The organism is Virgibacillus siamensis, from assembly GCF_039522605.1.
GTDB classification, from domain to species: domain Bacteria; phylum Bacillota; class Bacilli; order Bacillales; family Amphibacillaceae; genus Lentibacillus; species Lentibacillus siamensis.
In genome coordinates this window covers 218,719-276,389 of record NZ_BAAADS010000001.1, presented here as the reverse complement: position 1 = coordinate 276,389, position 57,671 = coordinate 218,719, and the positions used below count along the sequence as shown (strand labels likewise).

Genomic DNA, 57,671 nt, shown 5'->3' with positions numbered 1-57,671 from the left:
ATGCTAAACTGGCAGAAGAGTGAATCGAGAAAGGATTTTTATATGAGCAAAACTGTGGTATTAGCTGAGAAGCCTTCCGTTGGCCGGGATATTGCACGTGTGCTGAACTGTAATAAAAAAGGGAACGGTTTCATGGAAGGATCGAAATATATTGTAACCTGGGCGCTGGGACACCTGGTGACGCTAGCTGACCCGGAAGTATATGATGACAAGCTGAAGACATGGCGGATGGAAGACTTGCCGATGCTGCCGGACCGTCTCAAGCTCGTTGTCATCAAAAAATCCGGCAAGCAATTTAGCAGTGTGAAAACTCAATTGAACCGAAATGACGTTAATGATATTGTCATTGCAACCGATGCCGGGCGCGAAGGAGAGCTGGTCGCGCGCTGGATCATTGATAAGTCCCGAACTAAAAAACCGGTAAAGCGGCTATGGATTTCATCGGTAACGGATAAAGCCATCAAGGATGGATTTAAACATCTCAAACCGGGAAAGCAATATGAAAATTTGTATCATGCAGCTGTGGCACGTTCGGAAGCAGACTGGTATGTCGGATTGAATGCGACACGCGCACTGACGACCAAGTTCAATGCCCAGCTTTCAAGCGGTCGTGTTCAAACGCCAACCCTGGCAATGATTGCTGCAAGAGACAAAGAAATCAAAGAATTTACGCCGAAACAGTTCTATGGAATCGAGGTAAAAACGGATAAAGGCATGAAACTTACCTGGCAGGATGCAAAAAACAATAGCCGGATTTTTTCCAAGGAAAAGGCCGAAAAACTATTAAACCAATTGAAAAATCAGCCTGCCAAAATAGTTAATGTGGATAAAGCGCAAAAGAAAAAACATGCCCCGCAGCTTTACGACTTGACGGAGCTGCAGCGTGACGCGAACCGTATTTTCGGGTTTTCCGGAAAGCAGACATTGTCATTGATGCAAAAATTATATGAGCAGCATAAAGTGCTCACATACCCGCGAACCGATTCACGGGTTATTTCAACGGACATTGTACCAACATTGAAAGAACGTGTGAAAGCGTGCGGGGTTGATCAGTACAGTCGCTTCGCCGGAAAAGTGCTCAAGCGTGACTGGAAACTGCCAAAATCAGTCGTTGATAACAGCAAGGTATCCGATCATCATGCCATTATTCCGACTGAGCAGCCGGTGATTCTGGCTGATTTGAACGATAAGGAACAGAAAATCTATGATCTGGTCGTCAAGCGGTTTCTGGCAGTACTGGCTGAGCCATATGAATATGAACAGACGACAATCGAAGCACAAATTGGAAACGAATGCTTTAGTACGAAAGGAACAACCGTCAAAAAATTAGGCTGGAAAGAAATCTATCAAGACTCCGAAAATAATCAGGGATTACCGGATGTTCAGCAGGGGGATGTTTTCCAGCACTTAAAACGAACGATTACAGAAGGGGAAACCAAGCCGCCTGAGCGTTTTACGGAAGGTGCCCTGCTGCAGGCGATGGAAAATCCAGTACGTTACATGGGTTCCGATAATAAACATTTGGCTAAAACCATAAATCAGACCGGCGGACTTGGTACAGTTGCAACACGTGCCGACATTATTGAGAAGCTGTTCAACAGCCAATACATGGAAATGCGCGGGAAACATATTTTTATCACGTCGAAAGGGAAGCAGCTCCTTGACCTTGTTCCGGAAGATTTGAAGTCACCAGCACTTACTGCTGAGTGGGAGACAAAGCTTGGCCGGATTGCGGAAGGCAAATTGAATAAAAATCAATTCATCAAAGAAATGAAGGATTATGCTCGTGAGGTTGTTCAGCAGATTAAGGCCAGTGATGAAACATTTAAACATGATAACATGACAGGTACCAAATGCCCGGATTGTGGAAAATTAATGCTGGAGGTTAAAAATAAGCACGGACGCATGCTTGTTTGCCAGGATCGGTCATGCGGGCATAAAAAGAATATTGCCAAGCATACCAATGCCAGATGTCCGAACTGTCATAAACGGATGGAGCTCCGAGGGGAAGGGGAAGGTAAGATGTTCACGTGCAAATGCGGACATCGCGAAAAACTTTCCACCTTTAACAAGCGGAAGGAACATGAGAAAAAGCATAAAGTTTCCAAAAAAGATGTCAACAAATACTTGAAAAAACAGGATGAAGGCTTTACTAACAATGCATTGGCAGAACAGCTTGCCAAGTTGAAAAAAGACTAACAAAAAGGGGGTTGCGCTTTAATCCAAGCGTATCCCCCTTTTTCAATCACTTCCACTAACTAAGTAGTAAGAACGGTCTAAAAATTATATAACTTAATGTATTTTAAAAATACTTATGATAAACTTTAGGGTGATTACATACTTAGGGGGGAAACAATGTCAACAAAAAATGAAGAACTGGAAAAAGCAATAGGAGAAAGATCTATTAACTCCCTGCAATTCAGGCTTGGCGCATTTGGAGCGGCTGTACCGCTATTATTTTTTGTCGTTTACGCCATCACAATCAGTGTGCTCCAGCTTTCATCCGAGGTAGGGCTGGTAATGGGTGCCATCATTGGGATTACAATTGGCTTGCTTCTGTGTAAAAGTAAATGGGAGGACTACGCACAGGCCTTGTTTGATGGACTTGCTCAGCCTGTCGGAGTTATTGCGATGGTTGCCTGGTTTTACGCAGGTATGTTTGCGCAAGTCTTGCAAGTTGGCGGGCTTGTTGAAGGGCTGGTCTGGATTGGTGCGATTACCGGTGTTACCGGCGGCCTTTTTGTAGCGTTGACGTTCTTACTGGCAGCAACTTTTTCTACTGCAGTAGGTACAGGGTATGGAACAACAGTGGCGTTCTGTACATTGATGTATCCTGCAGGGGTGGCTGTTGGAGCAGATCCGGTATTTATGTTTGCAGCTATTTTAGCAGGTGCTGTTTTCGGTGATAATTTGGCACCGGTTTCAGATACGACAATCGTTTCAGCAACAACGCAGGATGCTGATGTGCCGGGTGTTGTACGCAGCCGTTTTAAATATGCAGTAGTCGCGGCAGTTCCGGCTGTAATTCTGTTCGCAATCTTTGGTGGCGGCGGAAATGTTAGTACTGATCAGGGAGCAATGAATTCTATGATTGAATCCGTTAACCCAAGCGGACTTATTATGTTGATACCATTTGCGATTGTACTTATATTGGCACTATCGGGACAGCATTTGCTTACATCATTAACCTGGGGTATTATTTCAACTATTCCACTAATATTCATTATGCATCAATTTGGAATTAGTGGTAAAGAATTGGGCGATTTATTAAGCTTTAATCCTGACTCAGACACGGTGATTCAAGGAGCACTGATAGAAGGACTTACCGGATATTTTAATATGGCCATTCTTATTTTGTTAATCGTGGCATCAGCTCACTTGTTAAAATTAGGCGGAACAATGGATGCCATTACGAAAAGTTTGGTTAATTGGATTAAAAATTCAGTCCGTAAAGCGGAATTTGCCATCTGGGGTATTGTTGCGATATTGAATAGTTCCATTACAATTAATACCGCAGCAGAAATTGCGGCAGCACCATTTGTAAAGGAAATTGGATCGAAATATAAAATTCACAAGTACCGCCTGGCAAACATGCTTGATGCGGTTACCTCATCACTGGGATATATTTTCCCTTGGGGGGCACCAGTATTGCTTGGCTGGTCAACGATTAAAACAATGAAGGAAACGTATAACTGGCTGCCAATTGTAGAGCCGACAGCAGTTTTTCCATTTGTTTTTCACGGCTGGTTCCTATTCATCGTGATGCTGATTGCAGCATTAACCGGTTGGGGGCTTCGCTATCAGGGTAAAAATGGTGAAGAATTAAAAGAACGCCCGAAAGACTGATACAGAATATCATACAGAAAAACACAAATTGGCAGAGAACGGCTTATTCGTTCTCTGCCTTTTATGTTGTTACAGATTTCCCGAACGAGAAAGCCCATTCCTTTAGGTGTGGGATGAAAGTGAGGTCGGATACGGAGTACCACTAAAATCGAGAGGTTTGTGGTGTATCCGAATGATCCACTCTCCTTTGTTATATAGTTGTTGTTTATAAGTTAAACGGATAAAATATAGTATAATATGAATGAATACAGACGTACAAAAACAACCGTATCATTCATTAACTATCATTTTGTTTTTTGTCCTCGATACAGAAGGAAAATATTTCTTCGTGCTGATGTCGAAAAACGCTTTAAGAAATAGTACAAGAAACATGTCAAGAATTCGAAATCGTCCTAGTTGCTTTAGAGTGTGATAAAGACCATACACATATGTTTCTTAATGCACTGCCGACGCTCAGTCCTGCTACTATCATGGCAAAAATGAAAGGAGTGACTTCTAAACGATTAAGAGAGGAATTTTCTCACCGTAACCATTTGCCCAGTTTATGGACACGTTTCTATTTTGTATCCACCGCAGGAAATGTATCCAGTGAAACTATTAAACATTATGTTGAACAACAAAAAACAAGGGGGTGAAACAGATGTCCCAAACAATCACCGTTAAAGTAAAATTGCTTCCTACACATGAACAGGCCTCTATTTTGCGTGAAATGAGTCGAACGTATATCGCTGCCATCAATACACTTGTATCTGAAATGGTTGCTGAAAAGAAAAGCACCAGGAAATCAAGTAAAGATATCGCTGTTTCATTGCCAAGTGCAGTTAAAAATCAGGCCATTAAAGATGCGAAAAGCGTATTTAAGAAAGCGAAAAAGCGTAAATATACAGTTGTTCCTGTACTTAAGAAACCAGTCTGCATATGGAACAATCAAAATTATTCGCTTAATTCTAAACACATTTCCATGCCAATTATGATGGAAGGTAAAGTAAAGAAAACGCCTATTCGTGCATTGTTCGTCGATAAAGGTCATCGGAATGACGATTTGCTGAAACATAAATTAGGAACGCTGCGCATCACCCAAAAGTCAGGGAAATGGATGGCCCAAATTTCTGTAACGATTCCCACAAGTGAAAAAACAGGAAGTAAGATAATGGGGGTGGATTTAGGTCTGAAAGTTCCTGCTGTTGCCGTAACAGATGATGGAAAAACACGTTTCTTTGGAAATGGGAGACAGAACAAATATATCAGGCGTAAATCCCAATCCAAACGCAAAAGGTTGGGAAAATCAAAGAAATTGTACGCCATTCGCAATCTTGACGATAAAGAGCAGCGATATATGAAAAATCAGGATCACAAAATTAGCCGTGCCATTGTTAATTTTGCTAAAGAAAATGCAATTTCTGTTATTCGCTTAGAACGATTAGCGAACATTAGACAGACGACAAGAACCAGTCGTAAAAACGAAAAGAATCTACATACATGGTCCTTCTATCGCCTAGCCCAATTCATTGAATACAAAGCCAATTTAGAAGGTATTGAAGTGGAATACGTGAATCCAGCATACACCAGTCAAGCGTGTCCTAAATGCTTGGAAAGGAATAAAGTCCAAGACCGCAATTATAAATGTACGTGTGGATTTGAAAAACATCGTGATGTAGTTGGTGCTATGAATATTCGATATGCACCTGTGGCTGATGGTAACAGTCAGCCAGCCTAAGATGCTATATGCACTGTCTTAGGAGGGGTAATGAGATACCCTCATCTTGAAGGCTGTCCAAAGCAGAAATGAATTGCGGACGTTTAGTCATTCAAGAATCCCACCCGTTATACCGTAAAGGTGTAGGGCTCGCGGCTTTAGCCGTGGGAGTCTCAATAAATCAAAAGTCATAGATTTTAATTAGGTAAATAGTCGGTCATTTACAAAATATCATACATATCTCATATTAACGTGGGATAAAAACTGTTATATAATAGAATGGAAGATAAATGAATGGTTATTCATTTTTGGAAGCGCTATCAATTATAAAGGAGTGAGGAATGTGGGGAATGAAAGGAAGGTTACAGTAGGGAAAACGTGGAAAAAGAAGTTTTTTATCGCTTTTGCTGCCGGTTTTCTAGCGCTTGGCGGACTCATATCAGTTTTTGGTTTTACAGGAACTGCCTTAGCGGTACCGCTGGGTGGAATTGGCGATTTTTATGTAAAGTTTGACAAATTGGAGGGAAAAGGATTCAAACTGCTGCCGCATATTGGCGAAACCGGTAATTCGGACGCGGAGCCAATGATTCGCAATAAGATTGATAACGTTACGATTAATAACTTGCATATTTTCAAAGATATAAAACTGCCAACCGGACAATGGATTCGAATTCATATTGAAGCAAATGGTCCGACGAAAATCAGCGGGTTAATCCAGGACGCCCGGCTGATCGATGCTGATCTGAGTTTTGACAATCTTGCAATCAAGGAGCAGAACACGGAAGACTTTACGAAAAATTGGACACAGAATGCCAAAACGATAACGATTAAAGATGCCACGCTCGTAACTGACTATCTGTTTCAAAGTGCGGTAAGCCTGGCAGATACAAAGATTTACATTGAGAAGATTGACGAACCAAAACGTACGGAACTGTAAATGCTCATAACAGGAGGTGAGCGCAATGAATCGAAAAGAAGCGAAATCCATTAAAAAACAACACAAATACCGAAAAATAGCCGAGGGAGGTAAATTTAAACAGTGGCGGAACAGAAGACCATTCTGGGGAGCAACGCTGATGGTGCTTGCTGGAATGCTCATCCTGTATATTCCGATTCAGTTGTTTGCCATTGCATTTGTCCCGGGAAGTTTCGTCTTTATCGGTTTTTTATTCGGCGGCCTGATGATCATTATGGGAATTCTGGATTACATCTATCCTCAGTTCTCTACCGTGTTTGGTATTGTGGCAATATTCTTATCTGTATTGTCTGTCATGGGGGCGCTTGGGGGATTTATCATCGGCACGATACTGGGAATCATCGGTGGATCCCTTTCCATCGCATGGCAGAAACAAGAAATCACATTGTCAAAGGAACCCGCGGACAATAGGAATCGGGAGAAACAACATGCGAAAGTGGCGCGAATATGACTTGTAAGCAGTTTTTGAAAAAGAGTATTTTTCTCAGTTTGATTATTTTGCTGATTACAGTGTCACCGATTCAACTGAATACAGTTCATGCCGACAAAAGCAATTCAACCGAAAAGATTAAAGGATTTACGATTAAAAGTGAAAAAGTGGATGGCCAAATAGGGCTGCTTGGAACTTTGAACGGGGAAGTCCGAATTAAGGAAGGGGTTATTCACGGGCTGACGATTACCAAGGTTTTGAATACCGGGTCTGGGCAGGAGCCGATGATGGTAAAAATAACATCACCGGGTCCGGTAAAAGTGGAAAACTTGTATGCGGAGACGGTAAATAATTCGTTACCTGGAATCGGCGGGGTTTGTGCACCCGGCAAAGTGGGCTGGTTATGTTTGAAAGATGTAGTCATGAAGGTCACCAAACAAACGGTTGCCGACATTTCATTGCCGGATACAACGATAAAGGCCTGTTATGTGAGTGATTGTGACGGTGTTCCGGAATATAACCCGTTATCGAAAGAAGAGATAAAAAACCTGCTTAACAAGAAGAATGAGCAGGAAAAGAAAGTTTCAAGTCTGAATGAAGGGATTAAACAGGATAAACAAGCGCTTGAGAAAGCGAGTAAAACCCTGAATAAAGCGGAGGCATCATATGAAGAGATAGAAAAAAATCGCTCAGCAGAGAAGCTGACTAAATTGACCGAATCAATTCGTGAGATTCTGAAGAAAGATTTTTCGGAACGATCGAAGCCACCAAAAAAAGTAATTGATTTGATTGAGAAGTTGGAAAATGACGTTAAGTTGTTTAATCAACAGTCCAAAACTTTCACGTCATTACTTCATGAAGCTGCCGGAAAGGTTCAGGACCTTGAGCAGGAAATAAAGTCGAAGAAAGAAATGCTCAGAAAGTTAATCGAAAATGACTACGCAAAAATCTTGAAAAAGAGTGAACAGGCGGCAATTTATGCAAAACTGCTGGATAAGATGCAAGCTGAAAGCAACCGTTTATTATTTGATGGCGACAACAAGCAGACTCCAAAACCGGCAATCGATAAGCTGAAAAAAGAGCTTAAATCGTTGAAAAAGGAACTAAAGCTGACAAAAGAAAATGCTGCGCAATTAAAAGAAAAAAAGAAATCGGTAACTTCCAAATCCAAAACAATCACAAAAAATATTGCCGACATTAAATCTACGTTGGAGGAAAAACTGGAAGTAATGGATTCCACGAGCAGCCAAAAAGCAACCAAAGACAGCAGTCAACCGGCTGATAAAGAAAAGAATCAGCAGACGAAAAAAGACACGGATTCGAAAAGCAGCACATCCGATAATTCCAACTCACAAACTGATCCTGCTGGTAATTCTGGGAAAACAACAAGCAAAAACAAGCGCCCGGATTCCAGTAAGGAGACAAAAGAAAGCGATTCAACGAAAGATTCCGGTTCACGTGATGATAAAAAGGAAGGGAAACCGGGTGGAAACAGTCCTGTTGAAGATCTTACCGATACGTTAACAGACCTTTTGACAGGCGGATTATTGTAAAAATGTTGTGCAAAAACGGCCGGTTCGCTATAATCGGCCGTTTTTGCTATTTTAAAATAGACTGATACGATTAGATGAAAAGAGGTGTAGTGATTGAAAGTAACGGGTGCGACTGATAATGAAACACGATGCCGTCATTATCACGAAGAGAATGACATCATCGCTATAAAATTTTATTGTTGCAAGGAATATTATTCATGTTATAAATGCCATGCTGAATACGGATGCGGTCAACATAAAGTTTGGCCGAAAGCTAAATTTGCGGAGAAGGCGATTCTCTGTGGAAAATGTAAATATGAACTGACGATCGATGACTACCTGAATGGCGGTTACAGCTGTCCGAACTGTCATGCATCGTTTAACCCTGGGTGCTCCATCCATTATCATCTTTATTTTAGCAGATAAGAAGCTTTCCTTAATGTATAATGGAAACGCGGGCTATGTATCAGGTTTTTCAAAAAAAGAAACGTCATATATGAGCAGTTTACTTGCATTGAATGCAGTTTGTATCATTTAATTGTGTTGATGTGAATAAAGGAGGGTACGATAGATGGCGTTTGTAATATTGGATCCCTGCCGCCAGGAGAAATCTGCAGAGTGCTTAACAGTTTGTCCGGTTGACTGCATTGAAGAGGGAACGGAACAATTTTACATAGACCCCGATGTCTGTATCGACTGTGGCGCCTGCAAAGCAGTATGCCCGGTAGAGGCAATCGTTGAAGAATATGACCTGAGTCCAGACCAGGAAACATACCTCGAACAGGCTGAGGAATTCTTTAAAAATAGATGAAGACCGATGTCTGAAGAGCAAAAACGGAAGCCTGAAGTTTGAGACTACGCTAAATGCTCGTCCCACCAAGTTCTTTGCTAGTCGCTGGAGCTCGACGTGGCCAATTATGAGTAAATGAATTATCCGTATGTACAAAATTTTATAATTTCTTGGACAATAAATAAGCCCTTGCGAAGTCTTTTTGAGAGATAAAACGCGAGGGCTATTTGTGTGCTGATTTGTTTTTTTGAAGTAATGCACGAGGCTAATTAATTGGAAATGTGATATTTTAATTGATTGATTGCGCGCTCATTTTCAACAAATTTATTCCAAATGTAATCCTGATCGACACGTAAAATCTTAAATTGGTCCATGATTTCTCTGTGACGTTTGTCGGCGATTGATTTCATTTTGGTCATGTCCTGTTTCATGGATGCCTGCTCCTGCTTGACATCAGCAAGATCAGTCTTTATTTCATACATATCCTGTTTCATGGAAGTTTGCTCCTGCTTCATTTCAACAAAGTCCTTTTTCATTTCAGATTGTTCGGTTCGGATCCCACCAACCATCGTTATCAGTTGCGAAAGCATATCTTCCATGTGTGCTAATCTATCATTGCTCATTTTCCCATCCCATCCCCTTCGATACCATTATCCTTATAGGGGAATAAAAGCCAGATTATTCATTATCTTCGGCACGGACTGCTATTTTGCTGGCAAGCCAGCGTTTGGCCGTATCTTCGTCAATTTCATAGATTTTGCCTGCCCGAAGCAAATCTCCATGAAAGGCAGTCTGTACGTTCATTTTTATTTTCATTATCAAGTCACCCCAATTTAACAGCTCGCCTTTATTATAGCATATCAAAACGAACTTGATTTACTTTTTCCTGATTCGTTCCCAGGCTTTGTCAATATCCGTTACCGGTTGATGGCATGTAAAGTTTTCGCAAATATAAATGCTTGTCTTGTTATCAACTTTCCGGTACTCCGATGCAAAATGTGCTGCATCGGACAAAGTTTCCGGATTATCACTGACTAATAAACTGATGTCAGGGGTGAAATTCTGCTGTAATTGATTTGTAAGTTCATTTTCGTCACCAAGTACTACAACTTCTTTCGATGGGTATTCTGATATTAGTACGCTTTGGATAAAGTGAGTACCAGCCGCGACAGTTGATGAAACATCATCATAAAAGGCGTGTGACATGTCTTCCAATTTATCAAAATAAATGGTTTCACCGGTTAGATGACCAAGCCGCGTTAAACAGTTGGCTGCAACACTGTTTCCGGATGGCAGTGCACCATCAAATATTTCTTTTTCCCTGGTGAGAAGCTGTTCACTGTCCTCGCCATTGAAAAAGAATCCGCCCTGTACATCGTCCCAGAAAAGATTTAGCATAGCATCAGCAGTTTCCCGGGCTTTTTTTAGATAATCAGTCGAAAAAGTGGCTTCATACAACTCGATGTAGGCCCAAGTGAGAAATGCATAATCATCAAGATAGGCATTGAATTTTACTTCGCCGTCCCGGTATCGTGCCTTCATTCGTCCGTCTTGAATGAGATGCTGTTCAATAAACTGGACTGCTTTTTCTGCTGTTTCAACATATTCCGGCGTATCAAACACCTTTCCCGCTTTGGCCATGGCAGTAATCATCATGGCGTTCCATGATGTTAAGACTTTATCATCGACATGCGGGTATATGCGTTGCTCTCGCACGTGAAGCAATTTAGCGCGTGAGTCCTCAAGGGATTCCATCAGCTGTTTTGTTTCCAAATTGTTATCGGCAGCGATGGACGTGAGTGAGGTATGGGACAAATTCGGAACATTTTTTCCGTCAAAATTTCCTTCAGGTGTAATATCATAAGCAGCTGTAAACAGTTTGCCTGCTTCTTCACCCAAAATGTCGATGACCTCATTGAAATCCCACACATAATATCTTCCTTCAACACCTTCTGAATCCGCATCAATCGCTGAGTAAAAAGTGCCTTTCTGATTACGCATCTCGCGCATGACAAATGTGATAATCTGCTCACTGATTCGTTTATAGAAGGGATTTTTTGTAACTTGATAACACTCGGTATATGCGATTAAAAGCAATGCATTGTCGTACAGCATTTTTTCAAAGTGGGGGACAAGCCATTTTTCATCCGTCGAATAACGGGCAAAACCAAATCCGATGTGATCATAAATTCCGCCTGCTGCCATGTTTTTTAATGTGTTTTCAACCATTTTAAGTGCGGCGGTTTTTCCAGTGTAGTGATGGTACCGCAATAAATACAACAAGTTTTGCGGAGCCGGGAATTTTGGTGCTGAGCCAAATCCGCCATTTGAAAAATCAAACCGCTTGCCAAGTTGTTTTGCCGCCTCATCCGTGATTTCTTTTGTCAGCCGATTTTTATTTCGTTCAGAGACCGTTTGTTCGAGTGCGTCTGTCACACTTTTGGTTACCTTGTCAATTTGATCCGGATCCTGTTTGTATTTTTGGTACAGTTGTGTCAAAACATCCATGATGCCGGGCATTCCATATTTGCTTTTGCGTGGAAAATAGGTGCCGGCATAGAACGGTATTTTATCAGGGGTCATGAAAATCGACAATGGCCAGCCACCCTGTCCGGTCATCATCTGGCAAACTTTCATATAGACTGAATCAATGTCAGGCCGCTCTTCCCGGTCCACTTTAATGCAGATATAATGCTCATTCAGATAGCTGGCCACTTCCTTATCTTCAAACGATTCATGTGCAAGTACGTGACACCAATGGCACGTCGAATATCCGATGGAAAGAAAAATCGGCTTGTCTTCAGCTTCTGCTTTTGCAAAAGCTTCTTCACCCCATGGATACCAATTAACGGGGTTATAAGCATGCTGCAGGAGGTATGGACTTTTTTCGTTAATCAATTTATTGACATTACTTTGCTCTTTAGACATGGTATCAACTTCTTTCTCTGGGCAGATTTAGTCTTAGTCTAACTGATTAAATAAATATAATTCAAATTACACCTTGCAGATAGTTGGCAGGCATTTACTCCATAAATATGGTCAAAAGCCAATCTGACCAGTTAAGATGCTCCTGCGAAATAGGAGCATCTATTCTTTTGACTTTGAACATTACATTATAAGTTAGCTTTGGTAGAGATGTTGCTCATTTCTCCGGTTGTCTTCCTCTCTGAATTTTTGATTCACCATCCACTCCAGGAACTCATCCTCTTGTTTAGTAAGACGTCTATTCAGTTTATTTTGGAACTCGTGAGACATTTTTTTATGAAGGATGACCGGATTCATTAAGCTCCCTCCTATAGTAATAATGTCCTAAGTATAACAAAATTTCAGAAATATTAAACAAAGAAGAGCTATCTGTAATGTAATTGTAAACTAACTAGAAATATTAGCCACTTGATACAGTGTATTATGCTATCATAATGATTTATCCTTTCTGTTTATTGCTATAAGCGTACGCCATCAGCTTCCTATCCCGTACCTGAGGAATTGCAATGGAAAACTATTCTCAATTAACATATAATCAACTTAAATAGATTGGAATCGAGGTTGGTTGATGTGGGAAAAGTACTGATGCTGTTTGCTAGCATGACCGGTAATACGGAAATGATGGCCGAGATTATAACGGATGTAATCGAAGCCAGGGAGCATGAGGTAGAAACGAAAACTTTCGATTTGGATGCAATAGATGTAAAGGAATTATTAGACTATGAAGGTATTCTTATTGGAACGTATTCATGGGATGACGGCGAATTGCCATACGAAGTGGAAGACTTTTATGATGAATTGGATGATGTGGATATTACCGGAAAAATTATCGGCGTGTTCGGCTCAGGAGACTCCTTCTATGATTCATTCGGCGGCGCGGCAAACTTGCTGGGTGACAGGTTCGAGAAAAAGGGTGCGAATCTTTTGCCCGAGCGTCTGATCGTGGACATGGAACCTGATCAGGATGATGTTGCCCGTTGTCAGAAGTATGCTGATGTGTTTTGTGACATGATTGAAAATGGACATGATTAGATTATCCATATGATAAATTCGGCCAGACTTATAGCATACTGTCTGGTTTTTTCGTTAAAAGGACATTAGTCTATTGATATATAAAAATATTGTTTAAAGGGGGAACTGTTAATGAGATTGATTCCATGGAGCGAGGAATGGATAGATGAAATTGTTGAACTTTGGAATAAGGAAATAGGCAGCAATTTTCCGATGAGAAAGGAGTTGTTTAAACAAAACAGTTTTGATGATATTAATGTATGTAATAGAGGATCTGGAATTGTGCTAGATCATAATAATGACGTTATTGGATTTATTGTTGCAAAAGTTTTGCAGGAAAAGCTGGTAGAAAACATGGATGAAAATTTAGGTTGGATTCAAACAATACTTGTGGATAAAACCTATAGATTGAAAGGAATTGGAACCGCATTGTTGTCAATCGCTGAAAATGAACTTAAACAAAATAATGCGCATCGAATCAGGTTGGGCGGAGACCCCTGGCACTACTTTCCTGGAATTCCACAATCAAGCAGTGATTTGGAGAAATGGTTTACCTCAAAAGGTTATTCCAAAACAGGTATAGAATTTGATTTAATAAATCATCCCTCAACACTATATAGTATTTCCTTTAATGTAAACAAAGATGTCCATTTTTCACTTTTGCAAAATGATGAGAAGGAAGATCTATTATCCTTTTTGAAAGAATGTTTCCCGGGGAGATGGGAATATGAAGCGTTCAAATATTTCGAGTCAGGGGGGAGCGGAAGGGGGTTCGTCGTGTTAAAAAAGAGTGAAAGAATTATTGGATTTTGCCGTATCAATGACAGGGATGCTCCACTTATTGCTCAGAATGTTTATTGGGACCCATTGTTTAACCAGAAAGTAGGAGGGATAGGCCCACTTGGGATAGATCCCAATGAACAGAAAAAAGGCTACGGTATCGAAATAGTAAAAGCTGCAATTTCGTTCCTGCAAAAGCGTTCTATAGATACATTTATAATTGATTGGACTAGCTTAACCGCTTTTTATGCAAAACTTGGATTTGACAAATGGAAGAGCTATTCCACCTATATAAAACATCTGAAATAAAATTTTAAAAATATTGTTGACTAATGTAATAAAATTAAATATACTTTTATTACATTGCAGTGCTTATTAAAGTTCAGACCTTTATTGTAAGGGGTTTCATTATTGGCGTGACAGTATGTATACTTATGATTATTTATTGTTTAGGGGTGTTTTTATGAGCGAAATCACAAGTTTAAGAAAAAAAATAGGTCAAATAATGATGATAGGTTTTCATGGTGATAAATTAAATTCTGAAGTAATTGATATGATTTCTAATTGTATGGTGGGCTCTGTCATTTTATTTTCAAGAAATATAAAAACGCCTGAACAAGTTAAATTGCTGACAAGAAAATTGCAGGAAACTGCTAAACAAAGTGGGCATTACCGTCCACTAATAATAGCAACGGATCAGGAAAATGGAATTGTCAGGAGGCTTAATTACGGATTTACTAAGCTACCCGGAAGTATGGTGTTGGGGGCTGTTGATGATTGTAATACTACCTATGAAATAAGTAAAACAACAGGAAAAGAATTAAAATCGGCCGGAATAAATATGAATTTGGCACCGGTAATGGACGTGAATAGTAATCCAAAAAACCCTGTTATTGGTGTCCGGTCATTTGGGGAGAATCCTAGTTTTGTAGCTTCTCATGGTGTCGAATTTATTAAAGGTCATCAATCCCAGCATGTTATTACAAGCGCAAAACATTTTCCAGGCCACGGTGACACAGCGCAAGATTCTCATCTTGGTATTCCTTTAGTTAATAACTCGATGGAAAATGTTCGGAAGACTGAACTGGTTCCCTTTATCGCTGCAATACAAAATAACGTTGCTAGTGTGATGATCAGTCATGTCCATTACAGATCAATTGACATGAACCAAACGACACCTGCCTCGCTTTCCAAAAATGTAATCAATCATTTGCTTCGAGGTAAATTTGGCTTCAGAGGTGTAGTCATCACTGATTGTTTGGAAATGGATGCGATTTCATCTGCAACCGGAACAGCAGAAGGTGCTTTAAATGCACTTAAAGCTGGTGTTGATTTGCTTGTTGTTTCACACACATATGCAGAACAAAAAAGAGTAATTGATAGAATAGTAGATGCTGTTAATCATAATGAAATTGAACTTCAAGTAATCGATAATGCAGTAGAAAGAATTCACAAATTAAAAGATAAGTATATTAATTGGAACTTCATAAATAAAAATTCCGGTGGTTATCAGTTAAGTGAACAAGACTTTTCATTACATAGGAAACTGGCTAGATCTGTCTATCGACGTGGTATAACTGTTTTGAAGGGAAAAAAATTGCTTCCTATAGACAGTGGACATATTCATTGTGTAACAGTATTTGATAATAACGGCAGTCCTGCTGAGGAAAATAGTGATTGTATAGATTTAAAGAGATTAAATATTCCACTGGATATCAGGATTTCAACTGGTAGGATTACTGGCAGTGAAACTGATCAGGAACTTGAGAAAAAGTTGAATGGTGATGCAGATTTTTCTGTTATATTCACTAATACTACTGGAGCGAATAATAATTTAATAAATAAAATTCATTATTTGATTGATAGATTGAAAACTACTGCACTCATTTCATTAAAAAGTCCGTATATATTATCTGAATTCCCGAAAGCACAGGTATTAATTGCCACGTACGATCCGACTGAAACCGCTATACAGGCAGTAATGGAAATAATTACTGGAAAAGTTCAGGCGGTGGGTAAATCTCCGGTAACGATATAATAAATAGAAATTATTAATATGGCAGAAAGCCATTTAATAATAAAATTTACCACTTTTAGGGGGGTGGAGAAAGGTTGCGTGTTCTTAATATTTTCAGGAGAGGGGTAATTAGATAATGAAGAAAGGGTTTTTAGTAGGCTTAATATTGATTATTGCAATGGTTTTTGTGTCTGCTTGCAGTGATTCTTCAAGCGGCGGAGAAGAAGCTGAAGGTTCAAGTGATTCAGAAAAAGTTACAATTGAATTTTGGACTATGCAGTTAAAGCCAACCTTCACTGATTACATTGAAGGGGTAATAGCTGACTTTGAAGAAAAAAATCCGGATATAAAAATTAAATGGCTGGATGTTCCCGCGGCGGATCTTAGCCAAAAAATCTTAACTGCAGTAAGTTCCAATACTGCGCCTGATGTCGTTAATTTAAATCCAACATTTGCTTCACAACTAGCTGATTTGGATGCACTGGTTAATATGGATGAAGCAGTACCTGAGGAAAATCGGAATAAGTATCTGGATGGGGCTTGGAAGGCAAATCAAATTGATGGTACGACGTTTGCTATTCCTTGGTATTTATCAACAGAGGTTACTTTAAATAACACAAAAATATACAAGGAAGCCGGACTAGATCCCGAAAAAGATATTCCTTCGACGTATGAAGAAGCGAAGAGAGTAGCAAAAGTTGTTAAAGAAGAAACTGGAAAATACGGCTATTTCCCTTCCATGGATCTATCCCTGGTACTACAGCATATGGTTAAAATGGGTGCGAAATTAACAAATGAAGACGGAACAAAAGCAGCGTTCAATACACAAGAAGGATTACATGCTTTTCAATATTTTACAGATTTGTATCAGAATGATTTGATCCCTAGGGAGGCTCTTACAGGAGATCAACGTTCAACAATCGATATGTATCAGGGTGGTCAAGTAGCTACTTTCATGGGTTCACAGTTTATTTCTCAGATTAAAGAAAATGCACCGGATATCTATAAGAACACACTACCTTCAGAAGCAATCACCGGTAAGACGGGTAAGAAAACAATCAGCGTGCAAAATATTGTTGTTCCTAAACAAACGAAGAACAAAGATGCAGCAATTAAATTTGCATTATTCTTAACAAATGCAGAAAATCAGTTGGAATTTTGTAAGCTTGTCCCTATTTTGCCGTCAGTTAAAAAAGCTTTGGAAGATCCATACTTTACTGATGCAGGGGAGAATCCTGAACCAGAAGACTTAGTAAGAATTAAATCAGCTGCCCAATTGGATGAGTCAGAATTATTAGTTCCTCCAATGGATCATTATGATGAACTGAGACAAGCGATGTTTGATGCTATTTCAGCTTCCATGCTTGGTAAGAAAAGTCCACAGGAAGCACTTGATCAAGCAGAAAAAGCCTGGAATGAAATATTGAGTCAATAAAATTATTGTGTTGAACTTTTAAGGGGGATTCACTCCCCCTGATTCTTTTTTAACAACAATTCAAGAGACCTGTATATGATTATCTCCTTTAAGAATGGGGTGAAACAGTTGAAAACAAATAAGCTTACACCATATTTATTTTTAATTCCGGGGTGTACTATTTTAGGTGCATTTATATTTTATCCTATGTTACAAGCAATCTGGTTGAGTTTTACCAAGTATAATATGGTAACTGATGCAGAATTTATAGGATTCAGTAATTATGAAAAGCTTTTCAATGATGATTTGTTTTGGCAAACCTTAATAAATACCTTTACTTATGTTATTGGGGTGGTACCGGCGTTGGTTATATTGCCTATATTTTTGGCGGTTCTCGTTAATCAGAAATTGAAAGGAATTGGGTTCTTTCGTTCCGCCTATTATATTCCGGTTGTTACTTCCCTTGTTGTCGCTGGCATTGCCTGGGACTGGGTATACAAAGAAAATGGATTGTTGAATTATGTTTTGGATTTATTACATATCATTAATGAGCCTGTACACTGGTTAACATCGACGCAGACAGCAATATTTGCAGTTATGGTTGTGACGGTCTGGAAGGGACTGGGTTATTATATGATTATCTATCTGGCAGGTTTGCAGTCTATTCCCGAGGATCTTTATGAGGCTGCTGAAATTGATGGAGCGAACTGGTGGAAAAAAATAACCAGGGTCACCATTCCTATGCTAATGCCTTTTGTTTTGATTGTTACTATTATGTCATCAATTGCTGCAATGAAGGTATTTGAAGAGATTTATATTATGACAGGCGGCGGTCCGCTTCATAGTTCAGAAACACTGGTGTTATACATATACAACGAAGCTTTTGACAGATTAAATATGGGATATGCCAGTGCAGCAGGTGTAATATTATTTCTGCTGACTCTTATTTTCTCAATTATCAATATTAAATTTATGGGTAAGGATAACACTGCATAGGAGGTAAATCCGATGGCTGAGCGGAATAAGAAAAAGATCTATGGCCGTATTATTAATAAAGTTTTTCTTTATATCCTTTTGATTATTGTCACGCTTTTTATGATAGGCCCTTTTTTGTGGCTTTTATCGACATCCTTAAAGTCCGGCGGTGAAAATATATTTCAATATCCGCCTAACTTGTTGCCGGAACACTTTACTTTAACTAACTTTGTCAAAGTAATGGATACTTTTCCCTTTTGGAGATACTTGTTTAATAGCATAGTTGTTGCAGTGTTAACGGTGTTCCTGAATGTCTTGTTTTGTTCGCTGGCAGCCTATCCGCTGGCTAGAATGAATTTTAAAGGGAAAAATGTCATCTTTATTTTAATTCTTACAACTATGATGATTCCATTTCAATTATTGATGATACCGGTTTACATTATTTCGCTGAATCTGGGGCTGCAAAATACATATTTGGGCATGGTGTTACCACATGTTACTACCGCTTTTGGAGTGTTTCTGATGCGTCAGGCATTTTTAACCGTCCCCAATGAATTGGATGAGTCGGCAAGAATGGATGGGGCCAACCGTTTCCAAATCTGGTTAAGAATTTTGATGCCATTGGTGAGACCCTCGATGGTTACATTAATGATTTTTACATTTGTATCTGCCTGGGGTGATTTTCTTTGGCCATTAATCATTGTCAATGATCAGAGCATGTATACTCTTCCACTGGGTCTTAATATGTTATCAGGAACATTCACATCTGATTGGCGGCTGATTGCTGCTGGAGCAATTATTTCCATGCTTCCTATTATCATATTCTTTTTATTCTTACAACGATTTTTTATAAGCGGGGCAATGAAAGGTTCCATCAAGGGATAGAGGAGGCGTAATGTGTGAAATTGGGTTCAGAAGTGTTCCTGCAGACATATACACAAAAATATCAAGAAGCAAGAATTGGTTTAATGTCCAATTTAACAGGAGTTAATCATAATCTGGAGTCTACGATTGACCTGTTTGCACATCATGATGATATACAGTTAACTGCATTGTATGGGCCAGAACATGGCATTCGGGGTGATGCAAAGGAAGGCGAACTAATTGATTCCTCAATTGATGCATATACTGGATTACCAGTTTTCAGTTTATACAATAAGAATAAAAAACCGGATAAAGAAATGCTTGCCAGTATTGATTTAATATTTTGTGATCTGCAGGATGTAGGAGTACGATATTATACATTTATTTATACACTTGCCAATATGATGAAACTATGTGGGGAACAAGGAATACCGATTGTCGTTCTAGATCGCCCGAACCCGATAAATGGGGTTGGAATTGAGGGCAATATAGTGGAAGATGGGTTTGAATCGTTTGTCGGGCAATTTCCAATACCTGTAAGACACGGGTTAACAATCGGTGAACTGGCACTGCTTTTTAAGCATGAATTCCAAATCCCCTGTAATCTGGACGTTATCCCAATGAGTGGGTGGTCGAGGAAGGATTATTTTGATGACACTGATCTTTATTGGGTATCGCCAACACCAAATGCTACAAATTTGAATATGTGTTTATTATATTCCGGGACATGTTTGCTGGAAGGTACAAATATATCTGAAGGAAGAGGCACAACAAAGCCATTTGAAATGTTGGGTGCTCCGTTCGTGAATGGGCGTGAATTAGCGGAAGAATTGGCAGAATACAATATAGAAGGTGTACTGTTTAGACCAACCTTTTTCAAACCCCAGTATCAGAAGTACGCTGGTAAAGTTTGTGAAGGGGTTCAAATCCACATAACTGACCGTACTAAAATAAATGCGTTTTACTTGGGAATCACTGTGATTAAAACCATGCATAATCTTTATCCGAACGAATTTCAATTTACAAAAAGTGCAGACTTTAATAATCGCTTTTTTCTGGATTTGCTTGCTGGTACCGACAATCTTCGTAAACAGGTCTTGAAAGGGGATACCAGTGAGTTCTTCAATCGAATGTCATATGAAACTGAAGCATTTCGTCTTTCCAGAGAAAAATATTTATTGTATTAAACTGAAGATAAGGGGGAGAGTTTCTTTGTCATATAATTTAGATGAATTATCTGTAAATGAAATTTTAACAAAAATAAATAATGAAGACAAAATTGTTGCATCCGTTGTGAAAAATGCAATCCCACAAATAGGACCGGTTATTGAACACGCCCTCCTGACCATCAAACATGGCGGTAAAATTGTATATATGGGTTCTGGCACCAGCGGAAGGCTTGGGATTTTAGATGCATCCGAGTGTCCTCCTACTTTTGGAGTGAGTTCTGATTTATTTAAAGGATTAATTGCTGGCGGAGACAAGGCTATTAAATTTGCGGTTGAAGACGCTGAAGATGACATTGAATCAGGAGGTGAGGACGTAGAAAGAAATTTAACTAAGAATGACTTTTTAATTACGATTGCTGCAAGTGGGAGAACCCCCTACGTCATTGGGGGAATTATTAAAGCGAAGGAATTGGGTATCCAAACTGCTGGAATCGTGTGTAATGCTGATTCAAAAATCAGTTCCATAGTGGATTTTCCAATAGAATTGCTTGTTGGTGAGGAGATAATCAATGGTTCAACTAGAATGAAGGCAGGTACCGCCCAAAAATTGGTTTTAAATATGATTTCAACAACATCTATGATTAAATTGGGTAAGGTATATAGGAATTATATGGTTGATGTTCAGGCTTCGAATCAAAAATTACGAGACCGTACTGTTGATATTATCCAGGAGTTAGCTGGAACAGATGAGCGTACTGCTAAACAAGCACTTGAACTTTGCGATGGCTATTTGAAAGCAGCGGTTTTGGTTAGTAAATATAATATGAACAAGACAGATGTCATTCACATACTTAATAAGTTTCAGGACAATCTGGGTAAGGCAATTAAATACATTGATTCGAAAAATGCTGTCAATTAGGGTGTAGTGCTATGAATTCATATGTTATTGGTATAGATGGAGGAGGTACAAAAACAGAGGCCGTGTTAGCAGATGATTGCGGGAACATTATTACTACTGTAAAAGTTGGTCCCACAAATCCAAATGCCATTTCCGAAATAAAATTGCTGCAGACTTTCGAGGAGTTATTTAACCAGTTGAAAGATCGTACTTCTGTATGTTTCAAGAAGGTAACCACTATTTTTGCGGGTATTTCTGGTGCAGCCAGTAAAGAATCCAGTCAGCAAATATATCAGATTATTTCCAGGTGTGTACCTTCTTGGATATCAATCCATATTGAACCGGATTCTATAAATGCACTTTATTCCGGTACATATGGAAAACCTGGGATTGTTCAAATTTGCGGAACCGGTTCGATAACATATGGAATGAATGATAATATGGTCCATGGCAGGGTCGGCGGTTGGGGGCATTTGTTTGGAGATGAAGGAAGCGGGTATGATATTGGAAAACAAGGGATTAGCGCAGCGCTAGAGTATTTTGATGGCCGAGGATTAGAGACTGTGCTTTTACATAAATTTTATAATGAATATCAGGCTGAAAATGGACGAGAAATAATTGAAAGAATATATAAATCATCTAACTCCAAACAAATAATTTCAGCTGCATCAAAAATTGTCTTCAATGCTTTTAAAGAAGACGATATTGTTTCCAAACAAATAATACTAGGTGTATCCAACCAGATTGTAAACAACATTCAAACACTTCGGAAACAACTTTTCGATGGATGTTATGGGAATATTGAAGTTATTCTTTGTGGAGGAGTTTTTAATGACCAAACGGTACTCTTGCCAATCGTCAGGCGAAAGCTGTTTGCATCGGATATAAATCTATCTGTGATTGCACCGAAATTACCGCCAGTGGGTGGTGCGGTTGCAGGTGCTTTTATGAAAAGCGGAAAAGAACTTAATTCGAAAGTAATTGAACGTTTTATAAATGGAATGAAGTAATGAATATACAAGAAAAGGTGATTGGCTGTGTCGCATACCAGAGGTGGATTAGTTATATTGAATGAAATGGTTGATAGTTTACCGCCATCAGAAAGGAGAATTGCAGAATATATTCTTCAAAATCCTGACGAAGCAATCTTATTAACTGCAATTGCATTGGGAGAAAAAAGTAATACAAGCAGTGCAGCGGTAATACGATTATGTAAATCCATAGGTTTTAGCGGCTTTCAGGAATTAAAACTCCGGGTTACTGGTGACTTGCAGGAGAAGGCAGCAGTTGATTACCGTGATATCAAGCCTAAGGAACCTCATAAGGATATCAGTGAAAAAATAACAGCGCATACAATCCAAACAATTAAGGAAACAATGAACATCATGGATACCAGCCAGTTAAATTCGGCCGTCAATATGCTAATAAATGCAGATTCTATATTATTCGTGGGATTTGGTGCTTCCAATATTGCTGCTATGGATGCGGAACAAAAGTTTATCAGGATTGACAAAAAAGTACAATCATTTTCCGATGTACATATGGCAGCTACCGCAATTGCCAATAAAGGGCCAAACGATGTAATTGTGGGCATATCTTTCTCCGGGAATACACAGGAAGTTGCCAAATTGATGGAATTAGCAAAGCAAAACAACTCAAAAACAATAAGCATAACGAAGTATGGAAAATCGTTAGTAACAAGTCATGCCGATACGATGTTGTATACATCATCTGCAAATGAAGCAACAATACGAAGTGGTGCAACATCATCACGAATTGCACAACTGCACATTATTGATATTTTATTTATGTGTGTAGCATCGGAGGAATATGATGACACTATAAAACGTTTGGATGCTACAAGAGAAGCTATAACATTTATCCGCGATGATAAATACCAAACGAAAAAGGGAAGGTGAAGCAGTATCGAATAGTGTTTAAAATAGTACAGGAACAAAGTGTCATTCGAAACCAAAATTACGGGATAATCCGTGGATTTTGGTTTTTTTGATTAACATGCTCTCTTTAGATGGTAGGAAGGAAGCATATATTTTTTATCAGACAATATACATATAAAATAAAAAGTTATTTAATTGATGGAGAAATGAAATTTTTAAACAGTGAATGGATTGAAAAATAAATTTAAAGGGGGAAAAACGTATTGAGAAAAGTCTTCAGAGGTCCGCTGTTATTAGCATGTTTGACCGGTATTATACTTGTGGCAATGGTTGGCTGTTCGTCGGAAAATGACTCTTCTGATGATTCGGCAAGTGAAACCAAGAATGATGGAAAGGTAAATGGAACGCTGGAAATTCAATACTTTGTAGGCGGGTATGGGGACGAATGGTGGAAGGAGGTAATTAGTACATTTAAAGAAAAGTACCCAGAGGTAAAAGTGGTCGAACATGCGGGGCCAAATGTTAATGATGAAATGAAAACACGTTGGATAGCCAATAATCCACCAGATGTAATTTATATTGACGGTGATGGTGCAAATGAAACTCAAATGATTAAGGATAATCAACTTATGGATATCAGTGATTGGGTAAATGAATTGAAATTAGAAGATGGAACACCCTTGATGGATAGTTTTATATCGCCGCCTGAGGTATTAGAAGGTGATAAAATTTATAGTCTCCCATTAGTATTTGATACTTGGGGTGTCTGGTATGATAGTGCATGGTTTGAAGAACAGGGATTTGACGTACCAGATGACTTTCCAAGCTGGTTATCATCAATGAAAGAAATTAAAGCCAAAACAGGAATACATCCATTTATTACTACCGGCAAGTACCCGCAATATTTTCTAAGAGGTATTTTATATCCCGCATTTTCTGCTGCAGGTGGTGAAAAATTGTTAAATAATTTAATGGATGGAAAACTTAAAGCCTGGGAAAGTGAAAAGACCCTTGAAGTCTTCAAAAAGGTCGAAAAAGTACAAGAAGCGGGTTTGATAGATCCGGGTTTTGCAGCTCGAAGTCATACACAAACTCAAATGAATTTTCTGATGCATGATAATGCATATATTCCAGTTGGTTTTTGGCTGCCAAAGGAAATGGAAAAAGATATTCCCGAGGGATTTGAATATGGTTTTATTCCCACACCAATGAATAGTGAAGGTGATTCCATGGCACTTGTTCCAGACCTTAGACCGGTTGCTATTGCCAAAAAAGCAGATAATCCCGAAGCTGCCAAGGCGTTTGTCAAATTTATATTTACGAAAGAAAATGCACAAAAATTTGCTGAGTCAACAGGAGCAATTATGAATTTAAGAGGGGTGAATCTATCCAAAAATGAAAAAGTGCCTCAATTTTTAAAGGATATTAATGAGATAATAAACAATCCTGGGAAGGTTGAAATGTACGACAGAAAAACACCTGAAGAAGAGGAACTTGAGATTGCAATAGAAGTTTCAGATAAAGTGAAAAGCATGGTTGTGCCTCTTTTGCTTGGAAAAATAAATGCTGAAGAGTTTGTAGAAGAAATGCAAGGCACGGTTAAACAATTACGTAATAAATAAGTGTTTGGTGAATATAAAGCCGAACTTTCTCGGCTTTATATTCCTAATACTGATTCTGCAAAGTTTTATTTCACGGAAAGAGTGATAGGATGGTACAGTCAAAAAGGCAAAAATATCTGTTTTTGGCATTTTGTTTACTTCCGACATTTTTGGTGTTTGTCATATTCACTGTATATCCCATGTTTAATGGACTATATTTATCTTTTTTTGATTGGTCAGGGACAAGTGCGGTGAAGGAATTTATAGGTCTTGAAAATTATAGACAATTATTTAGGGATCCGGTAATTCCAAATGCAATCTGGCATGATTATTTTCTGGTTTTAACTAAAGTTATCGGGATTATGATATTAGCTTTGTTTTTTGCGGTAGCACTTACGCAACTTCGTATTAAAGAAGCTCCATTTTACCGGATTGTATTCTTTTTTCCAAACATAATGTCTGTTGTAATTATAGGTATACTTTGGCAGTTTATTTATAACCCTGATATAGGGATTATTAACGCCGGATTAGAGATAATGGGCTTGGAGAATTGGACCAAACCATGGCTTGGCAGTTTAGAGTGGGCTTTGCCGAGTCTCGTGCTGCCATCTATTTGGGCTGGTATTGGGTTGTTCATGCTGCTCTTGATGGGAGGCATCATGAATGTACCTAAAAATCTGTATGAATCGGCAGAAATTGATGGTGCAAACGAATGGCAACAATTCTGGAAAGTGACGGTACCATTAATTTGGCCACAAATAAAAACATCCATTATCTATATTGTTATTACATCACTGAACGGATCTTTTGTACTAGTTCAGGTAATGACAAGGGGCGGTCCAAGTAACGTAACGGAAGTAATGGGTTCCTATTTGTATGAAAAAGCCTTTGCAGATTATCAGTTTGGCTATGGAGCAGCGATTGGTGTTCTAATATTAGTAGTTTCCTTGATCACTGTAATTTTATTGCAGTTCATTTTAAAACGAGAGAAAGTTGAATATTAAGGAGTGTTCATATTGAGGATTGGAAAGGTAATGTCACAAATAAGTGTGCGCATCCCATTGGTGCTGTGGGCAATTATTGTTATTTATCCACTAATATGGATGTTTTTGGGGTCATTTAAGTCAAACGCCGAAATCTTTGCCTCTCCCTGGACGCTTCCTGAAACATTTGAACTTGATAATTTTATTTCTGCCTGGTCAGATTATAATATTGGGTCCAGTTTTATGAATAGTATTTTTGTAACAACATTAGGGACGATTTTATGTCTCGTGTTTGGGATCCCTACATCCTATGCTATTGAAAGACTTAGGTTCAAAGGAAGTGAAGTGTTATTCAATACTTACCTGGCGGCAATGATGATCCCCTCTGTACTTGGATGGATACCGTTGTTTTTTTTACTAGCTCATTTCAATATGCTGGATAATTTATGGGCCTTATCTCTGGTGTATGCAGTTTCTCATATTCCATTTACTATATTTATCATTACCAGTTTTATGGAAAATGTCCCCAAGGAGTTGGAGGAAGCTGCCGCAATAGATGGGATGTCACCTTATGGTATTCTTTTTAAAATTGTCACGCCAATGGTTAAGTCTGGTATAATTACAGCATCAATCTTAAATGCGGTAGCTTTTTGGAATGAATATTTTATGGCATTGATATTATTACAAAGTGAATCAAAAAATACATTGGGAGTAGCAATGGATTTATTAAATCAAAATGCACAGTATAATAGCGCCTGGGGGGCCTTATTCGCTGGACTGTCCATTGCTGTAATACCAATAATCATAATTTTTGCTATCTTTCAGCGGTATATTGCTAAAGGAATGACGGAAGGAGCAGTAAAAGGTTAGTGCGTATATGTAAAAACAGTAAAGGTGGCGGAAATTTTGGAGAACAGATTTTTTGAGGTAATTAATTATATAAACGAGGCCACAGAAAAGCACCTTGTACCTGGTGTAGTATTGGGAATTGCAACACCAAGAGGTTTGGAATTCACTCATAGTTCAGGCTATGCCCATTTTCAAAAAAAGCTTCGGATGACCCAAGATACTATTTTTGATTTGGCATCGATCACCAAGGTAACATCAACGCTGCCTGCTATTTTACAGATAATGGAAAATGGGAAGTTGGATTTGGATGATCCTATCTATTATTATCTACCACCATTTAAACAAAATCATAAAGACATGACAATTAAGCATTTGTTGACGCACACAAGCGGTTTTCAGCCGGGAATAAAATTCTTTCTTGAAGGTTATTCATTGGAAGAATCAATCACCTTTATAAGTATGATAACTGAAAAAAAGCCGCCTGGGACCGAAGTGATTTATAGTGATTTAAATTTTATAATCCTTGGGCACATTGTTGAACAGATTACAGGTCAATCTCTGGCATTTTTTGCAAAACAAAATATATATCAGACTCTCGATATGACCGATACTGATTTCAATCCTTCGAAGAATAAGTTGGATCGAATTGCTGCCACTGAATATCGGAATTCATTAAGCGATTATCAGTGGGGCTGTGTACATGATGAAAATGCTCATCACTTTGGCGGGGTAAGTGGTCATGCAGGTCTTTTTTCAACAGTTAAAGATTTAGCAAGTTTTAGTGGAATGGTTCTTAATAAAGGAAAATGGAATCATAAAAAAATACTATCGCAAAGTTCCATTGACTTAAGCACTGATAACTGGACAAAAAGCTTAAAATTAAACAGGGGACTTGGATGGCAATTATATGATTCCCCCTCATTTTCCGGGCAGTTTCTTTGTGACGGGTTTGGACATACAGGATATACCGGGACGTCAATTTGGTTTTCGCCTGACAGGTTGTTTGCAGTTATTTTACTCACAAACAGAGTTCATTTTGGGCGTGATGTGGATATTTCCAAGTTCAGAAGGATCGTACATAATTTGGTTACCATATCGATGGAAGGTTATTAACTTACAATTTTGCCTTCACGGATAGTTAATGGCCTGAGTTGTAAGAAAAGTTTGATTTAAACAAAAAAATCGGGTGCCCCGTTTTGGCGGGCACCCTTTCAGTTTTGGGGGGTCAATAAACTTCCTAATATAGTAAATACCCTTATTGGATATTACTAAACGCGAATTAGTCATTTTGCATAAAATATTTTTCGTCTATCGAGTGACTTTTTGCAATCTGGAATTAATCGATAAATCAAGAATCAATATGACATAGTTTGTATATTTATACGATTAATCTTATTTTATGTTATATATCCAAAATAAGGCAATACACCAAAAACGTCCATGCTTCATTAGACGCAAAAATATTGGGAAAGTTTGTGAAAATATGCGGAATGGTCTGGGTAAAAAGATGTAGCAGCCTGTCGTATTTGCCAGTTTCATAGGAAATTATTATACTGGCATTATTATGTTGGTAAAAGAGGTTTGTCGAAATGAAGGATTTGGTTTTGAAACATAAATGGATGGTATGGGTCCTGATTTTGCTGATAACTTCCATCTGGGGATTTGCATGGGTTTATATGAAGGCATCCCTTCAATTTATGGGACCGTTCACGTTTTCCGCGTTTCGCTTTGGGACAGGGACTGTGACATTGCTGTTATTTGTTTGGCTTCTGAAAGTTGGTAAACCGCCAAGAGGAATGTGGAAGCATTTAATGATTCAAGGAATTTTGCAGACATCGATTGTGTTTTTGCTTGTGATGTATGGCATGCAGTTTGTCAACGCTGGGAAATCATCTGTTCTGCTGTATTCCATGCCGTTATGGAGCAGTATTTTTGCAGCGAAATTACTCGGTGAAAAAGTTACTCCTGGAAAGATGCTCGGGTTGGGTGCAGGAATGCTCGGTCTGGTTACAATATTAGGCTGGGATATTTTCTTCGTCCAGGATATGCAAATAATTTTTGGAGAACTATTGATTGTGTTTGCAGCTGTATCTTGGGCAGCATCCAATGTGTATTACCGGCTGAAATTGCAGGGAATGACGCAGCTGCAGGTTTCTGCGTATCAAATGCTGTTCGGTACGTTGGGCATTGTTATCGCCACATTGTTCGCTGAATGGGGCGAACCGGTTGCTTTGACAGGTGACAGTATTTTCTACATTTTGTTTACCGGTGTATTGGCTTCTGCGCTTTGCTTTACTGTCTGGTTTATTATATTAAGTGTTATCGATATGGTCAGTGCAACCTTGTCAACATTGCTTGTTCCGGTGTTCGGCCTTTTTCTTGGCTGGTGGCTGCTGGATGAAAAATTAACGGGCGGCGTGATTGCCGGGTCGCTGTTGATTATCCTGGGAATTGCAATAGCACAGCTGTCGAGAGGAAAAAAGGCTGATGATTATTCTGAGGCGAAGACCATTCAATCCGGGGAGAGCAGTTCCTGATTCGGATACTCAAAGGGAAAGAACCATATTAAAATGTGGACCGGGCTATCCGGATCAAAATAAAAGACACCTCAGATTGAGGTGTCTTTTCCATCAGAAAAACAACAGTCCAATTGCAATTGGAAAGAAGCTGTAGATCAAAATCATGACACAAAAGCCCATAATGTCCCGTACTTTCAGACCAGCGATGGCAAGGAGCGGTAATGCCCAGAATGGCTGAATCATATTTGTCCATGCATCTCCCCAAGCAACTGCCATCGCAGTCTTTGCTGTGTCAGCTCCAATCTCCAGGGCAGCGGGAATCATAATTGGCCCCTGCACCGCCCATTGGCCACCGCCGGATGGTACGAAGAAATTGACAATTCCGGCACTGATAAACGTCCATAATGGAAGCGTCACTTCATTTGAAATACTGACAAACCACATCGACATTTCCTGTGACAACCCGGAAGCAACCATCATACCCATAATACCGGCATAGAATGGAAACTGGATAATGATTCCACCAACATTTTTCACAGCATTCGTTACGCTGTTGAGAAAACGGCGGGGGGTCCGGTGAAAAATAATCCCGAGAAACAGGAAAATAAAGTTCACAATGTTGATGTTTAACTCAAAACCGTTCGTTGTAAAATGGTAAACAATAAACCCGAGGCCCATTATACCAATCAGAAGCGAAATAATTTGACTGTTTTCCAATCGCTCAGCCGGGGTCATGGAATGTTTATCAGGAACTTCCTTATCCACGTCTTCATCATCTGTTTTCCACGCTGAAGCATCTGTATTACTAATCGTATCACGGGATTTCATCAAAAATCGGTTAAGCAGCGGCAGTGTCACAAGCAAAACGATTACTATGAAAATATTAAAGCTGCTGAATAGTGTTTCTGTAACTGGAATAATTCCAATGGTATCTTCCAGAAAATGGTCGGGTGTGGCAATTAAAAGTGGAATTGATCCGGAAAGTCCACCATGCCATAAAAGGAACCCGCTGTATGCACTTGCCATCAGCAGACGATAGTCGACTGAGGGTACACGCTTTGCCACATGAATTGCCAGCAGCGCCCCTACGACAAGTCCGAATCCATAGTTGATCAGACAAGCAACCCCTGCAATGAATGTAACAAGAACAATCGCCTGTCCTGGTGTATTGGCCAGCGTGCTGATTTTAGTAAGTATTTTTCGTACAGCCGGTGTGCTTGCCAGAATGTAACCTGTTACGACGATGAGTGACATCTGCATCGCAAACGCAAGCAAGTCCCAGAACCCGTCGCCCCAGTATTGAACCATTTCAACCGGCGAACTGCCCATGATGGAAATACCCAATACGAAAACGACCAACGTTAGAATAATGGCAAACAGAAATGCATCAGGTAAATAACGCTGTACCATCCGGTCAAAAAATGTGGTTAATGTTTTCAATTTCATTCCCCCTTGTATTACTAGTGTATTACTCCTATTCTTTTAAAATATCGGAAAGTTTATCAAATAGCAATATGATAGTGAGTTGAGTGAGGAACCTAAAAAATTTGAAATCGCACATAAAGGGAGCAAAATCGCACATATTTCCGGGAAAATCGCACATATGCGTTCTGAAACCGCACATATACCGGGCAAAATCGCACATATCATCCGATTCGGCATATATCCATTCGAATTTTTACAACAATACTTTCATAGACAGATTTGCATCATCATTCTACAATAGAAATAAGTCGAAAAATGCAGGTGGTTGGGATGCAGACAACATTTGGAAAAATTAAAGAAGCTTCATATTTGACGGCAGATAAAGCCTGGTGCTACCGGGCAATTTTGCGTTATTTTTATATACAGCATGAACGGATGCGAGAATTTTTGTTTCCGGAAGAGATTTTTGCGTATTTGAAGGAGCAGGGAGGATTTGAGGAATACGATGAGGACCAGCTTCAGCAGGATTTGTCACAACTTGTCCTGTGGAAAAACCTGATTGCACGGCAGGAAGTAAGCCGGGCCAGTACGATTGAAGAGTTTAAGAAAAAGCGGTTCCGTTATCAGTGTACACCTTATACCGTTGAATTTGAGCGGATGCTGCATGAGATGGAAAAAGGCGGTGAGGTGTTTGGCGGATCACTTGAGCGAAAAGAATTTGAACGGCTCTATGGGGCATTGACCAAGGTCGAGGAAGTAATCCAAACCGATCCGCTTCCGCCGGCGGATGAGTGTTCGCAGCTATGGAATGATGTGTTTACCTATTTCCGTTCCATATCCAAAAATACTGCCGACTATATCGCGCACATTAACAGTGAGCAGGCAGAAGAACGGATGCAGACGGAAGCATTCCTTGTATTCAAGGACCAATTCACAACATATTTGCGGGATTTTATTATTGGCTTGCAGCATACAGCATCCAAAATTCAGCAGCTGTTGGAATCCGTGACGATTGAATCACTTCAACCTCTGATTGAGCAAGTGATTGCTCATCAGCAACAGGTACCGCGTTTTGAAGATATTGGTCTTGACGAACGTGAGCTGTTTAATGAACAGTGGGGAAAATGGACAAGCTTGCAGGCGTGGTTTATCGGCACCCAACATGGTGAAAGCGAATTGGATTCCCTGGAGCAAAAAACAAGTGAACAAATTCGCCGGATTACTCGGGTTGTACAGCGGCTTGGGGAGCGCCATCATTATTTCCGGAGCAGAAAAAAAGACTATTTACATTTGGCGAAGTGGTTCGATTCGCTGGACAATACGGAAGAAGCGCATGAACTGTCATCGGTCGTGTTTGGAATTTTTCATACGAGACATATACTTAGTGACCATGTGCCAACGGATGATATTTATATGGATGTTTGGGAAGAAAAACCGATGGAGCATGAAACGAAACCACGGATCCGCCAATACAGGGAAAAAACAAAACCGGGTGCTATTATCAGTCAGAACAAACAGAAAGCGGCAGCACGTGATGAGCACCTACGCAATAAACAACTGGAACAAAGAACATTGGAAAATTATATGCACGGCAACAAGATAGTTTTGCAAGAATTGCCTGTGATAGAGCCGTATGTCCGTAAGATGTTTCTCGGCTGGATCGGGAAGGCGATGGCGCGGAAGGATCAGACCTTTAAAACAGAATACGGGCGAACCGTCAAAGTTGTTTTGGATAAAGAAAAGCGGGTGACACTTACGGCGGAAGATGGATTAATGGAGATGCCCGCGGTGACGTTTCAGTTTTTGGATGGGGTGAATAATTAAATGGAAACGAATCAATTTGATGAAAAAGCAATCAATGCGCTTAGCGTGCTTTTAGAAAATTTCTGGATTCTTCGTGCCGATAATCCGGCATTGTATCAAATGGTCCGGGAGCGGGAAAAGGTGCTGAAGCGGTATGTTGATGAAAAGATGGGATTTGATTTAATTGTCCACCAGCATTTTATTAAACTTGAAAAAATCCCTGTAGACGCCAAAAACTGGATGGGGATTCAAACGTTTCAGGAACCGCGGGACTACGCAATTTTCTGCTGTGCGCTTGCCTTTACGGAAAATCGCTCGGTTGATGAGCAATTTTTGCTGTCGGATATTTGTGAGGATATTAAGGACTTGTATCCCGGAGAACTGCCGCTAGATTGGACAAACTACAGCCACCGAAAATCACTGGTCCGGGTTATCAGACAACTGGAAAATCTGTCACTGCTGAAGGTGGTTGAAGGAGAAATTGACCGCTTTGCCACCGACAGCGAGCAGGAAGTATTGTATGAAACGACGATTTATGCACGTTACTTCATGCGGTCCTATCCGAAAGATCTATTTTCCTATGAAACGAAAGATGAGATTCTGGCTGGGGAATGGGAACGGCATGAAGCGGATGAGCGGCGTAAACGGGTGTATCGTAAATTAATCATGTCTCCGGTCGTTCACCGCGAGCATGAGGATGACCCTGACTTTGCCTACATTCGTAATTTTCGCAACCGGCTTCGGGAGGATCTGGAGGAACATACCAATTTCCGCCTTGAAGTGTTTAAAAATGCAGCAATGCTTGTCGCTGATGAACGAAAGCAGGGGATGACATTGTTCCCTGACCAGAAAGGGATCACAGATGTCGCTATGCATGCGGCTGCATATGTCAGAAGTCAGGAATCATATCAGTCAGATGAAATGGGCAGAATCCGGTTGTCACGAATTGGCCTCGAGGAATTGGTCGATCATGTAAAAGAATGCTATGGTGCCGGTTGGAGCAAGCGGTATCGCGAGGCAACAACGAAAACCATTACAGATGAACTGACGGAAATGCTTAAAGATTGGGAAATGCTTGAACGTGACTCGCTTACAAATGGTTATATGTTGAAGCCGCTTTTCGGCCGCACGACTGGCAGCTATCCGCACGATTTCAATGGTAAGGAGGATGTGGCAATTGAACAAAAACAATAAATGGAAAATGAACCGAACAGGGCTGTTGAACTTTTGGTATTACGACGATGAAATTTTTGATTTTGCTGATGGAAAGCTTTTGCTCCGCGGCAGCAATGGATCAGGGAAATCAGTCACCATGCAGAGTATTCTGCCCGTTCTCCTTGACGGTAAAAAATCACCCGACCGCCTTGACCCATTTGGATCAAGGGCCCGTAAAATGGAGGATTATCTGCTTGGAGAGAAAGATATTGTCGAACGTGATGAACGGACCGGATACCTGTTCCTGGAGTATAAACGGGAAGATACCAATCAATATGTAACGACTGGGATTGGACTGCAGGCACGGCGCAATAAAAACATGAACTTTTGGGGATTCGTCATAACCGATAATCGGCGTATCGGAATCGATTTTCCTCTGTATGAGACTGAAACCAATGGCGGGGAGATGCAACGTATACCACTTTCACGTGTGCAATTGGAGAACCGGATTGGCGACGGCGGGAAAGTCGTGCGGACACAGGGCGAATATATGGATCTTGTCAACAAGCATATTTTTGGATTCAAGGACAAGGAAGCCTATGATGATCTGATTAAGCTGCTTATTCAACTGCGCAGCCCGAAACTGTCCAAGGAATTTCGCCCGACAGCTATTTATGAGATTTTAGAAGCAGCGTTACCTCCATTGACCGATAATGATTTACGCCATTTGTCTGATACAATCGAACACATGGATCAGACCAAACAGCAAATTGAACAACTTGAACGGGAACAGCAGGCATTAAATAAATTGTTGAAACGGTATGATGCCTATAATGCATATAAACTGGCTGATAAAGCAAAAAACTACATCGATGCAAGGAACAAATACCAGAAAGTAGATCAATCACTGGTGGAAAAAGAGGGACAGGCGGAGGTGCTGCGCCAGGAAATCAACCAATTGACTGAACGGCAGCACGGACTTACGCAGGAACTTGGTGTATTGGAGCAGAAAAGAACGCGTTTGCAAAGTCATCAGGTCTGGAATCTGGAAAAGGAAAAGAATGAAGAAACTCAGGCGCTGACGGATATAAGGGATGAATTTGCGCGGAAGGAAAATGCCCTGACGACGAAAAAGCGTCAGGAATTTAAAATGACTGAATCCAGCGATCAACTTGATGCCGAATTGCATGAATTGGATGAGGCGGTCACTGACCAGCTAAGTGAACTTGCAGAAGACGCGGCCGATGCTTCATTTGCACAACATGACATGAACGAGAATGATTTTAACCGCAACCGAACAACCGGCTATGACTTTACGGTTTGGAAAAAAGAAGCGGAACATCACTTCCAGAAGCTTGAATCCATTACCGACAAGCTAAGTGAATACGAGCGGATGAAATCGGATATCACGTCACTTGATAAAGAAATTGCTGATACAAAACTTGAAGTCGACCAGCTGAAACAGGAGGAAAATGACTGGCAGCAAATTTTCGAAAAAGATAAGCAAGAAAAGCTGGCAGAAATACATGCCTGGGCAGAAGAACATGATTTTTTGCAGGTTGATCTTGATCTGACACAGCAGACGTCCCGTGATATGTACCGAATATATGAACAGGTCAGCTATGAGGCGGTCAGGTCTCCATATGCAGAACTTATTAACGATTATCAAATGGAAAAAAAGGAGACCATTGCCGGCAAAAACAGTGACGTTAAACAATTGGATGCCGCAATTCATGAAAAAGAAACGATACTTGACGAATTGAAAACAAGAAAAGATCCGGAACCGCCAAACCAGCGGGAGGAAACACGTGCGGCCCGGGCAGCATTAAAAGCAGATGGACATCATTTTGTACCGCTGTACGAGGCAGTTGAGTTTCAGGACCATGTACCGGAGAGTGTTCAGAAGCATATCGAAGCAGCACTTATTGATGCGGGGCTCCTCGATGCGTTGGTGACGGATTCGCAAACACCTTTGGAACATGACCGTATCATTCGGGCACAGCCTAATATGATGGCTCATACCCTTGCCGACTATCTGACACCGGATGATTCACAAAGCGTGTCCGCTGTAAAAATCGACGAAGTACTGCGCAGCATTCTTGTTGACGGGGAAACAGATGGTGATGCAGCCGTCGTTCATTCGAATGGGACGTATCGGGTCGGCTTAATGCAGGGTCATGCTGTGCCGGTAGAACAGGTTCGGTTCATTGGAAAGGCGGCAAGAGAGCGGTTCAGACAGGAGCAGATAGCTGCCATTACCTCGGAGATTGAAGATCTGAAGCGTGAAAAGAAACAAGTGCTGCATGAGATTGGCACACTGCAAACAGAAATTCAGGCAGCAAAGGATGCACTGAATGTTTTTCCAAACGATGCTGATTTGCAGGAAGGTTATTCTCAAATCAAAGCGAAGCGGTTGGAAATCAATCAGTTCGAAAAAACACTGCACAACCTTGATGAAAAGTTGAACGGTTTGTACCGCAAATTTCGGGAAGCGAAAGCCATACTGGATAAGGAAAGCCGAAATTTGGATGTGGAATTTTCTTATGATGCTTACCGGGAAGCAAAAGGAATCATGCGTACCTATGAAAAAGGGTTGCACACTCTGATTACGTACCATACAACCTATTGCCATACGGATGACAGGCTTCAGCAGACAAAATCGCGGCTTTCGGAGTTAGTGGAAGAAGCGGATGAACTGCAAGGTGAACTCAACGTGCTGACAGATAAAAAGCAGCAAAAACAGCAGAACATTGCAGAAATTGACCAACAACTGGAGCTGGAAGGAGTCTCGGATATCCGGGAACAGATTCAGAATGTCCAACAGGAACTCATGACAACCGAGAATGCTCTGGATCAGACGAAAACAGATTTACCGCATAAAGAAGCCGAGTTGAATATGGTGAAGCAGGAAACAGATTCTCTTGAACAGAAAGTCCGTTTTTGGCAAGGTATGACCGATGCATGGGAGGAATCTTTTGTACAGGAAAAACAGCTTGACTTTGTTGAATTGCCGGATGATACCGGGGACGGAGCCCCTTCTGCTGAAAAAATAGCTGCTTCATTCAAGGACGTATTGCAAGGTAAAGATGCGTCCGTTCTGGAAGGACAGTTGACCAATGCCTTTTACGAGCAGCTGCCGAACTTAATGGAATACCGTATGAAAGAATCAGATACGCTGGCATCAGTGCATGACTGGATGCAGGAAGAATGGACAGAGGATCAGCGGATTCAGATTGACAATTGGCGGCAAAAAACGAATCGGCGCCTGATACAGTTGGATTTCCAGGGTAAACTGGTCAGTCCATATTATATCCGGCAGAAAATCGAAAGTGACCGGATTCAGCAGCAGACGATGCTTGATACCCAGGACCGGCAGTTATACGAAGAAATTTTGTTTGATTCAGTCGGAAAAAAACTGCGCAGCCGGATCAGCCGGGCGCAATCCTGGACTGAACAAATGAACAAACTGATGGTAAACAGTGATTCTTCGTCCGGACTGACGTTCTCAATCAAATGGCGTCCGCGAACCGCTGAAACGGAAGCGGAGCTTGATACGAAGGAATTAGTGGCTTTGCTTCGGCGAGATGCCCGTTTGCTGAAGGAAGATGACAGGGACAAGATTATTGAACATTTCCGTTCTAAAATTGACCGTGCCAAAGAACTGGTAGATGTACAGGGAGATGGAAATACACTGCTTCAGGTATTGAAACATGTTCTGGATTACCGTAACTGGTTTTCATTTGTTCTGTCGTATAAGCGGACAGGTGAATCTGTTCGTGAATTGACTAATCATGCTTTCTATAAATTCAGCGGCGGAGAAAAAGCGATGGCGATGTATATCCCGCTGTTTACTGCATGCTATTCACGGTATTTGGAAGCCGATGCGACAGCTCCGTATATTATTTCGCTGGACGAGGCGTTTGCCGGAGTCGATGAAAATAATATCAGGGAAATGTTTGAAATTGTTGAGGAACTTGGCTTTGACTACATGATGAATTCCCAGGTGCTCTGGGGTGACTATGATACGATATCATCCCTTGCAGTTTATGATCTCGTCCGTCCAAAAAATGCTAGCTTTGTAACGGTTATCCGTTATTATTGGGATGGAAAAACACGCCATCTATTAACAGACCAAATGGAGAAAAAGGAACCATTATCGGCGGTTGACCGATAGAAGGAGAATATTGATGGAAAAACAATTGCAGGAGGCAGCAGCATTTTTTAAAAATGAGCCGGCCTATCAAAAGCTGTTTCATGGATTTAGAAAAAAATATGAGTCACTTGGCCGGATAGGAGGCACTGTACCGACAAAAAAATTTACGGATGCCGAATTGGAAGTGATTGCAGCGTTCTTCGGCTCAGCTCCGGGACAGATGAGAAAACGTAATTCGATCTCCATTACTGCTTTTAAAAACCAGCTGGCGCAAACCCGATTCGGTGATGTGAATATGAAGGATTTACTTGATGTTTATTTCGGACAAACCATTATTTCACGTAAAGAACAGCATGTGGTGAAGGAAGCAAGAGTTAATGAGTTGTTCAAGGTCCTGCAGGAACGGTATCCTGTGCTCACATTTTGGTTTACGTTTCTTCATGGGGAAAGTACGGAGGGACGCTGGGTCCGCGTGCTGGCGGAAAAGGAGCCTGCGAAATTGGCGGCCATGATGGAAAACCTTGCTGCTGCCTTCACTAATTTGCCCGATGAACCGGAGCGGCTGCCGATGTTCAGCCAGCGCATAACCGGAGATCCGCACGCATTTGATTTGCATACGGACCTTGGCAGGCTGTTATTGTCTGTGATGGCGATCAATCAGGATATGTCTGTTCCATCAACTACCGAGACAACAAATGAATTGCTGCAGCACTTTCATATTTACCGGGATGACTTACTTAACTTTGTAACATGTTCCGGATTGACTGCTGTGAAGAATGGCGCTCCGCATCCTGTCTGGAAGGCTGCTGTCGAAGAGAATACAGTACAGATTGTGCCATTAAGGGAGCTGACATCGCTGGAGCGGGTCCATCCTGCCAACGGAGTTGATGTTTGGGCGGTAGAGAATTCCGGAGTCTGTGCTGCCTTGCTTGATCATCAGCCTGATGCTCCAATCATCTGTACCAATGGCCAGTTCACCCTTGCAGCATTACTATTGCTCGATCGGCTGACTGCTACAGGCTCAATTGTTCATTATGCAGGTGATTTTGACCCGGAAGGACTTGGGATGGTACAGCGATTGCTTAAGCGGTATCCACAAGGCCAGATTCAACCCTGGCATATGAATCAAGCTGGTTATGTGGAAAGTAATCCGGTTAAAGAGCTGTCAGCGGAGCGGCTGGAAAAATTGAAACGGATTACACATCCGGAATTGATTGAAGTTGCCCGGAAAATGCAGGAAGTTGGCAAAGCGGGATACCAGGAGGCGTTGGTGGAGCGGATGATACGGGATATGTAGTGATAGATGGATAATATCCTTGGTACGATTTAACACCAGGTCCTAAGTATGCTACATTATACAAAGAAGTTATAATTAATTACTCGGAGGTACATATATGAACGCATTGTTGCAAAATAAAAATATTGTTGTTATGGGTGTGGCAAATAACCGGAGTATTGCCTGGGGAATAACAAAATCACTTCAAAATGCTGGAGCCAACCTGATTTTTACGTATCGGCAGGAGCGGTCCAAGAAGAAGCTGGAAAAACTGCTTGCCGACAATGAAATGGATGCTAAGCTGATTGTTCCCTGTGATGTGGAGGATGACGAAAGTATTCAAGGTGCATTTCAGGAAATTGGTGAGAAAATCGGGACTATTCATGGCCTGGTCCATTCCGTTGCATTTGCCAATCGTGATGAACTGGTTGGTGAATATGCGAATACATCCCGTGATGGTTATCTGATGGCACAAAACATCAGCGCATATTCGCTTGTGGCTGTTACCCGTGAAGCGAAGAAGCTGATGAATGAAGGCGGCGGAATTGTAACACAAACCTATCTTGGTGCTGAACGTGTTGTACCAAATTACAATGTAATGGGGGTAGCAAAGGCTGCACTTGAGGCGAGTGTTCGATATCTGGCAGAAGATGTTGGCAAATATGGTATTCGTGTGAATGCTGTATCAGCAGGGCCAATCCGTACATTGTCAGCAAAAGGTGTTTCCGGTTTTAATGAAAAAATGTCAGTAATTGAAGAAAAGGCTCCGCTTCGCCGGCAAATTGACCAGGATCAGGTAGGAGATGCTACCGCATTTTTGCTGAGTGAAATGGCACGCGGTGTTACCGGTGAAGTACTTCATGTTGATTCCGGCTTCCATATAGTCGCAGGTTCGTAAAAATAGTGGGCATTCTGTTCAGGATGCCCGCATTTTTTGTTCCCGCAGCCATCCAAGTTGTCAAAAATCCATACATATTCATTACGAATCGGAGAACATTGCTGCATATACTAGAGTATACAAGCACACAATAAAGCTCCTTCTATTTATACTATCGATTAAAATTACCTTCAAACGGCACATTCAGTAGAAGAATTTACAGCAACAACACTCCTGATGGCACCACAAAAAAATGCATTCCTATGCAGAAACCAAACATTTGTTCGTATTATTACCGAATTTTATGCTATACTATGTAGTAGATAATGTTCCTTTTGGGATTGGTCGGCTAACCCGATTTACAAGGGGGTGAGGCTATTGAATTTTTTTGAAGCTATAATGATGCTTCTGGCGTCTGGTACGCTGCTGATTGCCTTGCTGAGGCTTATTGTCGAAATGAACAATAAAAAATAGACCTCCCTATTAACCCCTGAAGTGTTGGTGGGAGAGGCCTATTCTGTGATAGCTGATTCCCTGGGGAACCGCTTATCTGTAGACCACAGTTACAGCTGTGGTCTTTTATTATATGCTTAATTGTACCTATAGTATACCATAATCTGAAATGATGGAAAGAATAAAACGGTTTAAAGCACATTTTCTTTTAAAAAACAATTTATTTTTGTACAAAAATAGGAATATTTCCCTATAAACGTCATAAAAAATTCACAATTTACTGTTTTGCTGTCAAAAATCAAGGAGATTGCTGTTCTAGGGTTTTAAATTGACAAATTAAGACGTGATTCGACATGATTATGCATGTTTCCTCCTGTTGCAATGATGTTTTCGACATGCCCTGATAGATAACTCCAATTTATTTCATAGTGTATAATAAAGAGGAAAAGGCGCCATTTTCAAAATACTTTACAGAAAGCAGGGGGGACCTTGGGGGAGGACAAATTACGAGGCAATTCCTTTATGGATATTGTCCAACAGATTTCCAATCGTATTGAATGGATGATTCAGGATGTACAGGTTAATGAAATACGTAATGAGCTGCTTCGGGAGAGTTTGTATACATTGTGGAAGGTATACCGAACGTATGATGCAACTTTGGAGGGTTTTGACAGATATGCATTATCTGAGGTTAGCAAGGTTCTGAATCAGACTTCGAACAGGCTATACAGAAATGCATGGATAACGCATTTGTCAGGCGGAACATTTGATTTAGCACTACGTGGATCGGATCAATCCAAACTGATTCTTGATGCATTGACGGTCAACCGTTGGAAATGGTTTCATTGTAATATTTTGTGGGGGATGAAGCAGAAAACAGATTTGCAGGATTCGGTTGACCTTCAAGAAAAACCGGAAAATGTAAACAAGGAGGAAAAGGCCTTTCCGGATGAACAATTAGAAGCATGATTTCATATGTACCAAAATATATGGAGAGCAAGGAGTGACAGAAATACTGTCGCTCCTTTTATGTGAAAAAATTTCAGATCACACCTGACTCATGTGATTTTCTCAAAAGAATAAATCGTATTAATTAAATACCAATGACAACTTATGCTATATTAGATTGAGTTACTTTCGAGAGGATAATTGTTTCATGACGAATCAGAATCAAACGAAATCATATTATGTAATACTAGTTCTCGGAATCATTTTGGTCGCATTTAATTTGAGACCGGCGATTACATCGGTTGGTCCGTTAATTGGAATTATTCGTGATGATATCGGTCTTTCCAACTGGAGTGCAGGCATTCTCACAAGCCTTCCATTAATTGCATTTGCTGTGATGTCACCCATCGCACCTAAAATAAGTAACCGGTTTTCGAACGAGCGGACCCTGCTATGTGGACTTCTTCTATTATTAGTTGGTATTTCGATTCGTTCGATTTCGCTGGTTATTCTGCTGTTTTTGGGAACATTGTTTGTCGGATTGGGTATTGCTATTTTAAATGTTCTGTTACCTGGGGTTATTAAGGAAAAGTTCCCGGCAAAAGTTGCATTAATGACAAGTGTATATTCCACCGCAATGGGGATATTTGCGGCAACAGCATCTGGATTAAGTATCCCTTTTGCCCGCGGACTGGATTGGGGCTGGCAGCCGGCATTAATAATCTGGACAATTCCGGCAGTGCTGGCAATTGTGCTGTGGATTTATTTGTCCAAATCAACCGGGAAGCAGCGTGACGTGGAAATGAAATACGTTCCTGTCAGTGACAATCAAATGTGGAAATCCCCGCTTGCGTGGCAGGTAGCATGTTTTATGGGATTTCAATCGTTTTTGTTTTACGTGACCATTTCATGGCTGCCGGAAATTTTGCATGCTTATGGTGTCAGTATGGCTACTGCCGGTTGGATGCTGTCTTTTACACAGTTTATTGGACTGCCGGCTAGTTTTCTCGTTCCGGTTATTGCAGGTAAATTCAAGTCGCAGCGGGGAATTGTGCTGACAATGGCTGCTTTCGGGATAACCGGATATGGTGGTCTGCTTCTCGGTGAATCGTATACCGTGATGGTTATCAGTACCATTTTTATCGGGCTCACACTTAGTGGAAGCTTTGCCCTTGCCCTCGCTTTTCTCGGCATGCGGGCGCGTACAGCACGGAATGCAGCCGAATTATCCGGAATGGCACAGTCATTCGGGTATTGCCTTGCCGCAGTTGGTCCGATGCTGATTGGGCTGTTATACGATGTAACACTTTCCTGGAATCTGCCGTTGATAACGCTGATTTGTATAACGGTTCTCGTAATGCTCTTCGGCATGGGTGCTGGCCGAAACAAATACGTTCTTGACTAAATTGGTTATGGGTGTGAATTCATATGCAGCATAAGACATACACGATGCACGACTTATATTTTTGGCGGATTACCGTCAGTCTGGCTTTGGCATCTTTTTTTGTGTTTGCCAGCATGTATGCCGTTCAGCCGCTTTTGCCAGTTTTTGTAAAAAAATTCGATGTTACGGTATCTGGATCCAGTCTGGCACTCTCGCTTACCATTATCGGACTGATCATTGGTCTGGTTGTGCTTGGCTTTTTATCAGATCGTAATGGACGCACAGTGTTTATCAAACTTTCACTGGTCGGGTCAGTCATTCCGTTTTTCCTTATTCCGCTTTCGGATTCTTTCTTCCTGTTATTGGTATTGCGGTTTGTGCAGGGGTTTGCATTGGCAGGTCTTCCTGCAGCATCACTTGCCTACTTGAGTGAGGAAATCGACCGGCGAAGTGTTCAGGTGGCAACTGCACTCTATATTTCCAGCAACGCACTCGGTGGCATGATAGGCAGGGTGCTGACGGGGTATTTAACCGATCATTATTCATGGGAATTATCTTTTTATGTGCTGGCTGTAATTGGTGCGGTAATTCTGGTGGCAGTACTTTTTATGCTTCCAAAATCACAGTTTTTTGAACCGAGTGAATTGACGTTTTCACGGGACATTAAATCATTTATGTTTCATTTGAAAAACCCAGTACTTCTGTTGATATTTGGTCTTGGCGTAGTTCTTCAGTTTTCTTTTACCGGCATCTGGACGTATCTGCCCTTTTATTTGGAAGGTCCGCCATTTTCGCTTTCGCTGGTGACAATATCGAACATGTTTTTGGCATATGGTTTAGGGGTAGTCGGATCGCCTGTTGCCGGGTGGCTTGCTTCCAGAATCGGCTTGCGAAAAGTACGGATTGCCGGGATTGTTGTTTTATCATGCGGGATTTTAATGACACTCAGCGGGGTTTTATGGCTATTGATTATCGGGCTGTGTGTAGCGTGTTTGGGCTTTTTTACTGCACACTCCCTGACAGCGGCATCGGTCAGTGATCAGGTATCACATCATAAAGGGAGTGCCTCAAGCTTGTACCTTGTTTCGTATTATGTGGGTGTTTCACTGGGAAGTACGGCAATGGGACCGGCATGGAGTCTGTTTGGGTGGACTGGGCTTGTATTGCTTGCGGCGATTTTGCCCGTTATCTTTATTTTTATTGTGCAACAACAGAGAAAAGCCTTAACAGATTAGGCTTTATTACCGAAAGAATTTCAACCGTAAACTGGTTTAAACGCAGAAACCCGAACACTTGATAAAGTGCCCGGGTTTTTTCTTCGTTGCATAGGAAACTATAAAATTTAATACTTGTGGATGATTTTTATATTAATGAAAAGCCACGTCCGGCTCCAGCGCCCAGCAACTAGCAAACTTCACACTTCCTCACTACGATAAAGAAGACTTGCCGATTGGTGAAACCAGAGGCTTAGTCGCACTTATACCCTTGCGGTGAAAGTCAACATCGGTTCGCTTTCAGCTCACCGTGTTTCCTTTATCTCATTGCGGAGTGCTCCAGTTTGTACGTTGCTAAACGGGCGCTTACGCCTTTGTTTCTATTTTTTAAGCATTTTTGGTACCTCGGTCAAATCTAATCCCCAAACGATGGGAAGAAGGAAATAGACGGCAACCGAAACCAGTATAATACCAATTATGTTCAGGGCAAAACCTGCTTTGGCCATATCGGGAATCCGCAAATAGCCTGAGCCGAAAACGACCGCATTTGGCGGGGTGGCAACCGGCAGCATGAAAGCACATGATGCTGCAACCCCGGCGGCAATCATGACGGCAAACGGGTGAACGCCAAGTGCTGCGGCCAGCGAGGCCATAATGGGATACATCATTGAAGCTGTTGCTGTATTGGACGTAATTTCGGTCAGGAAAATAACCAGTGCTGAAACAGCAAGCAGAATAATAAAGATATTGATGCCTTCCAGTACACTGAGCTGCTGCCCCATCCATTCGGAAAGACCGGAATCCTTAAAGCCTGCAGCAATGGCTAAACCACCGCCAAACAGCAATAGAATACCCCATGGAAGTTTGACCGCTGTATCCCAATCTAAGAGATGATCTCCCTGCTTGTTTTTTGCTGGAATCGCAAACAAAATAATGGAGGCGGTCATGGCAATAATCGCATCGTTGATATTAGGATTGACGTATTCAACTAAAATAAATGATCGGGTAATCCAGGCAAGTGCTGCCGCGACAAAAATGACAAAAACTGTCTTTTCTTCAAAAGAGGGTCTGCCTAGTTTTTCTTTCTCAGATTGGATAACTTCCCGTCCGCCGGGCAGTTGCTTCAATTTCATCGGATGAGCAATTTTCACAAGATAAAACCAAGCAATGAATATGAACACCCAGGCAATCGGTACACCAAACATCATCCACTTTGCAAATGAAAGTTCGATTCCGTAGATGTTGCTGATGGCACCTGCCAGAACGGTATTTGGCGGTGTCCCGATCAGGGTCGCAATCCCGCCGAGTGAGGCAGAGTAAGCAATGCTGAGCATCAGTGCTTTGCCAAATCCGAAATTTTCCTTCGATGTATCAATCGAATCATCGTCTTTCAGCGCCTCAGAAACTTGATAAATAATTGCCAAACCGATTGGTACCATCATCATGGCTGTTGCGGTATTGGAAATCCACATGGATAAAAATCCGGTTGCGACCATAAACCCAAGAATAATCCGTTCTGTATTGGTGCCGATAATCGAAATGATGGTCAGCGCGATCCGCTTGTGCAGATTCCACTTTTCCATGGCAAGGGCAATCATAAAGCCGCCCATGAATAAAAAGATTGTATCATCACCATAGGATGATGTGGTAGCGCCTATATCCAAACCACCTGTGAGCGGAAAGAGGATAATCGGCAGCAATGACGTAACTGGAATTGGCAATGCTTCTGTTATCCACCAGACAGCAATCCAGATTGTACTGGCTAAAATTGCCTGGGCAGAATCGCTGAGTCCTTCAGGCTGAAAAAAAAGTAAAGTAAGTATGAAAAGTGCCGGACCCAAGAAGAGTCCTGTCAGTTGTGCCGGTTTATATGACCGGTTATTGCCACCGCCGTTGTTATTGGCAGAGTTGCTTGCTTCATTATTTGCAGCTGAACTGATTTTTGATTCATTTGGTTTAACAAAAAAGCGGATCAGATCTTTTGCCTGGTCATGTTTATCCCATAGCCAGTCCCATGTGGCTGCTATCATTTTAAATACCTCCCTGTTTTTGAAAAAATGATGAAAGCAAATTCTGCATGCGCTTTCTTATTTTATCATAATATAGTATGCTATCATTTTGGTAACAAAAATTCCAGTTGAACTTTGGAAGGCTCCAATGCTGATGAAATATTGATGGATGGTGCTCGGTTGCAGGTATTAAGGCTTCGCAAAATAAATCACCTTGATCGTTGTGCAGCAGACAAACAAGGCTATCTCTTTATCAAATATTACGGGAGTTCCCGGAGACATGACAATTCACTGAGAAAAGTGGGGGAGAATTTCGATGAATTTGACCAATCCAAAGGTAAAAGTACCTGCTACAGGGTGGGAGAAGCTGTTCAATTTCCTGTCCTTTGCTGTTATCATCACAACGATTGTATATACGATTACCCAGTATGACAGTTTGCCGGATCGAATTCCCACACACTTTAATGCCCAAGGGGAAGCGGACGGATGGGGCAGCAGAACTACCATTTTTATTTTGCCGACAATCACGGCACTATCCTTCATCCTGCTCTATTTCCTGACGAAAGCTCCGCATATTTTTAATCTTCCTGTTAAGATAACGGATGAGAATGCCCCACGAATCTATTCGCTGGCAAGAACGATGATGGCCGTTTTTAATTTTGAAATTGTCCTTATCCTCTCGTATGCAACGTGGTCCACCATTCAGGCAGCGCATGGGGGCACAACAATAGGTGTGGTTTTCATATTGTTTACTGTTTTCGTTCCGTTAATCACAATGATTTTATTTATCGTTAAAATGAACAGAACAGACTAATTGATTAGGTACCCGAAATATACTAAAATGAGCTGAATGAGTGAGAATAAACGAAATGATGAGAATGCCCAACGGATTTATCAGCTGTGGGAATTTCTGCCGATTATTTTGCTGGCTGGCGGTTTGCAGGATAAAGGAATAGAGAAGACGAGGAGCGTATAAATGGATAAAATAAAATTAATAGCACTTGATATGGATGGAACTTTATTAACCAGTAACGATGAAATTTCGGATTTCACACGCGACGTGATAAAAAATGCACTGGAGACGAATGTCCATGTAGTACTGAGTACCGGGCGCTGGTTGCAAACATGTCTTCCGTTTGCAAAACAACTTGAATTGCCGTCATACCTGATTACTGCAAATGGCGGCGAAATCTGGACGGTAAATGAGGAATTGCTCGAACAACATTTGCTTGATCCCAAAATGGTACAGCTGATGTATGAACTTGGGGAGCAGAAGAACGTTAACAGCTGGATGATTTCTACTGAGAAAGTGTGGCGCGGAGAAAGACCTGAAAATTTTTATGATTATGAATGGCTGAAATATGGCTGCGACTCGCTCGACACAGTGAAACTTGACCATATTATAAAAGAACTTTCGTATTATGATGAATTGGAATTGACCAACTCATTGCCTACCAATATTGAGGTGAATCCAAAAGGGGTCAATAAGGCGAGTGCATTGAAGAAAGTTTGTGAGAAACTCGATATTACGATGAATAATGTGTTGGCGATTGGTGACAGCTTGAATGACATTAAAATGATCCAGCAGGCAGGACTGGGTGTTGCGATGGGAAATGCCCAGGAAGCAATCCGGAACGTGGCTGATTATGTGACCGATACAAATGACCGGGACGGGGTTGCCAAAGCAATCCAAAAGTTCACACTGGATCGGGACTGATAATGTATAAAATTGCCTTTCTTTGTCTACTATGAACGAATAAATGGTGTTTCCTTTCTTTGTGTTCAGGAAAGGAGTATAATGAAAACAGTACCATGAAAGGGGTTGCTGTTATGTCATTTTCCCGCGGGCCAAAAGAGCCAGTGAAGGAAGTTGAAACCAATGTATGGTCTTGTACAAGTGAAGACTGTTCAGGTTGGATGCGAGAGTCATACAGTTTTGAGGAAGAACCAGTATGCCCGCTCTGTAAATCTTCAATGCAACAGGAAGTGCGCGTACTTCCCGAATTGAAGTAATTAATGGTATAGAAGGAAGCTGAAGCAAAACAGGTAATTTTTTTATATTATAACGCGGAGATGTCTAATCGGCATCTTTTTATTATTATATCCTATTGGTATTGGCGCTGGAACCGGCGCCTTTTCCTATAGGATGAACTTCAGCTTCCGAAAAAACCGTCCTCCATTTTATGAAGCACTGTTTTTTGATGAAATTCGACAGGTGTCTGCAGTGACACTTGTCGAATTTTTTTAAAATCAAATTGTTATCATAATATTAAATAAACTGCTATAATTTAAAATAGATTATCAAACTAGATTTCTTCATCAGATTATTTGTAAGCGATTGCAGATTAAATAGAGGAGGAATGGTTGAATGAGGTATGCAAATCCCAATACAGAAGGGTCTAAGGTGTCGTTTCAGGAACGATATGACAATTTTATTGGCGGCGAATATCGTCCGCCGGCAAATGGTAAGTATTTTGAAAATGTAAGTCCGGTGACAGGGAAAGTTTTTTGTGAATTGGCTAGGTCGACAAAGGAAGATGTGGAAGCAGCAGTCGAAGCGGGACATGCTGCAAAGGAAGCATGGGGAAAAACTTCCGTTGCAGAACGAGCAAACATTTTAAATAAGATTGCGGACCGCATGGAGGAGAACCTGGAAACACTTGCTGTCGCTGAAACGTGGGATAATGGAAAAGCGGTCCGGGAATGTTTGAATGCGGATATTCCGCTTGCGGTTGATCATTTTCGCTACTTCGCCGGAGCAATCCGTGCGCAGGAAGGCGGTGTCAGTCAGATTGACAATGATACGGTAGCCTATCATTTTCATGAGCCGCTCGGGGTTGTCGGGCAAATTATACCATGGAACTTTCCAATTTTGATGGCAACATGGAAACTGGCACCGGCGCTTGCCACCGGTAACTGTGTCGTGTTGAAGCCGGCCGAACAGACACCGGCATCCATTCACGTTTTACTTGATCTGATTAAAGACCTATTGCCAAAAGGTGTGCTGAACATTGTTAACGGGTTTGGTGTTGAAGCCGGGAAACCACTGGCATCAAACAGTGGTATTTCCAAAATTGCCTTTACAGGTGAAACGACAACGGGCCGGTTGATTATGCAGTACGCATCAGAAAACATCATACCAGTAACATTGGAGCTTGGCGGTAAATCGCCGAATATTTTCTTCCCGGATGTCATGGACCAGGATGATGGATTTCTGGATAAAACGATTGAGGGTTTGGTTATGTTTGCGCTTAATCAGGGAGAAGTATGTACCTGTCCTTCCAGAGCGCTGGTTCATGAATCCATCTATGATAAGTTCATGGAGCGGGCCATCGAACGGGTGAACCAGATTAAAATCGGTCATCCGCTTGATACTGAGACCATGATGGGTGCGCAGGCATCGATGGAACAGATGGAAAAAATCAAATCATACCTGGATATCGGGAAGCAGGAAGGTGCTGAAGTACTTGCCGGCGGTAACGTAAATAAGCTTGATGGCGAGATGGCCGATGGTTACTATATTGAACCAACCATTTTTAAAGGTGACAACAAAATGCGTGTCTTCCAGGAAGAAATTTTTGGCCCGGTATTGTCGGTTACAACGTTCAAGGATGATGATGAAGCAATGGAAATTGCCAATGATACGTTATACGGACTTGGCGCAGGTGTGTGGACCCGGAACATTAATACCGCATATCGGTTCGGCCGTGGTATTGAAGCGGGACGTGTTTGGACAAACTGTTACCATCAATACCCTGCACACGCTGCATTCGGCGGCTACAAAAAGTCTGGAATCGGCCGCGAGAATCACCTCATGATGCTTGATCATTATCAACAGACGAAAAACCTGCTGATCAGCTACAGTGAAGATGTTGCCGGATTCTTTTAATACCGGAATTTGACTACGCAGCGCTGCATATACTGTAAAAAAACAAATAGAAAGGGTGTGAATAATGGTTGAACGTGTTACAGCGACAGATGAAGCACTAGGGTTAATCGACACGTTAATTGAAACACACGGACCGCTCATGTTCCATCAGTCAGGCGGTTGCTGTGACGGCAGCTCACCAATGTGTTATCCGCGAGGTGAATTTCGTGTTGGCGAATCAGATGTGCTTCTGGGAGAAATCGGCGAAACACCTTTCTATATGTCCAAAGATCAATACGAATACTGGAAACATACCCAGCTGATCATTGATGCAGTTGATGGGCGTGGCGGGATGTTTTCGCTGGAAGGACCCGAGGGCAAACGGTTCCTGACCAGATCCAGGGTGTTTACCGAGAAAGAACGTGCGGAATTAGTATAGAAAAACGAAAGCCATGCAGATGTGACAGTCTGCATGGCTTTTTTAGTGTTTGGAAAATGGTATTAGATGGTCATCAGTCTCGGGACGGAGAGAAAAAACATCAATTGACTGATGTATTATTCTGATAAGTCTTTATAATGAAAGCAAGAAAGAACGGAGGGAGTATGAAAAATGGAAGAGATTATTAAAATTGACACTATTGGTAAAAAGTATAAAAAACGAAAGTCCAGCGAAGAATTTGTCGCTGTAAAAGGTGTCTCATTTGGCGTTGGAAAAGGGGAGATTGTCGGCCTGCTCGGACCAAACGGAGCAGGGAAGACGACAACGATTAAAATGATTTGCGGGCTCCTTGTCCCGGATGAAGGGTCAGTTACAATTAATGGATTTGACAGCATCAAAGACCGTAATAAGGCACTACGGCATATCAGTGCCGTACTGGAAGGAAACCGGAATCTCTACTGGCGCATGACAGTCCTGGAGAATCTTCAGTATTTTGCCGGTAACCGGGGTATTCCCAAAAAGGAAATCAAGACGCGCGTTGAAGAACTGCTGACACTTTTCCAGCTGCAATCCAAAAAGTATGAACTGGTTAATAATTTATCCCGTGGCATGCAGCAAAAGCTGGCAATATGTGTAGCAATGCTTGCCGATACAGATGTGATTTTGCTGGATGAACCAACATTGGGACTTGATGTGGAAACCGGTTATGAAGTCAGAGGATTACTGCGGAAAATTGCGAGTGATCAGGGAAAAACAATTATTATCAGTACCCACGACATGCCGGTTGTACAGGATTTATGCGAACGCACGGTCATTATTAATGCGGGACGGGTGATTGCCGACGAGCGTGTCGATCAATTGCTCCGGCTGTTTGAGACGAGCGCATATCAGGTTCATTTAAAAGATGATCTGACCGATGAGCAGCTGGAATTGCTAAGTATGCAGTTTCCAATACATACGCTTGATGGAGCGAAATTGGAAGTGAGTTTTGAGCAGGAATCCGAAATATACAGTCTGATGGATATTTTGAGTAAGAATAAAACGTCCATTGAATCGATTAATCGCACGGAAATTAATTTTGAGCAGGTGTTTATGAAACTTGTCAAAGAGGAGGTCGCATCATGACAACTTTTTGGAACGTATTACGTGTCAATACGATGCTGGAATATATTGAACTGAAGCGATATAAAGCCAACACCATCAGTTTGCTGCTGACATTTTATATTATTTTTGTGGGGATGATGTTCGGGATTCAGGTGATTGGGGATCCCGCCCAGGCAAGTACGAATACACAATATATTATTGTAAACTATATTTTTTGGTATCTGGGCATGATGACACTGCAGTCAATCGGCTGGACGATTTCGGATGAAGCAATGAAAGGAACGCTGGAACAATTATTCATGTCGCCTGTCAAACCGTGGAAAATCTTATTGGCAAGACTGTTTGGATCGGTCTTTAACCATTTTGTTCTTGTTATTTTTCTATTGTTCTTATCGATGGCAACTGCAGGTGAATGGTTGAACCTGAACCCATTGGCTATTTTGCCGATTCTTGTGTTGACGCTTGCCAGCATGATCGGAACAAGTTTTGTAGTGGCAGGGATGGCACTTATTTTTAAACAAATCAACGCCTTTTTGCAAATCCTGCAATTTATCGTAGCCGGTTTGACATTTATGCCATTATCCGTTGCACCATACCTGGTTGTTGCACCATTTGTGAAAGGAGTCGATATGACACGGATGGTTATGATTAAAGGCTACACGTTGGCGGACTTTACCATCGGCGATTACGCCTGGTTAGTCGGAAATGCCATCGTCTACGGTATTATCGGTGTAGCAGTTTACATTGCCTGTGAAAGGCACGCAATGAAAAAGGGGTTGCTGGGCCAATATTAATACAAGTTGAGAAAATCGCTGCCGGGTGGGTGGCGGTTTTTGAGTACTTTCAGATCATTTAAAGAAATCGTATAAAAAAGCACAATTATCTCCCATCCCGAATATACATAATTGGGCAGCAAGTATACTTATAGAAGGAAGTGTATGCTATGTCTACACGGTATTATGTAACGGGAAACACTGCAAAGGGATTGGTTAACTTTCTGGACACAAACGTTGATGGAATTGAAAATGTCTTTTTGCTGAAACATTCATCCCCGTTATTTAAATCCAAAATTATTTATAGCTTATTGGAACATTATCAAAAAGACAACGTAGAATTGCTTTTAAGTCGTCTTGGTAATGAATATCTGGACGGAATTATTAATCGCGAAAAGTCACTGGCTGTACTTGATGCAAGTGTTGCAGACGCCGGTACAGTAGTAGAACTGGATAAACAATATCCATCAGTTCAGAACACAGGTGAAGCGGACATTGCCCTTGTACAAAACGCATATAACTGTTTCCAGAATGGTTTACGATTTCATGATGAGTTGGAAGGAATCTATATCGAGCAAATGGATTTTGAGCATGCCAACGAATACGCATATGAATATATTGATAATTTATTAAAGGGTGTAACAAAACATAGTACGAAAGGACATATGTATCACAGGCTTTTTGGTACCAATACCCCTGATGGCGTTGTTAATGAGGTGCCGCATTTGATTGAAGACATAAAAAATGTTGACTATATTAAAGGCCGTGCCGGAACAGGAAAGTCAACATTCATGAAAAAAATTGCTAAAACATGTGTGGATTATGGTTTTGACACGGAGGTTTATCACTGCAGTTTTGATCCCAATAGCCTAGACATGGTCTTAGTTCGTGAATTGGATTTTTGCATTTTTGACAGTACGGACCCGCATGAATTTCTTCCAAAACGTCAAGGCGAGCGGGTAGTAGATTTATATAAGGAGTTTGTTGCTCCAGGTACCGATGAAAAGTTCGCGTCAGAAATAGACAAATGGAATACTCGGTACAAAGCCTGTATGAAAGAAGGAGTTCAGTATTTAAAAAAATCCGGTGAATTACTTAAACAGGCGGAAAAAAATAAGTTTAACCAAGAAGACATTTATGGTGCTACTGAATATGTGCTTCAGAAATACATCCGCTAATCTTTCAAGGTTGGCGGATTTTTTATTTTCCAAAATTTTCACTTGTTTTTTTATTCGGTATATAGTAAAATTAATTAACTGAAAATTACGAGTATATTATATCTGGGAGGTGGAAATGTGGTTACTGTAAAGATGTTAAAACCCTATTATATAAAAGCTGATAATGATTTTATTCGCGTAATTTTAGCCTATCAGTATTTTTCCGTCCTGATTGATGAGCAAGTCTATCAATTTGTCCCGACGGAAGCAAAGGAGATAAGGATAAATCGCAGAACGCAAAAAGTCGAAAATATGGGGGTAAGATTTGCTTTTCAAAAGGGTAAAGACATTGCTTACCTGACTATGTCTGAGTTAATTTCCCTTCCGGATTTTCTGCTGCAGCTGGATACGATTGCACAGCCGTATTATTTTCAAGAAAAAACTAATCAAAAAAATGAAACCGCCATCATTATTCGGGAGCTTGAGCAACTGAACTTGCGCCGTCTTATCGATAAATCACTTGATGAACGCGATGCAGATACATTTCATTCGTTAACCAAAATGCTTTAAAAAAGAGGATGGGATTTATGGGTCCCATCCTCTTTATATTATTTAGGTTGTTTCTGCTGTTTCTGTTGTTTCTGCTGCAACTTTTGAAGCTGTTCTATTGAAATGGTCTTCGCGTTTTTCTTGATCTTTTGCGGAATGGTAATTGCCTCATCAACTTTTCCGGTAATTTCCATGGTCATATCCTGATCAATGGTCATCTTGATATCGTTCATCGGCATTTCCATTTTCATTTGCTGCTTCATTTTTTGCTGTTCAAAAGTTTCCTGATCAATGTAAAATGTTTGTTTTAGATGTTTGATCTTGATGTTATTTAAAGACTTTGCAATCCCCAGTTGTTTCAGTGAACTCATAGAATCTTTAACTTGTTTCAACCCTTGTTCTAATACTTTTTGGGAAGCATCTTCATTTAAATCCATTGTAATTACATACATGTCATCCTGTTTTTTCATTTTAACGAATTTATCGGATTTATCGTTATTGGAAAGTTGATCCAGAATGTTCTTAAATTGTTTCAGTGTTTTTGAAGGATCTTTGCTTTGGCTTTGTTTTTGCAGTTGTTCCAGATTCATTCCTTTGATTCCTATCCAGCTTTGTTGTGGTGTTTTTGTGTACAAAGTACCATCAACGTAATAATTCTCCACCGGGATAGTTTGTCCGTTTGCCTTGGTTTGGCCACTCATATACATGGACATCGGATCCATTTGCATTTTTGTATCCATGTTCATTTGTGTTTTTATGGATTGCGTCTGATCACCTTTTGCCGCAGTGATATCCTGGTTTACATCCATTGAATATTTCATTCCCGGCCAGTTCTGCATTTCGTTAGCAGATTTCTCTATAATCTGCAAAGCTGTTAGTTCCTTCTCTTTTTTTGGCTTTTCATCGCCGGCACCACTTCCGCTTCCACTACTGTTTCCCGATTGACCACAAGCTGCCAGAAACATCAAGAAAACAATTAATGAAGATAACAATACTTTTTTCATCTTTGCTCTCCTCCCAGGTGAATGTTGTTAAATTCCAATAATATAATGTACGGTCCAATGACCAAATAGTTTCAAATTTGAAGCAATCTTTTTTGTTTCCTTAGTCAAAAAGAATAGAATGAAATGGAGGGATAAAATAATGGAGGGGATATAAGTGGAGGCACGTTTGAATTACTATTCTATTGCACCTGAAGCAATGCAGCTGATGGTCGGTTTCGAAAAGTATATGAAGTCGACAAACCTGGACCAGACACTGCTGGAGTTGGTTAAGACACGCGCATCACAAATTAACGGCTGCGCATTTTGTTTGGACATGCATACAAAAGATGCTCGGGCAAACGGTGAAACCGAGCAGCGGTTGTACGGATTGAATGCATGGCGAGAAACGGATTATTATACCGCCAGGGAACGTTCGGCATTGGAACTGACGGAAGTTATTACTGAAATTGCCACGCAAGATGTTTCGGATGATTTATATGATAATGTACGTGAATTTTTCGATGAAAAGGATTTTGTTGATCTTGTCTACGCGATTAACACCATAAACAGCTGGAATCGCCTGGCAATCACGATGCGGGCGGTTCCCGGGAAATATCAGCCGAAAAAGTGACCAACAAAGAAGAACCTCTGTTTACTGTTGCAGGGGTTCTTGTTTGTTAAAAAAGTTTTAAATTGGAACTGCGTTTGTGGTATTCTAGTGGCTGATAATGTTATGCAATAATATTGTCGTTTTATGGGAGTATAAAAGTGAAGGGACATGCTTCACGACCAACATGAAAATTCAAAAGGTAGGTGTTTAGAGTGTCAAAAGAAGACTCGAGTACTGGGTTTAAGCCGTATATCCCGGCATCCAAGAACCCGCCTGAGTTTACAATTGTTTCGATGATTGTTGGTGCGATTCTTGCCATCATATTCGGCGCTGCCAATGCTTATTTGGGGCTAATTGTAGGTATGACAGTTTCCGCATCGATTCCAGCGGCTGTTATTTCAATGGCTGTATTGCGAATCATTATGAAGCGGACATCCATTCTTGAGAACAACATCGTACAGACCATTACATCGACTGGTGAGTCTCTTGCAGCGGGTGTTATTTTTACGTTGCCTGCATTGTTTATCTGGCAGCTTGAACCAAGTCTCACAACAATCGCTATCATAGCTTTAGCTGGTGGTATTTTAGGGGTTGTCCTGATGATCCCGCTCCGGCGTGCGTTAATTGTTCAGGAACATGAAACACTGCCATATCCGGAAGGTACTGCTTGTGCTGAAGTTTTACATGCTGGAGAAGAAGGCGGCAAAGGGGCCAAGCTGGTGTTTGGCGGGCTAGGAATCGGTGCAGCATTCAAATTTTTAACTGATGCTGTAAAAGCATTTCCATCCTCAGTCGAATGGGAAATTTATAAATTTAAAAACGCCGCAATCGGTATGGATGTTATGCCTGCGCTGCTTGCCGTCGGATATATCATTGGTCCGCGTATTGCCGGAATTATGTTCGCCGGTGGTGTGCTTGGCTGGTTGGGAATTATTCCGCTGATAAGTTATATCGGTGAATTTGCCACGACGCCAATTTATCCGGGGGAAGTTCCGATAGGTGAAATGGGCTTTCATGATATTTGGAATAACTATCTGCGTTATATCGGTGCCGGCGCTGTTGCATTTGGAGGTATTGTGGGATTGCTGAAGACGCTTCCTACCATTATTTCCTCATTCAGCGGTTCCATAAGAGGATTTTCTTCTGCCGGTGAGACGGGTGACCTGCGAACCGACAAGGATATTCCCTATACGTTAATTGTGGTGTTAACTGTTGTGTTCATGGGTATTCTTATGTTTTATCCAACCATAAATTTGGGGATTATTGGTGCTCTCCTGCTGTTCATTTTTGGTTTCTTTTTTGTTACTGTGTCATCCAGGATTGTTGGTATTGTCGGCAGTTCATCCAACCCTGTTTCCGGAATGACAATCGGAGCGCTTATTTTTATTTCATTAGTTCTTGCTGCAATAGGACATACGGGTGAAGCCGGAATGATAACTGCTATCACGATAGGGTCCGTAGTCTGTATCGCAGCTGCAATAGCTGGTGATACATCCCAGGATCTGAAAACAGGTTATATCGTTGGAGCGACACCAAAATGGCAGCAGATTGCTCAGCTTTATGGTGTGTTAATTACAAGTATTGTCATCGGATTCATTCTGATTTTACTTGATAATGCATACGGATTCGGGTCTTCGGAATTACCCGCGCCACAGGCAGTTCTTATGTCAATGGTAGTTGAAGGTATCATGGAGGGAAATCTTCCATGGAATCTGATTTTCATTGGTGCCGCTGCTGCTGCAACCGTTGAATTGTTTGGAATAGGTTCACTTCCTTTTGCAGTAGGATTATATTTGCCGATTCATCTAACCTCTCCGATTATGGTTGGAGGTCTTGTGCATGGAATTATCAAACGAATTACTAAAAATAAAGAAGAATTTAAAGAGAAAAATGAGCGGGGAATACTGCTTGCATCCGGTTATATTGCTGGTGAAGCATTGATGGGTGTGTTTGTTGCAATTGCTGTAACGGCGGGAATTACCATGCCGTCAGAGACTTTCTTTGGGCCGATTGTGTCACTGATTGCCTTTGCACTGGTTACTTGGTATCTGTTCCGCACAGCGAATAAGAAAACAACGAAATAAGTTAATTTCCCGTGTTGTAAGTCATCCTTTTTGGGGTGACTTTTTTTATTGCCTAGGAAATTTATAAAATTTTGTAGATGTGGATAATGCACTTGCTCCTAATCAGCCACGTCCAGCTCCAGCGCCCAGCGACTAGCAAACTTCACACTTCCTCACTACGATAAAGAAGACTTG

Annotated in this window: 51 protein-coding genes and 1 pseudogene; 45 read left to right on the top strand and 7 right to left on the bottom strand. The window is 41.0% G+C overall.

Annotation, left to right across the window (positions count from 1 at the left end):
- Nucleotides 1-42: 42 nt before the first annotated feature.
- The 9 genes and pseudogenes from ABD010_RS01385 (at nt 43) to ABD010_RS01345 (ending at nt 9,291) form a co-directional block, all read left to right on the top strand.
- The gene (locus ABD010_RS01385; protein ID WP_343809593.1) at nt 43-2,199 is read left to right on the top strand and encodes a DNA topoisomerase III; all 2,157 of its coding nucleotides are present in this window, start codon (nt 43-45) and stop codon (nt 2,197-2,199) included.
- A 156-nt stretch (nt 2,200-2,355) separates the two neighbouring features.
- Nucleotides 2,356-3,846, top strand: a complete 1,491-nt coding sequence (locus ABD010_RS01380; protein ID WP_343809591.1) for a Na+/H+ antiporter NhaC family protein — start codon at nt 2,356-2,358, stop codon at nt 3,844-3,846.
- 237 nt (nt 3,847-4,083) lie between these two features.
- Nucleotides 4,084-4,481: pseudogene (gene tnpA / locus ABD010_RS01375) on the top strand (IS200/IS605 family transposase).
- Between the two features lie 5 nt (nt 4,482-4,486).
- The gene (locus tag ABD010_RS01370) at nt 4,487-5,563 is read left to right on the top strand and encodes an RNA-guided endonuclease InsQ/TnpB family protein (protein WP_343809589.1); all 1,077 of its coding nucleotides are present in this window, start codon (nt 4,487-4,489) and stop codon (nt 5,561-5,563) included.
- Between the two features lie 322 nt (nt 5,564-5,885).
- Complete coding sequence (locus ABD010_RS01365) at nt 5,886-6,479, top strand: DUF6230 family protein (protein WP_343809587.1); 594 nt, start codon at nt 5,886-5,888, stop codon at nt 6,477-6,479.
- Nucleotides 6,480-6,504: 25 nt separating this feature from the next.
- Nucleotides 6,505-6,969, top strand: a complete 465-nt coding sequence (locus tag ABD010_RS01360; RefSeq protein WP_343809585.1) for a DUF6114 domain-containing protein — start codon at nt 6,505-6,507, stop codon at nt 6,967-6,969.
- On the top strand, nt 6,966-8,501 hold the full coding sequence (locus tag ABD010_RS01355; RefSeq protein ID WP_343809583.1) for a hypothetical protein: 1,536 nt from the start codon (nt 6,966-6,968) through the stop codon (nt 8,499-8,501). The genes ABD010_RS01360 and ABD010_RS01355 overlap by 4 nt, the downstream gene beginning before the upstream one ends.
- A gap of 93 nt (nt 8,502-8,594) precedes the next feature.
- On the top strand, nt 8,595-8,906 hold the full coding sequence (locus ABD010_RS01350) for a CHY zinc finger protein (RefSeq protein WP_343809581.1): 312 nt from the start codon (nt 8,595-8,597) through the stop codon (nt 8,904-8,906).
- A gap of 145 nt (nt 8,907-9,051) precedes the next feature.
- Nucleotides 9,052-9,291 carry a ferredoxin family protein gene (locus tag ABD010_RS01345; protein ID WP_343809579.1) on the top strand — a complete coding sequence of 80 codons (240 nt, stop codon included), beginning with the start codon at nt 9,052-9,054 and terminating at the stop codon, nt 9,289-9,291.
- Between the two features lie 248 nt (nt 9,292-9,539).
- On the opposite strand, the gene ABD010_RS01340 is transcribed toward ABD010_RS01345, so the two are convergent.
- From ABD010_RS01340 to ABD010_RS01325, 4 genes are all read right to left on the bottom strand, one after another.
- Entirely contained in the window at nt 9,540-9,893 is a 354-nt protein-coding gene (locus ABD010_RS01340; protein WP_343809577.1) for a hypothetical protein, read from the bottom strand.
- A 55-nt stretch (nt 9,894-9,948) separates the two neighbouring features.
- Nucleotides 9,949-10,086 (bottom strand): hypothetical protein, encoded by a 138-nt coding sequence (locus ABD010_RS01335; RefSeq protein WP_343809575.1) that lies wholly within the window; start codon nt 10,084-10,086, stop codon nt 9,949-9,951.
- A 60-nt stretch (nt 10,087-10,146) separates the two neighbouring features.
- A complete protein-coding gene (locus tag ABD010_RS01330) occupies nt 10,147-12,198 on the bottom strand; it encodes a thioredoxin domain-containing protein (RefSeq protein ID WP_343809573.1) in 2,052 nt (683 codons plus the stop codon).
- A gap of 192 nt (nt 12,199-12,390) precedes the next feature.
- The gene (locus ABD010_RS01325; RefSeq protein ID WP_343809571.1) at nt 12,391-12,552 is read right to left on the bottom strand and encodes a hypothetical protein; all 162 of its coding nucleotides are present in this window, start codon (nt 12,550-12,552) and stop codon (nt 12,391-12,393) included.
- A gap of 273 nt (nt 12,553-12,825) precedes the next feature.
- Between ABD010_RS01325 and ABD010_RS01320 the strand changes: the two genes are divergently transcribed.
- The 15 genes from ABD010_RS01320 to ABD010_RS01250 all read left to right on the top strand — a co-directional run bounded on the left by ABD010_RS01320 (nt 12,826) and on the right by ABD010_RS01250 (nt 29,251).
- Nucleotides 12,826-13,287, top strand: coding sequence for a flavodoxin (locus ABD010_RS01320; RefSeq protein WP_343809570.1), 462 nt, complete (start codon nt 12,826-12,828; stop codon nt 13,285-13,287).
- Between the two features lie 204 nt (nt 13,288-13,491).
- Complete coding sequence (locus ABD010_RS01315) at nt 13,492-14,355, top strand: GNAT family N-acetyltransferase (RefSeq protein ID WP_343809567.1); 864 nt, start codon at nt 13,492-13,494, stop codon at nt 14,353-14,355.
- Nucleotides 14,356-14,509: 154 nt separating this feature from the next.
- Nucleotides 14,510-16,084 carry a beta-N-acetylhexosaminidase gene (gene nagZ, locus ABD010_RS01310; RefSeq protein ID WP_343809565.1) on the top strand — a complete coding sequence of 525 codons (1,575 nt, stop codon included), beginning with the start codon at nt 14,510-14,512 and terminating at the stop codon, nt 16,082-16,084.
- A gap of 115 nt (nt 16,085-16,199) precedes the next feature.
- Nucleotides 16,200-17,498: an ABC transporter substrate-binding protein gene (locus ABD010_RS01305; protein WP_343809563.1), complete on the top strand. Its 1,299-nt coding sequence runs from the start codon at nt 16,200-16,202 to the stop codon at nt 17,496-17,498.
- Between the two features lie 108 nt (nt 17,499-17,606).
- Nucleotides 17,607-18,473 carry a carbohydrate ABC transporter permease gene (locus ABD010_RS01300; protein WP_425542251.1) on the top strand — a complete coding sequence of 289 codons (867 nt, stop codon included), beginning with the start codon at nt 17,607-17,609 and terminating at the stop codon, nt 18,471-18,473.
- 12 nt (nt 18,474-18,485) lie between these two features.
- On the top strand, nt 18,486-19,337 hold the full coding sequence (locus ABD010_RS01295; protein WP_343809561.1) for a carbohydrate ABC transporter permease: 852 nt from the start codon (nt 18,486-18,488) through the stop codon (nt 19,335-19,337).
- A 14-nt stretch (nt 19,338-19,351) separates the two neighbouring features.
- Nucleotides 19,352-20,503 (top strand): exo-beta-N-acetylmuramidase NamZ family protein, encoded by a 1,152-nt coding sequence (locus tag ABD010_RS01290; RefSeq protein ID WP_343809558.1) that lies wholly within the window; start codon nt 19,352-19,354, stop codon nt 20,501-20,503.
- Nucleotides 20,454-21,404, top strand: coding sequence for an N-acetylmuramic acid 6-phosphate etherase (gene murQ, locus ABD010_RS01285; protein WP_343810155.1), 951 nt, complete (start codon nt 20,454-20,456; stop codon nt 21,402-21,404). Before ABD010_RS01290 ends, murQ begins: the two co-directional genes overlap by 50 nt.
- Nucleotides 21,405-21,415: 11 nt before the next feature.
- Entirely contained in the window at nt 21,416-22,393 is a 978-nt protein-coding gene (locus ABD010_RS01280) for an N-acetylglucosamine kinase (RefSeq protein WP_343809556.1), read from the top strand.
- Between the two features lie 57 nt (nt 22,394-22,450).
- Nucleotides 22,451-23,302, top strand: a complete 852-nt coding sequence (locus tag ABD010_RS01275; protein ID WP_343809554.1) for a MurR/RpiR family transcriptional regulator — start codon at nt 22,451-22,453, stop codon at nt 23,300-23,302.
- A gap of 242 nt (nt 23,303-23,544) precedes the next feature.
- Entirely contained in the window at nt 23,545-24,903 is a 1,359-nt protein-coding gene (locus ABD010_RS01270; RefSeq protein WP_343809552.1) for an ABC transporter substrate-binding protein, read from the top strand.
- A gap of 89 nt (nt 24,904-24,992) precedes the next feature.
- Nucleotides 24,993-25,886, top strand: a complete 894-nt coding sequence (locus ABD010_RS01265; protein WP_343809550.1) for a carbohydrate ABC transporter permease — start codon at nt 24,993-24,995, stop codon at nt 25,884-25,886.
- Between the two features lie 30 nt (nt 25,887-25,916).
- Entirely contained in the window at nt 25,917-26,735 is an 819-nt protein-coding gene (locus ABD010_RS01260) for a carbohydrate ABC transporter permease (RefSeq protein ID WP_343810153.1), read from the top strand.
- Between the two features lie 36 nt (nt 26,736-26,771).
- Entirely contained in the window at nt 26,772-27,827 is a 1,056-nt protein-coding gene (locus ABD010_RS01255; RefSeq protein WP_343809548.1) for a serine hydrolase domain-containing protein, read from the top strand.
- Nucleotides 27,828-28,303: 476 nt separating this feature from the next.
- The gene (locus ABD010_RS01250; RefSeq protein ID WP_343809545.1) at nt 28,304-29,251 is read left to right on the top strand and encodes a DMT family transporter; all 948 of its coding nucleotides are present in this window, start codon (nt 28,304-28,306) and stop codon (nt 29,249-29,251) included.
- Nucleotides 29,252-29,344: 93 nt separating this feature from the next.
- Here ABD010_RS01250 and ABD010_RS01245 read toward each other — a convergent pair whose 3' ends face one another.
- On the bottom strand, nt 29,345-30,673 hold the full coding sequence (locus ABD010_RS01245; protein WP_343809543.1) for a short-chain fatty acid transporter: 1,329 nt from the start codon (nt 30,671-30,673) through the stop codon (nt 29,345-29,347).
- A 315-nt stretch (nt 30,674-30,988) separates the two neighbouring features.
- On the opposite strand from ABD010_RS01245, the gene ABD010_RS01240 reads away from it, so the two are divergent.
- From ABD010_RS01240 to ABD010_RS01200, 9 genes are all read left to right on the top strand, one after another.
- Nucleotides 30,989-32,482 carry a TIGR02677 family protein gene (locus tag ABD010_RS01240; protein WP_343809541.1) on the top strand — a complete coding sequence of 498 codons (1,494 nt, stop codon included), beginning with the start codon at nt 30,989-30,991 and terminating at the stop codon, nt 32,480-32,482.
- A complete protein-coding gene (locus tag ABD010_RS01235) occupies nt 32,483-33,655 on the top strand; it encodes a TIGR02678 family protein (RefSeq protein WP_343809539.1) in 1,173 nt (390 codons plus the stop codon).
- Complete coding sequence (locus ABD010_RS01230) at nt 33,639-37,790, top strand: TIGR02680 family protein (RefSeq protein ID WP_343809537.1); 4,152 nt, start codon at nt 33,639-33,641, stop codon at nt 37,788-37,790. The genes ABD010_RS01235 and ABD010_RS01230 overlap by 17 nt, the downstream gene beginning before the upstream one ends.
- A gap of 13 nt (nt 37,791-37,803) precedes the next feature.
- The gene (locus tag ABD010_RS01225; RefSeq protein ID WP_343809535.1) at nt 37,804-39,066 is read left to right on the top strand and encodes a TIGR02679 family protein; all 1,263 of its coding nucleotides are present in this window, start codon (nt 37,804-37,806) and stop codon (nt 39,064-39,066) included.
- Between the two features lie 97 nt (nt 39,067-39,163).
- Nucleotides 39,164-39,943, top strand: a complete 780-nt coding sequence (gene fabI / locus ABD010_RS01220) for an enoyl-ACP reductase FabI (RefSeq protein WP_343809533.1) — start codon at nt 39,164-39,166, stop codon at nt 39,941-39,943.
- A gap of 357 nt (nt 39,944-40,300) precedes the next feature.
- On the top strand, nt 40,301-40,396 hold the full coding sequence (locus ABD010_RS01215) for a putative holin-like toxin (protein WP_343809531.1): 96 nt from the start codon (nt 40,301-40,303) through the stop codon (nt 40,394-40,396).
- A 468-nt stretch (nt 40,397-40,864) separates the two neighbouring features.
- Nucleotides 40,865-41,344, top strand: a complete 480-nt coding sequence (locus ABD010_RS01210; protein ID WP_343809529.1) for a hypothetical protein — start codon at nt 40,865-40,867, stop codon at nt 41,342-41,344.
- A 187-nt stretch (nt 41,345-41,531) separates the two neighbouring features.
- Nucleotides 41,532-42,728: a CynX/NimT family MFS transporter gene (locus tag ABD010_RS01205; protein ID WP_343809527.1), complete on the top strand. Its 1,197-nt coding sequence runs from the start codon at nt 41,532-41,534 to the stop codon at nt 42,726-42,728.
- Nucleotides 42,729-42,751: 23 nt separating this feature from the next.
- Nucleotides 42,752-43,942 (top strand): MFS transporter, encoded by a 1,191-nt coding sequence (locus ABD010_RS01200; RefSeq protein ID WP_343809525.1) that lies wholly within the window; start codon nt 42,752-42,754, stop codon nt 43,940-43,942.
- A gap of 359 nt (nt 43,943-44,301) precedes the next feature.
- On the opposite strand, the gene ABD010_RS01195 is transcribed toward ABD010_RS01200, so the two are convergent.
- Nucleotides 44,302-45,951, bottom strand: coding sequence for an SLC13 family permease (locus tag ABD010_RS01195; RefSeq protein ID WP_343809524.1), 1,650 nt, complete (start codon nt 45,949-45,951; stop codon nt 44,302-44,304).
- Between the two features lie 295 nt (nt 45,952-46,246).
- Here ABD010_RS01195 and ABD010_RS01190 point away from each other — a divergent pair, with 295 nt between their 5' ends.
- The 10 genes from ABD010_RS01190 (at nt 46,247) to ABD010_RS01145 (ending at nt 53,841) form a co-directional block, all read left to right on the top strand.
- Entirely contained in the window at nt 46,247-46,744 is a 498-nt protein-coding gene (locus tag ABD010_RS01190; protein WP_343809522.1) for a DUF1648 domain-containing protein, read from the top strand.
- Between the two features lie 36 nt (nt 46,745-46,780).
- Nucleotides 46,781-46,906 carry a hypothetical protein gene (locus ABD010_RS01185; RefSeq protein ID WP_343809520.1) on the top strand — a complete coding sequence of 42 codons (126 nt, stop codon included), beginning with the start codon at nt 46,781-46,783 and terminating at the stop codon, nt 46,904-46,906.
- Nucleotides 46,907-47,647 carry a Cof-type HAD-IIB family hydrolase gene (locus ABD010_RS01180; protein ID WP_343809518.1) on the top strand — a complete coding sequence of 247 codons (741 nt, stop codon included), beginning with the start codon at nt 46,907-46,909 and terminating at the stop codon, nt 47,645-47,647.
- A gap of 113 nt (nt 47,648-47,760) precedes the next feature.
- Nucleotides 47,761-47,943, top strand: coding sequence for a cold-shock protein (locus tag ABD010_RS01175; RefSeq protein WP_343809516.1), 183 nt, complete (start codon nt 47,761-47,763; stop codon nt 47,941-47,943).
- Nucleotides 47,944-48,298: 355 nt separating this feature from the next.
- Nucleotides 48,299-49,819 carry an aldehyde dehydrogenase gene (gene adh / locus ABD010_RS01170; protein WP_343809514.1) on the top strand — a complete coding sequence of 507 codons (1,521 nt, stop codon included), beginning with the start codon at nt 48,299-48,301 and terminating at the stop codon, nt 49,817-49,819.
- A 64-nt stretch (nt 49,820-49,883) separates the two neighbouring features.
- Nucleotides 49,884-50,237 (top strand): DUF779 domain-containing protein, encoded by a 354-nt coding sequence (locus ABD010_RS01165; protein ID WP_343809512.1) that lies wholly within the window; start codon nt 49,884-49,886, stop codon nt 50,235-50,237.
- A 171-nt stretch (nt 50,238-50,408) separates the two neighbouring features.
- The gene (locus ABD010_RS01160) at nt 50,409-51,362 is read left to right on the top strand and encodes an ABC transporter ATP-binding protein (RefSeq protein WP_343809510.1); all 954 of its coding nucleotides are present in this window, start codon (nt 50,409-50,411) and stop codon (nt 51,360-51,362) included.
- Complete coding sequence (locus ABD010_RS01155) at nt 51,359-52,135, top strand: ABC transporter permease (RefSeq protein WP_343809508.1); 777 nt, start codon at nt 51,359-51,361, stop codon at nt 52,133-52,135. The genes ABD010_RS01160 and ABD010_RS01155 overlap by 4 nt, the downstream gene beginning before the upstream one ends.
- Nucleotides 52,136-52,284: 149 nt before the next feature.
- On the top strand, nt 52,285-53,292 hold the full coding sequence (locus ABD010_RS01150; RefSeq protein WP_343809506.1) for a hypothetical protein: 1,008 nt from the start codon (nt 52,285-52,287) through the stop codon (nt 53,290-53,292).
- A 117-nt stretch (nt 53,293-53,409) separates the two neighbouring features.
- The gene (locus ABD010_RS01145) at nt 53,410-53,841 is read left to right on the top strand and encodes an IDEAL domain-containing protein (RefSeq protein ID WP_343809504.1); all 432 of its coding nucleotides are present in this window, start codon (nt 53,410-53,412) and stop codon (nt 53,839-53,841) included.
- A gap of 38 nt (nt 53,842-53,879) precedes the next feature.
- Here the strand turns inward: ABD010_RS01145 and ABD010_RS01140 are convergent, their stop codons facing one another.
- Nucleotides 53,880-54,824 (bottom strand): DUF6612 family protein, encoded by a 945-nt coding sequence (locus ABD010_RS01140; RefSeq protein ID WP_343809502.1) that lies wholly within the window; start codon nt 54,822-54,824, stop codon nt 53,880-53,882.
- A 196-nt stretch (nt 54,825-55,020) separates the two neighbouring features.
- On the opposite strand from ABD010_RS01140, the gene ABD010_RS01135 reads away from it, so the two are divergent.
- Together ABD010_RS01135 and ABD010_RS01130 are read left to right on the top strand one after the other, a co-directional pair.
- Nucleotides 55,021-55,434, top strand: coding sequence for a carboxymuconolactone decarboxylase family protein (locus ABD010_RS01135; RefSeq protein ID WP_390350890.1), 414 nt, complete (start codon nt 55,021-55,023; stop codon nt 55,432-55,434).
- A gap of 191 nt (nt 55,435-55,625) precedes the next feature.
- Nucleotides 55,626-57,497 carry an OPT family oligopeptide transporter gene (locus tag ABD010_RS01130; RefSeq protein ID WP_343809498.1) on the top strand — a complete coding sequence of 624 codons (1,872 nt, stop codon included), beginning with the start codon at nt 55,626-55,628 and terminating at the stop codon, nt 57,495-57,497.
- Nucleotides 57,498-57,671: the final 174 nt, after the last annotated feature.

Coding starts and splice junctions, on each gene's coding strand:
- ABD010_RS01380 (WP_343809591.1), top strand. CDS start 2,356: ATGTCAACAAAAAATGAAGAACTGGAAAAAGCAATAGGAGAAAGATCT.
- ABD010_RS01335 (WP_343809575.1), bottom strand. CDS start 10,086: ATGAAAATAAAAATGAACGTACAGACTGCCTTTCATGGAGATTTGCTT.
- ABD010_RS01340 (WP_343809577.1), bottom strand. CDS start 9,893: ATGAGCAATGATAGATTAGCACACATGGAAGATATGCTTTCGCAACTG.
- ABD010_RS01305 (WP_343809563.1), top strand. CDS start 16,200: ATGAAGAAAGGGTTTTTAGTAGGCTTAATATTGATTATTGCAATGGTT.
- ABD010_RS01150 (WP_343809506.1), top strand. CDS start 52,285: ATGTCTACACGGTATTATGTAACGGGAAACACTGCAAAGGGATTGGTT.
- ABD010_RS01355 (WP_343809583.1), top strand. CDS start 6,966: ATGACTTGTAAGCAGTTTTTGAAAAAGAGTATTTTTCTCAGTTTGATT.
- fabI (WP_343809533.1), top strand. CDS start 39,164: ATGAACGCATTGTTGCAAAATAAAAATATTGTTGTTATGGGTGTGGCA.
- ABD010_RS01280 (WP_343809556.1), top strand. CDS start 21,416: ATGAATTCATATGTTATTGGTATAGATGGAGGAGGTACAAAAACAGAG.
- ABD010_RS01200 (WP_343809525.1), top strand. CDS start 42,752: ATGCAGCATAAGACATACACGATGCACGACTTATATTTTTGGCGGATT.
- ABD010_RS01260 (WP_343810153.1), top strand. CDS start 25,917: ATGTCACAAATAAGTGTGCGCATCCCATTGGTGCTGTGGGCAATTATT.
- ABD010_RS01185 (WP_343809520.1), top strand. CDS start 46,781: ATGAGTGAGAATAAACGAAATGATGAGAATGCCCAACGGATTTATCAG.
- ABD010_RS01175 (WP_343809516.1), top strand. CDS start 47,761: ATGTCATTTTCCCGCGGGCCAAAAGAGCCAGTGAAGGAAGTTGAAACC.
- ABD010_RS01140 (WP_343809502.1), bottom strand. CDS start 54,824: ATGAAAAAAGTATTGTTATCTTCATTAATTGTTTTCTTGATGTTTCTG.
- ABD010_RS01345 (WP_343809579.1), top strand. CDS start 9,052: ATGGCGTTTGTAATATTGGATCCCTGCCGCCAGGAGAAATCTGCAGAG.
- murQ (WP_343810155.1), top strand. CDS start 20,454: ATGAAACTGAAGCATTTCGTCTTTCCAGAGAAAAATATTTATTGTATT.
- ABD010_RS01195 (WP_343809524.1), bottom strand. CDS start 45,951: ATGATAGCAGCCACATGGGACTGGCTATGGGATAAACATGACCAGGCA.
- ABD010_RS01235 (WP_343809539.1), top strand. CDS start 32,483: ATGGAAACGAATCAATTTGATGAAAAAGCAATCAATGCGCTTAGCGTG.
- ABD010_RS01165 (WP_343809512.1), top strand. CDS start 49,884: ATGGTTGAACGTGTTACAGCGACAGATGAAGCACTAGGGTTAATCGAC.
- ABD010_RS01205 (WP_343809527.1), top strand. CDS start 41,532: ATGACGAATCAGAATCAAACGAAATCATATTATGTAATACTAGTTCTC.
- ABD010_RS01325 (WP_343809571.1), bottom strand. CDS start 12,552: ATGAATCCGGTCATCCTTCATAAAAAAATGTCTCACGAGTTCCAAAAT.
- ABD010_RS01180 (WP_343809518.1), top strand. CDS start 46,907: ATGGATAAAATAAAATTAATAGCACTTGATATGGATGGAACTTTATTA.
- ABD010_RS01155 (WP_343809508.1), top strand. CDS start 51,359: ATGACAACTTTTTGGAACGTATTACGTGTCAATACGATGCTGGAATAT.
- nagZ (WP_343809565.1), top strand. CDS start 14,510: ATGAGCGAAATCACAAGTTTAAGAAAAAAAATAGGTCAAATAATGATG.
- ABD010_RS01250 (WP_343809545.1), top strand. CDS start 28,304: ATGAAGGATTTGGTTTTGAAACATAAATGGATGGTATGGGTCCTGATT.
- ABD010_RS01190 (WP_343809522.1), top strand. CDS start 46,247: ATGAATTTGACCAATCCAAAGGTAAAAGTACCTGCTACAGGGTGGGAG.
- ABD010_RS01160 (WP_343809510.1), top strand. CDS start 50,409: ATGGAAGAGATTATTAAAATTGACACTATTGGTAAAAAGTATAAAAAA.
- ABD010_RS01360 (WP_343809585.1), top strand. CDS start 6,505: ATGAATCGAAAAGAAGCGAAATCCATTAAAAAACAACACAAATACCGA.
- ABD010_RS01265 (WP_343809550.1), top strand. CDS start 24,993: ATGGTACAGTCAAAAAGGCAAAAATATCTGTTTTTGGCATTTTGTTTA.
- ABD010_RS01385 (WP_343809593.1), top strand. CDS start 43: ATGAGCAAAACTGTGGTATTAGCTGAGAAGCCTTCCGTTGGCCGGGAT.
- ABD010_RS01240 (WP_343809541.1), top strand. CDS start 30,989: ATGCAGACAACATTTGGAAAAATTAAAGAAGCTTCATATTTGACGGCA.
- ABD010_RS01370 (WP_343809589.1), top strand. CDS start 4,487: ATGTCCCAAACAATCACCGTTAAAGTAAAATTGCTTCCTACACATGAA.
- ABD010_RS01295 (WP_343809561.1), top strand. CDS start 18,486: ATGGCTGAGCGGAATAAGAAAAAGATCTATGGCCGTATTATTAATAAA.
- ABD010_RS01135 (WP_390350890.1), top strand. CDS start 55,021: ATGCAGCTGATGGTCGGTTTCGAAAAGTATATGAAGTCGACAAACCTG.
- ABD010_RS01225 (WP_343809535.1), top strand. CDS start 37,804: ATGGAAAAACAATTGCAGGAGGCAGCAGCATTTTTTAAAAATGAGCCG.
- adh (WP_343809514.1), top strand. CDS start 48,299: ATGAGGTATGCAAATCCCAATACAGAAGGGTCTAAGGTGTCGTTTCAG.
- ABD010_RS01330 (WP_343809573.1), bottom strand. CDS start 12,198: ATGTCTAAAGAGCAAAGTAATGTCAATAAATTGATTAACGAAAAAAGT.